The 56,942-nt window shown below is 54.9% G+C and carries 57 protein-coding genes, 1 other RNA gene and 1 other annotated feature (1 of these 59 running past the window's edge); of the genes, 36 read left to right on the forward strand and 22 right to left on the reverse strand.

Annotation, left to right across the window (positions count from 1 at the left end; genetic code table 11):
* Positions 1-164: 164 nt before the first annotated feature.
* On the forward strand, positions 165-398 hold the full coding sequence (locus IM290_RS01160) for a hypothetical protein (RefSeq protein ID WP_015570736.1): 234 nt from the start codon (positions 165-167) through the stop codon (positions 396-398).
* 149 nt (positions 399-547) lie between these two features.
* Here IM290_RS01160 and yniD read toward each other — a convergent pair whose 3' ends face one another.
* Both yniD and yncL read right to left on the reverse strand, forming a co-directional pair.
* A complete protein-coding gene (yniD, locus tag IM290_RS01165) occupies positions 548-655 on the reverse strand; it encodes a small membrane protein YniD (protein ID WP_003857815.1) in 108 nt (35 codons plus the stop codon).
* Between the two features lie 98 nt (positions 656-753).
* Entirely contained in the window at positions 754-846 is a 93-nt protein-coding gene (gene yncL / locus IM290_RS01170) for a stress response membrane protein YncL (protein WP_017384656.1), read from the reverse strand.
* Between the two features lie 321 nt (positions 847-1,167).
* Here yncL and thrS point away from each other — a divergent pair, with 321 nt between their 5' ends.
* The 14 genes from thrS to selO all read left to right on the forward strand — a co-directional run bounded on the left by thrS (position 1,168) and on the right by selO (position 13,811).
* A complete protein-coding gene (gene thrS / locus IM290_RS01175) occupies positions 1,168-3,096 on the forward strand; it encodes a threonine--tRNA ligase (protein ID WP_193041959.1) in 1,929 nt (642 codons plus the stop codon).
* A 3-nt stretch (positions 3,097-3,099) separates the two neighbouring features.
* Positions 3,100-3,642, forward strand: a complete 543-nt coding sequence (infC, locus tag IM290_RS01180) for a translation initiation factor IF-3 (protein WP_023616141.1) — start codon at positions 3,100-3,102, stop codon at positions 3,640-3,642.
* Between the two features lie 97 nt (positions 3,643-3,739).
* Entirely contained in the window at positions 3,740-3,937 is a 198-nt protein-coding gene (rpmI, locus tag IM290_RS01185) for a 50S ribosomal protein L35 (RefSeq protein ID WP_001124225.1), read from the forward strand.
* A gap of 50 nt (positions 3,938-3,987) precedes the next feature.
* A complete protein-coding gene (gene rplT / locus IM290_RS01190; protein WP_000124850.1) occupies positions 3,988-4,344 on the forward strand; it encodes a 50S ribosomal protein L20 in 357 nt (118 codons plus the stop codon).
* A gap of 117 nt (positions 4,345-4,461) precedes the next feature.
* Positions 4,462-4,586: a sequence feature (Phe leader region), on the forward strand.
* Positions 4,467-4,511, forward strand: a complete 45-nt coding sequence (gene pheM, locus IM290_RS01195) for a pheST operon leader peptide PheM (protein WP_001386830.1) — start codon at positions 4,467-4,469, stop codon at positions 4,509-4,511. (Overlaps the previous feature by 45 nt.)
* 62 nt (positions 4,587-4,648) lie before the next feature.
* Positions 4,649-5,632, forward strand: coding sequence for a phenylalanine--tRNA ligase subunit alpha (gene pheS / locus IM290_RS01200; protein ID WP_003857809.1), 984 nt, complete (start codon positions 4,649-4,651; stop codon positions 5,630-5,632).
* Positions 5,633-5,647: 15 nt separating this feature from the next.
* Positions 5,648-8,035 carry a phenylalanine--tRNA ligase subunit beta gene (gene pheT / locus IM290_RS01205; protein WP_015570734.1) on the forward strand — a complete coding sequence of 796 codons (2,388 nt, stop codon included), beginning with the start codon at positions 5,648-5,650 and terminating at the stop codon, positions 8,033-8,035.
* Between the two features lie 4 nt (positions 8,036-8,039).
* Positions 8,040-8,339 carry an integration host factor subunit alpha gene (ihfA, locus tag IM290_RS01210; RefSeq protein WP_003857805.1) on the forward strand — a complete coding sequence of 100 codons (300 nt, stop codon included), beginning with the start codon at positions 8,040-8,042 and terminating at the stop codon, positions 8,337-8,339.
* A 103-nt stretch (positions 8,340-8,442) separates the two neighbouring features.
* Positions 8,443-9,423, forward strand: a complete 981-nt coding sequence (gene btuC / locus IM290_RS01215) for a vitamin B12 ABC transporter permease BtuC (RefSeq protein ID WP_193041960.1) — start codon at positions 8,443-8,445, stop codon at positions 9,421-9,423.
* A gap of 33 nt (positions 9,424-9,456) precedes the next feature.
* Positions 9,457-10,008, forward strand: a complete 552-nt coding sequence (locus IM290_RS01220) for a glutathione peroxidase (protein ID WP_017384653.1) — start codon at positions 9,457-9,459, stop codon at positions 10,006-10,008.
* The gene (gene btuD / locus IM290_RS01225; protein ID WP_032653288.1) at positions 10,008-10,763 is read left to right on the forward strand and encodes a vitamin B12 ABC transporter ATP-binding protein BtuD; all 756 of its coding nucleotides are present in this window, start codon (positions 10,008-10,010) and stop codon (positions 10,761-10,763) included. The genes IM290_RS01220 and btuD overlap by 1 nt, the downstream gene beginning before the upstream one ends.
* A 72-nt stretch (positions 10,764-10,835) precedes the next feature.
* A complete protein-coding gene (locus IM290_RS01230; RefSeq protein ID WP_017693586.1) occupies positions 10,836-11,300 on the forward strand; it encodes an NlpC/P60 family protein in 465 nt (154 codons plus the stop codon).
* Positions 11,301-11,593: 293 nt separating this feature from the next.
* Entirely contained in the window at positions 11,594-12,307 is a 714-nt protein-coding gene (locus tag IM290_RS01235) for an EAL domain-containing protein (RefSeq protein WP_032619829.1), read from the forward strand.
* 61 nt (positions 12,308-12,368) lie between these two features.
* On the forward strand, positions 12,369-13,811 hold the full coding sequence (gene selO, locus IM290_RS01240) for a protein adenylyltransferase SelO (RefSeq protein ID WP_193041961.1): 1,443 nt from the start codon (positions 12,369-12,371) through the stop codon (positions 13,809-13,811).
* Here the strand turns inward: selO and IM290_RS01245 are convergent.
* From IM290_RS01245 to ppsR, 8 genes are all read right to left on the reverse strand, one after another.
* Positions 13,808-14,587 carry a heme ABC transporter ATP-binding protein gene (locus tag IM290_RS01245; RefSeq protein WP_193041962.1) on the reverse strand — a complete coding sequence of 260 codons (780 nt, stop codon included), beginning with the start codon at positions 14,585-14,587 and terminating at the stop codon, positions 13,808-13,810. The two genes, selO and IM290_RS01245, sit on opposite strands and share 4 nt — an antisense overlap.
* Entirely contained in the window at positions 14,580-15,572 is a 993-nt protein-coding gene (locus tag IM290_RS01250) for an iron ABC transporter permease (RefSeq protein ID WP_017384648.1), read from the reverse strand. Before IM290_RS01250 ends, IM290_RS01245 begins: the two co-directional genes overlap by 8 nt.
* Positions 15,572-16,390, reverse strand: coding sequence for a hemin ABC transporter substrate-binding protein (locus IM290_RS01255; protein WP_193041963.1), 819 nt, complete (start codon positions 16,388-16,390; stop codon positions 15,572-15,574). The genes IM290_RS01250 and IM290_RS01255 overlap by 1 nt, the downstream gene beginning before the upstream one ends.
* Positions 16,387-17,415, reverse strand: a complete 1,029-nt coding sequence (gene chuS, locus IM290_RS01260) for a hematinate-forming heme oxygenase ChuS (protein ID WP_193041964.1) — start codon at positions 17,413-17,415, stop codon at positions 16,387-16,389. Before chuS ends, IM290_RS01255 begins: the two co-directional genes overlap by 4 nt.
* A 35-nt stretch (positions 17,416-17,450) precedes the next feature.
* The gene (locus tag IM290_RS01265; RefSeq protein ID WP_017693583.1) at positions 17,451-19,433 is read right to left on the reverse strand and encodes a TonB-dependent hemoglobin/transferrin/lactoferrin family receptor; all 1,983 of its coding nucleotides are present in this window, start codon (positions 19,431-19,433) and stop codon (positions 17,451-17,453) included.
* Positions 19,434-19,509: 76 nt separating this feature from the next.
* Positions 19,510-19,698 (reverse strand): hemin uptake protein HemP, encoded by a 189-nt coding sequence (hemP, locus tag IM290_RS01270; RefSeq protein WP_015570723.1) that lies wholly within the window; start codon positions 19,696-19,698, stop codon positions 19,510-19,512.
* A gap of 209 nt (positions 19,699-19,907) precedes the next feature.
* Positions 19,908-20,954: a 3-deoxy-7-phosphoheptulonate synthase AroH gene (gene aroH / locus IM290_RS01275; protein ID WP_045338440.1), complete on the reverse strand. Its 1,047-nt coding sequence runs from the start codon at positions 20,952-20,954 to the stop codon at positions 19,908-19,910.
* Between the two features lie 150 nt (positions 20,955-21,104).
* Positions 21,105-21,938: a posphoenolpyruvate synthetase regulatory kinase/phosphorylase PpsR gene (gene ppsR / locus IM290_RS01280; RefSeq protein ID WP_017384644.1), complete on the reverse strand. Its 834-nt coding sequence runs from the start codon at positions 21,936-21,938 to the stop codon at positions 21,105-21,107.
* A gap of 335 nt (positions 21,939-22,273) precedes the next feature.
* Here ppsR and ppsA point away from each other — a divergent pair, with 335 nt between their 5' ends.
* The 3 genes from ppsA (at position 22,274) to IM290_RS01295 (ending at position 28,666) form a co-directional block, all read left to right on the forward strand.
* Positions 22,274-24,652 carry a phosphoenolpyruvate synthase gene (gene ppsA / locus IM290_RS01285; protein ID WP_193041965.1) on the forward strand — a complete coding sequence of 793 codons (2,379 nt, stop codon included), beginning with the start codon at positions 22,274-22,276 and terminating at the stop codon, positions 24,650-24,652.
* 234 nt (positions 24,653-24,886) lie between these two features.
* On the forward strand, positions 24,887-26,287 hold the full coding sequence (locus IM290_RS01290) for an MFS transporter (RefSeq protein ID WP_032648070.1): 1,401 nt from the start codon (positions 24,887-24,889) through the stop codon (positions 26,285-26,287).
* Between the two features lie 3 nt (positions 26,288-26,290).
* Positions 26,291-28,666, forward strand: coding sequence for a glycoside hydrolase family 3 N-terminal domain-containing protein (locus IM290_RS01295; RefSeq protein ID WP_193041966.1), 2,376 nt, complete (start codon positions 26,291-26,293; stop codon positions 28,664-28,666).
* 5 nt (positions 28,667-28,671) lie between these two features.
* Here the strand turns inward: IM290_RS01295 and rprA are convergent.
* Together rprA and ydiK are read right to left on the reverse strand one after the other, a co-directional pair.
* An RNA gene (gene rprA / locus IM290_RS01300) (antisense sRNA RprA) lies at positions 28,672-28,779 on the reverse strand.
* Positions 28,780-28,988: 209 nt separating this feature from the next.
* Positions 28,989-30,104, reverse strand: coding sequence for an AI-2E family transporter YdiK (gene ydiK / locus IM290_RS01305; protein WP_015570721.1), 1,116 nt, complete (start codon positions 30,102-30,104; stop codon positions 28,989-28,991).
* A 199-nt stretch (positions 30,105-30,303) separates the two neighbouring features.
* On the opposite strand from ydiK, the gene IM290_RS01310 reads away from it, so the two are divergent.
* The 3 genes from IM290_RS01310 (at position 30,304) to IM290_RS01320 (ending at position 34,047) form a co-directional block, all read left to right on the forward strand.
* Complete coding sequence (locus tag IM290_RS01310) at positions 30,304-33,360, forward strand: FAD-binding and (Fe-S)-binding domain-containing protein (protein ID WP_096205815.1); 3,057 nt, start codon at positions 30,304-30,306, stop codon at positions 33,358-33,360.
* Positions 33,357-33,767: a 1,4-dihydroxy-2-naphthoyl-CoA hydrolase gene (gene menI, locus IM290_RS01315; protein WP_015570720.1), complete on the forward strand. Its 411-nt coding sequence runs from the start codon at positions 33,357-33,359 to the stop codon at positions 33,765-33,767. Before IM290_RS01310 ends, menI begins: the two co-directional genes overlap by 4 nt.
* An 85-nt stretch (positions 33,768-33,852) precedes the next feature.
* Positions 33,853-34,047, forward strand: a complete 195-nt coding sequence (locus tag IM290_RS01320) for a YdiH family protein (RefSeq protein WP_003857766.1) — start codon at positions 33,853-33,855, stop codon at positions 34,045-34,047.
* 46 nt (positions 34,048-34,093) lie between these two features.
* Here IM290_RS01320 and IM290_RS01325 read toward each other — a convergent pair whose 3' ends face one another.
* Positions 34,094-34,723 carry a helix-turn-helix domain-containing protein gene (locus tag IM290_RS01325; protein ID WP_193041967.1) on the reverse strand — a complete coding sequence of 210 codons (630 nt, stop codon included), beginning with the start codon at positions 34,721-34,723 and terminating at the stop codon, positions 34,094-34,096.
* Between the two features lie 77 nt (positions 34,724-34,800).
* A complete protein-coding gene (locus IM290_RS01330; protein WP_193041968.1) occupies positions 34,801-35,460 on the reverse strand; it encodes a winged helix-turn-helix transcriptional regulator in 660 nt (219 codons plus the stop codon).
* A 354-nt stretch (positions 35,461-35,814) separates the two neighbouring features.
* On the opposite strand from IM290_RS01330, the gene IM290_RS01335 reads away from it, so the two are divergent.
* From IM290_RS01335 to IM290_RS01360, 6 genes are read left to right on the forward strand one after another with little or no spacing between them, the layout of a single operon-like run.
* Positions 35,815-36,345, forward strand: coding sequence for a fimbrial protein (locus tag IM290_RS01335; protein WP_103269965.1), 531 nt, complete (start codon positions 35,815-35,817; stop codon positions 36,343-36,345).
* 56 nt (positions 36,346-36,401) lie between these two features.
* Positions 36,402-37,079 carry a molecular chaperone gene (locus IM290_RS01340; protein WP_193041969.1) on the forward strand — a complete coding sequence of 226 codons (678 nt, stop codon included), beginning with the start codon at positions 36,402-36,404 and terminating at the stop codon, positions 37,077-37,079.
* A 27-nt stretch (positions 37,080-37,106) separates the two neighbouring features.
* Positions 37,107-39,650, forward strand: a complete 2,544-nt coding sequence (locus tag IM290_RS01345) for a fimbria/pilus outer membrane usher protein (RefSeq protein WP_193041970.1) — start codon at positions 37,107-37,109, stop codon at positions 39,648-39,650.
* Position 39,651: 1 nt separating this feature from the next.
* Complete coding sequence (locus IM290_RS01350) at positions 39,652-40,599, forward strand: fimbrial protein (RefSeq protein ID WP_193041971.1); 948 nt, start codon at positions 39,652-39,654, stop codon at positions 40,597-40,599.
* An 11-nt stretch (positions 40,600-40,610) separates the two neighbouring features.
* Entirely contained in the window at positions 40,611-41,123 is a 513-nt protein-coding gene (locus tag IM290_RS01355) for a fimbrial protein (protein WP_193041972.1), read from the forward strand.
* 41 nt (positions 41,124-41,164) lie between these two features.
* Positions 41,165-41,818, forward strand: a complete 654-nt coding sequence (locus IM290_RS01360; RefSeq protein WP_193041973.1) for a LuxR C-terminal-related transcriptional regulator — start codon at positions 41,165-41,167, stop codon at positions 41,816-41,818.
* A gap of 52 nt (positions 41,819-41,870) precedes the next feature.
* Here IM290_RS01360 and fdhF read toward each other — a convergent pair whose 3' ends face one another.
* The 4 genes from fdhF to ycgZ form a co-directional block, all read right to left on the reverse strand.
* A complete protein-coding gene (fdhF, locus tag IM290_RS01365; protein ID WP_193041974.1) occupies positions 41,871-44,021 on the reverse strand; it encodes a formate dehydrogenase subunit alpha in 2,151 nt (716 codons plus the stop codon).
* 188 nt (positions 44,022-44,209) lie between these two features.
* Positions 44,210-44,488 (reverse strand): biofilm/acid-resistance regulator YmgB/AriR, encoded by a 279-nt coding sequence (locus tag IM290_RS01370; protein ID WP_003857748.1) that lies wholly within the window; start codon positions 44,486-44,488, stop codon positions 44,210-44,212.
* A 29-nt stretch (positions 44,489-44,517) separates the two neighbouring features.
* Positions 44,518-44,838, reverse strand: a complete 321-nt coding sequence (locus IM290_RS01375) for a hypothetical protein (protein ID WP_071993928.1) — start codon at positions 44,836-44,838, stop codon at positions 44,518-44,520.
* Between the two features lie 4 nt (positions 44,839-44,842).
* Positions 44,843-45,082, reverse strand: coding sequence for a regulatory protein YcgZ (gene ycgZ, locus IM290_RS01380; protein WP_017384632.1), 240 nt, complete (start codon positions 45,080-45,082; stop codon positions 44,843-44,845).
* A gap of 339 nt (positions 45,083-45,421) precedes the next feature.
* Between ycgZ and IM290_RS01385 the strand changes: the two genes are divergently transcribed.
* Together IM290_RS01385 and IM290_RS01390 are read left to right on the forward strand one after the other, a co-directional pair.
* Positions 45,422-46,642: a diguanylate phosphodiesterase gene (locus IM290_RS01385; protein WP_193041975.1), complete on the forward strand. Its 1,221-nt coding sequence runs from the start codon at positions 45,422-45,424 to the stop codon at positions 46,640-46,642.
* A gap of 188 nt (positions 46,643-46,830) precedes the next feature.
* Entirely contained in the window at positions 46,831-47,559 is a 729-nt protein-coding gene (locus IM290_RS01390; protein ID WP_015570709.1) for a MerR family transcriptional regulator, read from the forward strand.
* 109 nt (positions 47,560-47,668) lie between these two features.
* Here the strand turns inward: IM290_RS01390 and IM290_RS01395 are convergent, their stop codons facing one another.
* The gene (locus IM290_RS01395) at positions 47,669-48,121 is read right to left on the reverse strand and encodes a DUF3828 domain-containing protein (protein WP_017384630.1); all 453 of its coding nucleotides are present in this window, start codon (positions 48,119-48,121) and stop codon (positions 47,669-47,671) included.
* A gap of 1 nt (position 48,122) precedes the next feature.
* Positions 48,123-48,482, reverse strand: coding sequence for a CHAP domain-containing protein (locus tag IM290_RS01400; RefSeq protein ID WP_193041976.1), 360 nt, complete (start codon positions 48,480-48,482; stop codon positions 48,123-48,125).
* A 496-nt stretch (positions 48,483-48,978) separates the two neighbouring features.
* On the opposite strand from IM290_RS01400, the gene sufA reads away from it, so the two are divergent.
* The 7 genes from sufA (at position 48,979) to IM290_RS01435 (ending at position 55,607) form a co-directional block, all read left to right on the forward strand.
* Positions 48,979-49,347: a Fe-S cluster assembly scaffold SufA gene (gene sufA / locus IM290_RS01405; RefSeq protein ID WP_017384628.1), complete on the forward strand. Its 369-nt coding sequence runs from the start codon at positions 48,979-48,981 to the stop codon at positions 49,345-49,347.
* 8 nt (positions 49,348-49,355) lie between these two features.
* Positions 49,356-50,846, forward strand: a complete 1,491-nt coding sequence (gene sufB / locus IM290_RS01410; RefSeq protein ID WP_193041977.1) for a Fe-S cluster assembly protein SufB — start codon at positions 49,356-49,358, stop codon at positions 50,844-50,846.
* A gap of 9 nt (positions 50,847-50,855) precedes the next feature.
* On the forward strand, positions 50,856-51,602 hold the full coding sequence (gene sufC, locus IM290_RS01415) for a Fe-S cluster assembly ATPase SufC (RefSeq protein WP_003857736.1): 747 nt from the start codon (positions 50,856-50,858) through the stop codon (positions 51,600-51,602).
* Entirely contained in the window at positions 51,577-52,848 is a 1,272-nt protein-coding gene (gene sufD, locus IM290_RS01420) for a Fe-S cluster assembly protein SufD (protein WP_045329716.1), read from the forward strand. Before sufC ends, sufD begins: the two co-directional genes overlap by 26 nt.
* Complete coding sequence (sufS, locus tag IM290_RS01425) at positions 52,845-54,065, forward strand: cysteine desulfurase SufS (RefSeq protein WP_193041978.1); 1,221 nt, start codon at positions 52,845-52,847, stop codon at positions 54,063-54,065. Before sufD ends, sufS begins: the two co-directional genes overlap by 4 nt.
* A gap of 14 nt (positions 54,066-54,079) precedes the next feature.
* On the forward strand, positions 54,080-54,496 hold the full coding sequence (sufE, locus tag IM290_RS01430; protein WP_193041979.1) for a cysteine desulfuration protein SufE: 417 nt from the start codon (positions 54,080-54,082) through the stop codon (positions 54,494-54,496).
* Positions 54,497-54,593: 97 nt separating this feature from the next.
* Positions 54,594-55,607 (forward strand): L,D-transpeptidase family protein, encoded by a 1,014-nt coding sequence (locus IM290_RS01435; protein WP_032648093.1) that lies wholly within the window; start codon positions 54,594-54,596, stop codon positions 55,605-55,607.
* Between the two features lie 60 nt (positions 55,608-55,667).
* Here the strand turns inward: IM290_RS01435 and lpp are convergent, their stop codons facing one another.
* The gene (gene lpp / locus IM290_RS01440) at positions 55,668-55,904 is read right to left on the reverse strand and encodes a murein lipoprotein Lpp (protein ID WP_001082307.1); all 237 of its coding nucleotides are present in this window, start codon (positions 55,902-55,904) and stop codon (positions 55,668-55,670) included.
* Positions 55,905-56,216: 312 nt separating this feature from the next.
* On the reverse strand, positions 56,217-56,942 hold the 3' portion of the coding sequence (gene pykF / locus IM290_RS01445; protein WP_015570703.1) for a pyruvate kinase PykF. The gene runs 696 nt beyond the window's last position; only the last 726 of its 1,422 coding nucleotides appear in the window; its start codon lies off the right edge, out of view; its stop codon occupies positions 56,217-56,219.

The raw sequence follows: 56,942 nt of genomic DNA on the forward strand, positions 1-56,942 counted from the left end.
ATCATAATTTCTCCATAATTAGCCGACCAGCGCTTATTCAGTTTATTTGACACGAATTGATAAATAATTTGACTAGGCAAGAATGTGATCCAGATCTACACTTACGGCACAGGCGAAAAACTCGCCTCAGGCATATCGCATTAAATAAGTATGAGAATAAAATTATGAAAAAAATCAAAACCGCTACAGCAGCGATGGTGCTTTCCGCACTTTCATTTGGCGTATTTGCTGCTGATAATATGACGCAACCTGCCAGTGACGTTAACAGCCCAATAGGGATCGCTAAAGCCTCGGATGTAGAAGCAGGCTCCAACATTGCCCCTGGCTCTCAGTCTACCGGCCAGTCAATGAATGATGCATTTGATGTACACAAGCTGGTGGCGGGTGAGTGGTCCTGATATTTCAACTGCCACGTGTGACGGAATATATACGCTGTCACAGCCTGTCGAAAACCGGATTATGACGTACCGGTTTTGGACCATAAATTATCGTAAAGATAGTTAAGATTTATTCAGTAAATTCACGGCACGTTTTCGCTGACAAAATATTAGCCCCAGATCATTGCGGCCCAGCGCAGCAGCAACATCGCGCCGCAAATAGCAATTAACACCACGACCATTTTCCAGTGCTTCACGGCAAATCTTTTTGTTGGCATAACCTAATCCTTGTCAGTTGATACCCTTAGTCTACCAAAATCTGCGCCAGAAAGCGCTCAACCCTGGACAACAGGTTATGCCGGAACACCGGTTCGGCTTAAAACCAATGGAATCTGTCAGCCAGAATCAATACCAGGCAAGCAGCGGAAAGTAGATTCAATATCACAACGGTTTTGCTGGATACATTCATGTGATACCCCTTCGATGTTTAAGGACCAAGTCAAGAATAGCTCAGCACTTTCGGATTGCGAGCCTCCGTCAGCAAAAGTTCATGAACGCAGACAAAAGGATGAACGGTTCAAACGGTCGCAGAAGGTGCATTCGCCCTTTCAATAGTGTTACCATTACCCTGCTTGCCGTAAATTCGCATTTATCTGAATCGGCAGGTGCATGATGACGAACCAATTTGACGATTGTTGGTCAGATGGTTTCGTAATCTACTGTTTAATCACGATTATTTTCTTTGTATATGCTCTTATGTGTGGGGCATCACTGCAAATAAGGATATAAAATGCCTGTAATTACTCTTCCTGATGGCAGCCAACGCCATTTCGACCATGCTGTTAGCCCAATGGATGTTGCCCTGGATATCGGTCCTGGACTTGCAAAAGCAACCATCGCAGGTCGCGTAAACGGTGAGCTGGTAGACGCGTCCGATCTGATTGAAAGCGATGCAACGCTTGCGATCATCACCGCGAAAGACGAAGAAGGTCTGGAGATCATTCGTCACTCCTGTGCGCACCTGTTAGGCCATGCTATTAAGCAGCTCTGGCCAAACACCAAAATGGCGATCGGCCCGGTTATCGACAACGGTTTCTACTACGACGTTGACCTTGACCACACTCTGACTCAGGAAGATATCGACGCGCTCGAGAAACGAATGCACGAGCTCGCCGAAACCAACTATGACGTCATTAAGAAGAAAGTCAGCTGGCACGAAGCGCGTGAAACCTTCGTGAAGCGCGGCGAGAGCTACAAAGTCTCGATTCTTGATGAAAACATCGCTCATGATGACAAGCCTGGCTTGTATCATCACGAAGAATACGTCGACATGTGCCGTGGACCGCACGTGCCGAACATGCGCTTCTGTCATCACTTCAAACTGATGAAAATCGCAGGCGCCTACTGGCGTGGCGACAGCAACAACAAAATGTTGCAGCGTATCTATGGTACCGCGTGGGCCGATAAGAAAGCCCTGAACGCGTACCTGCAACGCCTGGAAGAGGCGGCTAAGCGTGACCACCGTAAAATCGGTAAGCAGCTTGACCTGTATCATATGCAGGAAGAAGCGCCGGGGATGGTGTTCTGGCATAACGACGGCTGGACTATCTTCCGTGAACTGGAAACGTTCGTGCGCTCCAAGCTGAAAGAGTACCAGTATCAGGAAGTGAAAGGCCCGTTCATGATGGACCGTGTGCTGTGGGAAAAAACCGGCCACTGGGACAACTACAAAGATGCGATGTTCACCACTTCGTCTGAGAACCGTGAATACTGCATCAAGCCAATGAACTGCCCGGGCCACGTTCAGATCTTCAACCAGGGTCTGAAATCCTACCGCGATCTGCCGCTGCGTATGGCGGAGTTCGGTAGCTGCCACCGTAACGAGCCATCAGGTGCGCTGCACGGTCTGATGCGTGTTCGTGGCTTTACTCAGGATGATGCGCATATCTTCTGTACTGAAGATCAGGTCCGTGAAGAAGTTAACGTCTGTATTCGTATGGTCTACGATATGTACAGCACCTTTGGCTTCGAGAAGATCGTGGTCAAACTCTCAACGCGTCCTGAAAAACGTATCGGCAGCGATGAGACATGGGATCGCGCAGAGGCGGATCTTGCCGTAGCGCTGGAAGAGAACGGTATTCCGTTCGAATACCAGCTGGGCGAGGGCGCATTCTACGGTCCGAAAATTGAATTTACCCTGTATGACTGCCTCGATCGCGCATGGCAGTGCGGAACGGTACAGCTGGACTTCTCCCTGCCGCAGCGTTTAAGCGCCTCTTATGTTGGCGAAGACAACGAGCGTCAGGTGCCGGTTATGATTCACCGTGCGATTCTCGGTTCACTGGAGCGCTTCATCGGCATCCTGACCGAAGAGTTCGCGGGCTTCTTCCCAACCTGGCTTGCGCCAGTGCAGGTAGTGGTGATGAACATTACCGATTCTCAGGCGGATTACGTTAAAGAATTGACGCAGAAACTACAAAATGCGGGCATTCGCGTAAAAGCAGACTTGAGAAATGAGAAGATTGGCTTTAAAATCCGCGAGCACACTTTACGTCGTGTCCCGTATATGTTGGTCTGTGGTGATAAAGAGGTGGAAGCAGGCAAAGTTGCCGTTCGCACCCGCCGTGGTAAAGACCTGGGGAGCCTGGACGTAAGTGAAGTGATTGAGAAGCTGCAACAAGAGATTCGCAGCCGCAGTCTTCAACAACTGGAGGAATAAGGTATTAAAGGCGGAAAACGAGTTCAAACGGCACGTCCGAATCGTATCAATGGCGAGATTCGCGCCCAGGAAGTTCGCTTAACAGGTCTGGAAGGCGAGCAGCTGGGGATTGTGAGTCTGAGAGAAGCGATCGAAAAGGCTGAAGAAGCTGGAGTAGATTTAGTTGAAATCAGCCCTAACGCCGAACCGCCAGTTTGTCGTATCATGGACTACGGCAAGTTCCTTTATGAAAAGAGTAAGTCTTCTAAGGAACAGAAGAAGAAGCAAAAAGTTATCCAGGTTAAGGAAATTAAATTCCGTCCTGGTACCGACGATGGCGATTATCAGGTAAAACTCCGCAGCCTGATTCGCTTTCTGGAAGATGGCGATAAGGCCAAGATCACGCTGCGTTTCCGCGGCCGTGAGATGGCCCACCAACAGATTGGTATGGAAGTGCTTAACCGCGTCCGTGACGATCTGAGTGAACTGGCAGTAGTCGAATCCTTCCCTACGAAGATCGAAGGCCGCCAGATGATCATGGTGCTCGCTCCTAAGAAGAAACAGTAAGGCCTTCAAGCAGCAAAATCTGTGGAGCCTTCGGGCCCCATAGGTTTTGTTCGCCTATGTTTCGTTTATTTAACAATGCGAAGTGGAAGTTATTAAAATGCCAAAAATTAAGACCGTACGCGGTGCTGCTAAGCGCTTCAAAAAAACCGGTAAAGGTGGTTTTAAGCACAAGCACGCTAACCTGCGTCACATTCTGACTAAGAAAGCTACCAAGCGTAAACGTCACCTGCGTCCAAAAGCCATGGTTTCTAAAGGCGATCTGGGCCTGGTCATCGCGTGCCTGCCGTACGCATAAGTCGTTAACGTTTAACTTTTTTAACTTAGAATAGATACAGGAGAGCACACATGGCTCGCGTAAAACGTGGTGTAATTGCACGTGCACGTCACAAGAAAATTTTGAAACAAGCTAAAGGCTACTACGGTGCGCGTTCACGCGTATACCGCGTTGCCTTCCAGGCTGTTATCAAAGCAGGTCAGTACGCTTACCGTGACCGTCGTCAGCGTAAGCGTCAGTTCCGTCAACTGTGGATTGCGCGTATCAACGCAGCAGCACGTCAGAACGGTATTTCTTACAGCAAATTCATCAACGGCCTGAAAAAAGCCTCTGTTGAAATCGACCGTAAGATCCTGGCTGACATCGCAGTATTCGACAAAGTAGCGTTCACCGCTCTGGTCGAAAAAGCGAAAGCAGCACTGGCATAAGCCAGTTGAGAGAGGGGGCTTTGCCTCCTCTTTTCATTTAACACCATCAGAAGATTGACATTTATCCGTGCAGGCTTTTCAATAAGGTCTTAACGGTTTTTACCCTACAAGGTAACGCAAGCATGAATGCTGCTATTTTCCGCTTCTTCTTTTACTTTAGCACCTGACTTCAGGAGGCTAGCGCGTGAAAGATGAAACGAAAAACAGCGCCAGATAAGCCTCCCGATGGAGGCTTTTTTTGTGCCTGAAGTTAAGAGAATACGTCCAACAATTCGGTGTCTGCACCGACATAATGAGGAAAACCATGTCACATCTCGCAGAGCTGGTTGCCAGTGCAACGGCCGCCATTAACCAGGCCTCAGATGTTGCCGCGTTAGACAATGTCCGCGTCGAATATCTGGGCAAGAAAGGGCATTTGACCCTTCAGATGACTACCCTGCGTGAACTGCCAGCAGAGGAGCGCCCGGCAGCCGGTGCAGTGATTAACGAAGCCAAAGAGCAGGTACAGCAGGCGCTGAACGCGCGTAAAGCCGAGCTGGAAAGCGCAGTACTGAATGCGCGTCTGGCGGCAGAAACGATTGACGTTTCTCTGCCGGGTCGTCGTATTGAAAACGGCGGTCTGCATCCGGTTACCCGTACTATCGATCGTATTGAAAGTTTCTTCGGTGAGCTCGGCTTTACCGTGGCGACTGGCCCGGAAATTGAAGATGATTACCACAACTTCGATGCCCTGAACATTCCAGGCCATCATCCGGCACGTGCTGACCACGACACTTTCTGGTTTGACGCTACCCGTCTGCTGCGTACTCAGACTTCCGGCGTTCAGATCCGTACCATGAAGGAGCAGGAGCCGCCAATCCGCATCATCGCGCCGGGTCGCGTATACCGTAACGACTACGATCAGACCCACACCCCAATGTTCCACCAGATGGAAGGTCTGATTGTTGATAAAAACATCAGCTTTACCAACCTGAAAGGCACGCTGCACGATTTCCTGAACAACTTCTTTGAGGAAGATTTGCAGGTTCGCTTCCGTCCGTCCTACTTCCCGTTCACCGAACCGTCTGCGGAAGTTGACGTGATGGGTAAAAACGGTAAATGGCTGGAAGTGCTGGGCTGCGGCATGGTGCATCCAAACGTGCTGCGCAACGTGGGTATCGATCCGGAAGTGTATTCCGGCTTTGCGTTCGGTATGGGTATGGAGCGTCTGACCATGCTGCGCTACGGCGTAACCGATTTACGTGCGTTCTTCGAAAACGATCTGCGTTTCCTCAAACAGTTTAAATAAGGGCAGGACAGAACAATGAAATTCAGTGAACTGTGGTTACGCGAATGGGTGAACACCACGCTGGACAGCGACGCGCTTTCCAACCAGATCACCATGGCGGGTCTGGAAGTTGACGGTGTAGAGCCGGTTTCTGGCGCCTTCACCGGCGTGGTCGTGGGCGAAGTGGTTGAATGCGGTCAGCACCCTAACGCTGACAAACTGCGCGTAACAAAAGTCAATGTGGGCGGTGACCGTCTGCTGGATATCGTCTGCGGTGCGCCAAACTGCCGTCAGGGCCTGAAAGTGGCCGTGGCGACCGTCGGTGCGGTGCTGCCGGGCGATTTCAAAATCAAAGCGGCTAAGCTGCGCGGTGAGCCGTCTGAAGGCATGCTGTGCTCCTTCTCCGAACTGGGTATTTCCGACGATCACTCCGGCATTATTGAACTGCCGCAGGATGCGCCAGTTGGTACCGATATCCGCGAATACCTGAAGCTTGATGACAACACCATCGAAATCAGCGTAACGCCAAACCGTGCTGACTGTTTAGGCATCATCGGTGTGGCCCGCGACGTGGCCGTGCTGAACCAGACTGAACTGAACGTGCCGGAGATCGCTCCGGTTGAGGCAACCATCAGTGACGTGTTGCCGATACAGGTAGACGCGCCTGAGGCCTGCCCACGCTACCTCGGTCGTGTGGTGAAAGGTATTAACGTTAAAGCGCCAACCCCGCTGTGGATGAAAGAGAAACTGCGTCGCTGCGGTATCCGTTCTATCGATGCGGTCGTCGACGTCACCAACTATGTTCTGCTGGAGCTGGGCCAGCCAATGCACGCCTTTGATAAAGATCGTATCGAAGGTGGGATCGTCGTGCGCATGGCGAAAGAGGGCGAAACCCTGGTTCTGCTGGACGGCAGCGAAGCGAAACTGAACGCTGACACCCTGGTGATTGCCGATCACAACAAAGCGCTGGCGATGGGCGGGATCTTCGGCGGCGAGCACTCTGGCGTCAACGACGAGACGCAAAACGTCCTGCTGGAATGCGCGTTCTTCAGCCCGCTCTCCATCACCGGCCGCGCACGCCGTCACGGTCTGCACACTGATGCTTCTCACCGCTACGAGCGTGGCGTGGATCCTGCGCTGCAATACAAAGCGATGGAGCGTGCGACTCGCCTGCTGATCGACATCTGCGGCGGCGAAGCGGGTCCGGTTATCGATGTGACCAACGAAGCGACGCTGCCGAAGCGTGCGACCATTACCCTGCGCCGCAGCAAACTGGATCGTCTGATTGGTCACCACGTTGCCGATGCGCAGGTGACCGACATTCTGACGCGTCTGGGCTGCGAAGTTACTGAGGGTCAGGACGAGTGGAAAGCCGTTGCGCCGTCCTGGCGTTTTGACATGGAGATCGAGGAAGATCTGGTGGAAGAAGTGGCCCGCGTTTACGGCTACAACAACATCCCTGACGAGCCGGTGCAGGCGGGTCTGGTGATGGGCAGCCATCGCGAGGCCGATCTGTCTCTGAAGCGTGTGAAAACCATGCTGAACGACAAAGGCTACCAGGAAGTGATCACCTACAGCTTCGTTGATCCTAAGCTGCAACAGTTGATCCACCCGGGTCAGGAAGCACTGATTTTGCCAAGCCCGATTTCCAGCGAAATGTCAGCGATGCGTCTGTCCCTGTGGACGGGACTGCTGGGTACTATCGTTTATAACCAGAACCGTCAGCAAAACCGCGTGCGTATTTTCGAAAGCGGTTTGCGCTTTGTACCGGATACTCAGGCGAATTTAGGCATCCGTCAGGATCTCATGCTGGCCGGCGCCATCAGCGGTAACCGCTTTGAAGAGCACTGGGACCTGGCAAAAGGGACGGTTGATTTCTACGATATGAAGGGCGATCTGGAAGCGATTCTCGATCTGACCGGTAAATTATCCGAAATTGAATTCCGCGCAGAAGCGATTCCAGCCCTGCATCCGGGTCAGAGTGCGGCGATCTATTTAGACGGCAAACGTGTTGGTTTCATTGGGGTTGTTCACCCGGAACTGGAACGTAAGCTGGATCTGAATGGCCGTACCATCGTATTCGAACTGGAGTGGAACCCGGTTGCAGACCGCGTCATTCCTCAGGCGCAGGACGTCTCCCGCTTCCCGGCAAACCGCCGTGATATCGCGGTTGTGGTCGCTGAAAATGTGCCCGCAGCAGATATTTTGGCCGAATGTAAGAAAGTTGGCGTAAATCAGGTAGTTGGCGTAAACTTATTTGACGTGTACCGCGGCAAGGGCGTAGCAGAAGGTTTCAAGAGCCTCGCTATTAGCCTTATCCTTCAGGATACCAGCCGTACACTCGAAGAAGAGGAGATTGCCGCTACCGTCGCCAAATGTGTAGAGGCATTAAAAGAGCGATTCCAGGCATCATTGAGGGATTGAACCTATGGCGCTTACAAAAGCTGAAATGTCAGAATATCTGTTTGATAAGCTTGGGCTTAGCAAACGGGATGCCAAAGAGCTGGTAGAGCTGTTTTTCGAAGAGATCCGTCGTGCTCTGGAAAATGGTGAGCAGGTTAAACTCTCCGGTTTTGGCAATTTTGATTTGCGAGACAAAAACCAACGTCCGGGCCGTAACCCGAAGACGGGGGAAGATATTCCCATTACAGCCCGCCGCGTGGTGACCTTCAGACCCGGACAGAAGTTAAAAAGCCGTGTCGAAAACGCAACGCCCAAAGCAGAGTAATATGAACTAACTAAAAAGGCCGCTCACGCGGCCTTTTTTCTTTGCGCTATTTGCTAAACCCGCCGTAAAATCAATGATATCTCAACCGGATAACCTATCGTCTATGCTTGATCTTGCCCGCCGCCAGCACCGCTCCGATCTTCGCCGCCTGTGTCTGCTCGGGGTGCTGTTGATTGTCGCTACCACCGTCAGCCTGTGTGCGGGCGATCGGTGGCTGGGGCCGGAAAGCTGGTTTACGCCTGAAGGACAGCTCTTTGTCTGGCAGATCCGCCTGCCGCGGACGTTGGCTGTCCTTTTAGTCGGCGCTGCGCTGGCGCTATGCGGCACGATCATGCAGGCATTATTTGAAAACCCTCTGGCGGAACCCGGGCTTCTCGGGGTCTCGAATGGCGCAGGCGTCGGGCTTATCGCCGCCGTGATGCTGGGGAGAGGCGAGCTCTCCGGCTGGGGGATTAGCCTCAGCGCCATCCTTGGCGCGCTGTTGATAACCCTTATCCTTCTGCGCTTTGCCCGCCGCCACTTATCCACCAGTCGGCTGCTGCTTGCCGGGGTAGCGTTGGGGATCATCTGTAGTGCTCTGATGACCTGGGCCGTCTACTTCTCCACCTCCTTCGATCTGCGCCAGTTAATGTACTGGATGATGGGGGGATTTGGGGGTGTTGACTGGCGTCAGGGGTGGCTGATGGTGCTCCTGATCCCGGTCATCCTGTGGACGGCGTTCCAGGCGCTGCCTCTTAATATTCTCGCGCTGGGCGAAACGTCTGCTCGCCAGCTCGGGATGCCGATTGGATTCTGGCGCAACGTGCTGGTTATCGCCATTGGCTGGATGGTAGGCGTAAGCGTGGCGCTGGCGGGGGCGATTGGCTTTATTGGGCTGGTGATCCCGCATATGCTGCGCCTGTGCGGCATTACGGACCACCGAACCCTGCTCCCGGCCTCGGCGGTTGCCGGGGCGGCAACGCTGCTGATTGCCGATATCATCGCCCGGCTCGCCCTGACGGCCGCTGAGTTGCCCATAGGCGTGGTGACCGCAACGCTGGGCGCGCCGGTCTTTATCTGGCTACTATTAAAAGCTGGACGTTAAAACACAACCTGTAAGTCAACCTGAGGGAATGCTATGCAGTCTGATATTCTGAATACCGAAGTGACGACCATTGACGGCGAGAAAACCACGCTGGAAGGCTACAAGGGCAAGGTGCTGCTCATCGTGAACGTGGCGTCGAAATGTGGCCTTACGCCGCAGTATGAACAGCTGGAAAACATTCATAAAGCCTGGGAAAAAGACGGCTTTACCGTACTCGGCTTCCCGTGCAACCAGTTCCTGGGCCAGGAGCCGGGTAGCGAAGAGGAGATTAAGACCTTTTGCAGCACAACCTATGGCGTGACGTTCCCGATGTTCAGCAAAATTGACGTGAACGGTGAAAATCGTCATCCGCTGTATGCCAAACTGGTGGCCGCGGCGCCGACCGCCGTTGCGCCTGAAGAGAGTGGTTTCTATGAGCGTATGGCAAGTAAAGGCCGCGCGCCGCTCTATCCGGACGATATTCTGTGGAACTTCGAAAAATTCCTGATTGGCCGTGACGGTGAGGTCGTGCAGCGTTTTTCGCCTGACATGACGCCTGAAGATCCTATCGTGATGGAATCAATCAAGCTGGCGCTGGCGAAATAATGACGCTGCTGATGCAGCTCACGGACGTTGCCGGGAAGGGACGTCTTGAGCCTGTGACTGCCGCAGTCAACGCAGGTGAAATCCTTCACCTGGTTGGGCCAAACGGCGCCGGAAAAAGCACGCTGCTGGCGCGTATGGCGGGGCTGACCAGCGGGGAAGGGGAGATTACCTTCCTCGGGCAATCGCTCGTCGACTGGCTACCCGCTACACTTGCCTCCCGTCGAAGCTATCTGGTTCAGCAGCAGGTTCCGCCCTTTGCGATGCCCGTCTGGCACTACCTGACGCTGCATCTGCCTGACAAAAATCAGGTGGGATTGCTCAACGAGGTTGCTGCGGCACTCGGGTTAGACGACAAGCTTACCCGGCAGGCAAATCAGCTTTCCGGCGGCGAGTGGCAGCGCGTGCGTCTGGCCGCCGTCATCCTTCAGATCCATCCGGCGGGAAATCCTCACGGGCGGTTGTTGCTGCTGGACGAGCCGATGAGCGGGCTGGACGTTGCCCAGCAGGCAGCGCTGGATACCCTGCTCAGCGCGCTGTGTCGCAAGGGGATCGCCATCGTGATGAGCAGCCATGATTTGAACCATACGTTGCGCCACGCGCATCGGGTGTGGTTGCTGGCGCGTGGCAAGCTGATTGCCAGCGGAACGCGCGACAGCGTGCTGACGGCCGCCAATCTTGCGAGCGCTTACCACATGTCGTTCCGGCGGCTGGATATTGAAGGTCACAAGATGCTCATTTCCACGGCGCAGGAATAACCTTTCTTGCACAGCTGCATAGATGCACGCTAAATTATCGAAAGAACAAAAAAAGCAGAGGATTCGTCTGAAATGCGATTCTGGTTTCTCCTTGTTGCGGCGCTCTTTCTTGCAGGATGCAGCAGCCATCGTGCACCTCCGCCCAACCCACGGCTTTCCGATTCCATTACGGTCATTGCCAGCCTGAACGATCAGCTCAGCAACTGGCGCGGCACACCTTATCGCTACGGCGGCATGAGCCGGGGTGGGGTGGATTGCTCGGGATTCGTGCTGATGACCTTCCGCGATAAATTTGACCTCCAGCTTCCGCGTGAAACGCGTATGCAGGCGAAAATCGGCACTGAAATTGATAAAGACGAGCTCCTGCCCGGCGATCTGGTCTTTTTTAAAACGGGCTCCGGAGAAAACGGCCTTCATGTCGGCATCTATGATACCGATAATCAGTTCATTCATGCCTCGACCAGTCGTGGCGTGATGCGCTCCTCTCTGGATAATGTTTACTGGCGTAAAAACTTCTGGCAGGCCAGACGTATTTAACCGCTGCATAAAAATGCAGTGCGGAGGGCCTGGCGGTGAAAATAGACGTCGGGCTTTTCTTGCGGGTTGATTAAAGTTAAATTTTTTGCCCAATTATTTATGTCCGCATGTGCCTGTTTTATCTAAAACTGGCTATTATTCAATAACCAGGATAAAATTAATTTAGATTCAGGGAAAAATCTGAAAATTAATACGGAAAGAATGAAATTAATCTTATTAAAATCAAGACAGTGGAATTGTGCCTGCAATTGCTCCAGGATGTTCTCTCTCATCTTTAATGCAGGACAAGCGCGATGATTATTACGCTAGATAATGCTTACCAGTCTGAACTTTTACTCCTTCCGGCGCGTGATAGTGCAGGTTTGCTTAAAGGTTTAGAGATTTTGGTTAACTTTACTGGCGTGGGTGCGGACGTACGGATCCCGACTGAACTGGTTATCCCACATCTTTCTCAGGAAGATGAATTAGCGCTGTTTCAGGAGAAACTGCAATTACTCGATACCTGTAAGCTATTTTTTATTCAGCATCAGTTAATTGCATGGATCAATATTACACCTGCAATTGTTGAGTTTTTATTAACTAATGAGAACGCTGTTTCAATCCTCGAGCGTTATCCGTTTCTTGAGTTTACTGTTAATGAGAACTATCCAGGTTTAAATAACGGGAAAGACGATCCCTGTCTGGCAAGAATGGCGATCCATTTCCCCTTAGTACTGGCTAACTTTGGTGCAGGGGCATCTTCCCTTAAACCGGTTTATGATGGTCTGTTCAAACGGGTGATTCTGGATAAAAACTTTATCCAGCAGCGCGTGTCGGCACTCTCATTTGAGCCTTTTATGCGCGCCATTCTCTGGCAGATCGCGCCGCATTGTCAGTCGGTCATGGTCTCGGGAATTGACGATCACGGCATCTTACAACGTGTGCTGCCCTTCAATTTTGGTGCAATGCAGGGAAGCCTGTGGCCTGCCGTCCCGGCAGAGCGGGTCACGACTCTCGTTCAGCAATAACCCCTTTCTTCGCCCGTGTTTACGTCCAGGGAAACCCTCTACACTTAAAGCAGGAGGACTTATGACCCTGTCTTTTACTGCTCACTGGCACGATGAATTACCCGGCTTTTACACCGCGCTTAAGCCAACGCCTTTACAGAACGCGCGTCTTATCTGGCATAACGATGCATTAGCAGACTCGCTTGGCATCCCTGCGACGCTTTTTCAGCCAGAAAAAGGCGCCGGCATCTGGGGCGGCGAAACGCTGCTTCCGGGAATGAAGCCGCTGGCTCAGGTCTACAGCGGACATCAGTTTGGCGTCTGGGCGGGACAGCTCGGCGATGGCCGCGGCATCCTGCTGGGTGAACAGGTTCTGCCGAATGGCGAAACGCTCGACTGGCACCTGAAAGGGGCAGGGCTAACCCCGTACTCACGCATGGGGGATGGCCGCGCGGTGCTGCGTTCAACCATCCGTGAAGGTCTGGCTTCCGAGGCGATGCACGCGCTGGGGATCCCTACCTCACGCGCGCTGTCCATTGTCACTAGCGACACGCCGGTGGCCCGCGAAACGATGGAGCAGGGAGCGATGCTGGTCCGCTTGGCGGAAAGTCATCTGCGTTTCGGTCATTTTGAACACTTCTACTATCGCCGCGAGCCGGATAAAGTCCGCCAGCTTGCCGATTACGCCCTTCGCCGTCACTGGCCGCACCTGCAAAACGAGCCGGACCGCTATGTTCTCTGGTTCCGTGATATTGTCGCGCGCACCGCCTCAATGATTGCCCGCTGGCAGGCCGTCGGCTTTGCCCACGGGGTGATGAATACCGACAACATGTCCCTGTTAGGGCTGACGTTTGACTACGGTCCGTACGGCTTCCTTGATGACTATCAGCCGGGTTACATCTGTAACCATTCGGACTATCAGGGGCGTTACCGTTTCGACAACCAGCCTGCGGTGGGGCTGTGGAACCTTCAGCGGCTTGCGCAAAGCCTGTCGCCGTTTATCGACGTCGATGCCCTGAACGATGCGCTGGACAGCTATCAGGAGATCCTGCTGCGGGAATATGGTGTGTTAATGCGCAACAAGCTGGGGCTGATGACGCAGGAAAAAGGCGATAACGCGCTGTTGAATGGGCTGTTTGCCATCATGGCGCGTGAAGGCAGCGACTATACCCGAACCTTCCGTATGCTGAGCCAGACCGCGCAGCAGAGCGCCGCGTCACCGCTGCGCGACGAGTTCATCGATCGTCAGGCGTTTGATGACTGGTTTGCCGTTTACCGGACGCGTTTACAGCAGGAACAGATTGATGACGATACCCGCCAGGCGCGGATGAAGGCGGTTAACCCGGCGATGGTGTTGCGCAACTGGCTGGCGCAGCGGGCCATTGAGCAGGCAGAGCAGGGGGATTATACCGAGCTGCATCGGCTGCATATCGCCCTGCGCACGCCGTTTGCCGACCGGGAGGATGACTATGTCAGCCGCCCGCCGGACTGGGGCAAGCGGCTGGAAGTGAGCTGCTCAAGCTAAGGGGCGAGAAAAACCTGCGGTGCGGCGTGCGCCGGATGTCTGCCGACGTGCACCTGCGCACCGTACCAGTGTGCCAGCGCGTCGGCCTGCAAAACCGTCTCCGGTATGCCCTGAGAAACAATCCTGCCGTTGTGTAACAGCAGGATCCGGTCCGACCATAATGCGGCAAGATTGAGATCGTGCAGCACCACGCAGGCGTGAAGATGGCCCTGACGGGTCAGCGATTTCAACAGGCGCAGCAGATGCTGCTGGTGGTAGAGATCCAGCGCTGAAGTGGGTTCGTCGAGAAACAGCCAGCCGCGCGGCGTTCCGTCACGCCACAGCTGCGCCAGCGCGCGGGCGAGCTGGACGCGCTGCTGTTCGCCCCCCGAGAGGGCATGATAACGCCTGCCGGCCAGCGGCAGGCAACCGGTCAGCTGCAACACCTCACGCACAATCGACGGTTCCGGGTGACGCGTCCAGGGCGCACGCCCCATGCCAACGATCTCCTCCACCTGCCAGTCAAATCCAGGCTGAGACTGCTGGCGCATCACTGCCCGATAGCGGGACAGCGTCTGCGGATGCCATTCATCCAGCGCTTTTCCCGCCAGCGAACAGCCGCCGCTGTCGGGTTTCAGGTAGCCGGTCAGCAGCCGCAGCAGCGTGGATTTCCCCGCGCCGTTGGGGCCGATCAATGTAACCAGCTCTCCCTGCGACAGTGACAGCGAAACGTTATCTGTCAGCGTGCGGCCAGATCGGATAAAAGTAAGATTTTCAGCCGTATAACGTTCAGCCATGCTGTTCTCCACGACGAAAAATGAGCCATAAGAACCAGGGTGCACCAAGGATACTGGTGAGCAGGCCGACCGGCATTTCTGCCGGAGCGACCAGGGTGCGCGCGACCGTATCCGCCACCAACAGCAGTAATGCGCCCGCGAGTACTGTGCCGGGGAGGGTTGCCCGGTGATCGGCGCCCAGCCACATGCGCATCAGGTGCGGCACCACGAGTCCGACAAAGCCAATCACGCCGCTGACGGCGACAGCCGCAGCGACCAGCAGGGCGCTGCATAACAGTAATATTCGCTGTACAAGGGCAACGTCCACGCCAAGGTAATGCGCTTCCTCCTCACCCAGTTGCAGTAAATTTAACGCGCTGGCACAACGCCAGATCGCCAGAACGGCAGGCACCATCAGCGAGGTCACGGCGAGCAGCGTTGACCACTGTGCCTGACCAAGACTTCCCATTCCCCAGAGTGAAAGCTGACGCAGCTGGGCGTCATTGCTGACCCACGAAAGCACACCCACTGCCGCACCGCACAGGGCATTGATGGCGATACCCACCAGCAACAGACGTGACAGAGAGGGGTCACGCTGCTTGCTGAGCAGGAAGATCACGCCAGTGGCTGCCAGCGCCCCAAGAAATGCCGCCAGCATAGGGGCGTAAAGCATCACCAGCGCGGGCAGCGAGAGCGGGAGCACCACCCACAGGGCGACGGCCAGCGCCGCACCGCTGCTGATCCCGAGCAGGCCCGGGTCGGCCAGTGGATTGCGGAACAGCCCCTGCATGACGCAGCCGGCGAGCGCCAGCGACCCGCCAATCACCAGCGCCAGCAGCACGCGGGGCAGACGGATGGTGAGCCAGATCTGGCGTAGCGTCTCATCGCTGCCGCTCCACAGCACGTTCACCGGCAGGCGTAACGCCCCAAAACCGGTGGCCATGAACGTCATGACGGTAAGCAACCCCGCCAGAAGCCATAACGATAACGTGATGCGCCGGGACATCAGGGCAGTTGCTCCGCTCTGGCACGCAGCTGTTGTATGGCTTTCGGCGTGCGGACGCTGAAGCCCAGCAAGGCCATGTCATCAATAGCCAGCACCTGCTTGCTTCGTCCCGCTGGCGTTTGCGCCAGGCCGGGCAGTTTCCACAGATTTTCTTCGCCGCCCAGCGCGTTAAGGCCGTCCTGCGAAATCACCACCAGATCCGGCTGGCTGGCCATCACCCCCTCCTGCGAAAGCGGCTGATAGCGGGTAAAGCCCTGCATGGCGTTCTGCAACCCGGCGGCGCGTATTGCCGCATCCGCGCCGGTCTGTTGCCCGGCCGCCATTGCGGTCATTCCGCCGTGGCTGAGGATAAACAGCACCCGCTTGTTGAGCGGTGTTGAGGGCAGTGCCGCCAGCGCCTGACGCAGCGAGCTGCGCAGGGTTTCCCCTTGCGCCTCATGATGCGTCGCCTGAGCTATCACCCGTACTTTTTCGTCAATCGCGCGCAGGTCAGGCGTGCCGGGAACGGTAACCACCCGGACGTGGCTCTGTTCAACCTGTTTCAGCGCCAGAGAGGGCTGCGCCTGGTCGCTTGCCAGTACCAGCGTCGGGCGTACGGACAAAATCCCCTCCGCATTCAGCTGGCGAAGATACCCCACGTCAGGTAGCGCGTTTGTCGCCTGCGGCCACTGGCTGGTACTGTCGCGCGCAACCAGAGAAGACTCCGCGCCGAGGGCGTAGACGATCTCCGTCACGTCGCCGCCGAGGGCGACAATTCTCTCCGGCGCGGCGACGGCGACCAGCGGCAGGACGCTTAGCAGGGCAAACCATTTTTTCATGCGGCCAGCCCTTCTGGCGTCAGGGCGTCAATCTGGCGGCGCCACTGGCTCTGCTCAGGCTCGCCTTCGGTACGCTGCCCGTAGAGCTGGGCGATCTGAGTGCCGTCCGCAGCAAACAGCTCCAGGCTGGTAACGTGTCCGTCCGCCGTAGGCTTGCGCGTTACCCACGTCTCAGCGATAGTCTCCTCCAGCAGATGCAGGGTAAAGGTTGGGTTGAAGATGTTCAGCCAGCCCTTCATGGGCGTCAGTTTTTCCACCACACCGGTGAAGATCTGCACGCAGCCGCGGTTGCCGACGAAGATCATGATTTCGTTTCCGTCCTGTCGCGCCGTGTCCAGCAGCTGTGCCAGCGCGCTGTTATCCACCTTACAGGCCAGATCGTCACTCACCAGACGAAACGCCTGCTGGCGGCTCAGGTTATGGCGCTTCAGTAAGCTAAAGAACTGATGCACATCGGTCATGGCGCGCCACTCTTTCTCCACCGAGCCTGCATCAGCACCGTCGGAATGCGCAGGGGCATCGACAGCCTTCAGTGCCAGAGTGGGGTTATCGGCAATGATAAAACGGGTCAGCACGTCGCCCCAGGCGGCAACGTCGGTGTGATCCGTGGTGTAGACCTTCAGTAAAGCGTCGCCCTGATGATCGAAGAACTGAATGCTCTGACGTTCGCCGCGGGAGGTCGTTTCACTTATGTGAAACGCGCTCGCCCACTGGTTGAGGAACAAACGCAGATCCAGCGCGCGCGGATTTAGCACCAGCCCGGCGTGGCCGCCGAGGTGCTGGTTAGTAAACGCCCCGACCTGTTCGTGAACGGCGTATTCGTTACGGCAGATGCATTTGGTTTCCCCCACCGACTCCAGCGCTGCCAGAATCTCACGGATTTCACCGCGCAGCCGCCAGGCGTCGTGTCCAACGCGCGCAAATGCCAGCTCTGCTTCGCTGATGTGCATTAATCCGGCGATATCACGGGCGTACTTACCCGGATGTTCTTCTTTAAGCTCAAGCCAGCGTGTGTAGTGACCCATAATCTTATCCTTCTGAATCGTTGCCCCGAAGGGAATTACCATTGATAACTGACGAAGATCTTGCCGTTGCGGCCATCCTGTGGGATGCCCTGTGGTGACCAGTAGGCTTTGTCGAAGGCGTTCCCCAGCACGAGGGTGGTGGTGATGCCTTTGAACTGCTGCTGACCTTTATAGCTGACGTAGAAATCATTCACTGCGTAGCCAGGCTGCTCGCTGTAGCTGCTGCTGATGTGCGTTGAACGTTCGACGAAGGTGCCGATCCAACCCACGGAGAAGCCGCTTTGCGCCACGGGGATATCCAGCTTGCTGGTGACGGTGTCCGGGTTGATGCTGGAGATGTATTCGCCCGTGTCGGTATCTTTCCCGCGCGTGCGGTTGTAGGCCACGTCCAGGTTGAACAGACTGGTCGCGTAGGTCGCCATCATGTCCCAGCCCCAGATTTTGGCATTTGGTACGTTATAGGACATGGTGGTGGCCGCCGCAAAATCGACGGTAGTGGAGATGTAATCTTTCGCTTTGGTGTCGAAGTAGCTGGCTTTGAACTCCAGCGCGTCGTTGGCGAGCAGCAGATCGTCAAAACGTAGCCCAAAACCGAACTCCTGGGTTTCGTTAGTTTCCGGACGCAGGTTCGGGTTCGGCACCCAGTAGTTGGTGTAGAAGCTGCCGATAGAGAAGTGCTTCGAGTCGTTATACATCTCGCCCATCGTTGGCGCGCGGAAGGCCTGGGCGTAAGAGCCGAACAGCATCAGCCAGTCGGCTGGACTCACGGTTAACCCGGCGCGTGATGACCACTTATCCGCATCCACGTCGTCGTAACCGTCGCTGCTGCCGCGGTAGTTGTCGTAACGCGTCCCGCCGAGAAGCGTTACCGGCAGGTCGCGCAGGGTGATCTCATCCTGCAACCAGCCGGAGCTGAAGTCGATTTTCGCGTCCGGGAAGCCGGTGGTCGCGCCGCCAGGGTGTTGCTCCTGACGATAGTATTCCCCGCCGTAGGTCAGCAGGTGCGAGGCGAAGGAGTCGCTGAACAGGCGGGTGCGGTTTTCCACTTTGCCGCCTTTGGTAGTCTGCTTACGGAACTCGCCGCTGGCGTCGATGTTCTGGGCGTTGATCCGCGCTTCGGACCAGTAAATTTTCGCATCGGCGTTCAGCCAGTCGTTTCCGGCTGGCGCAATGCGGTAGCCAAGCTGGGCATCGCGCTGAATGGTGGAACGATCGGTCATCGGGTTACTGCTGCTGGCATCCGTGGTCTGCGGATTTTTCGGCTCCTGCGCGTCGTTGTTGTAGTAGCGCAGGGAGCCACTCAGCGTCTGCGCCGGATCGATTTTCCAGCTGCCTTTCGCCAGCATATTGTTGATGGATTCGTCGTTTGGCGCCCTCGCGCCGTCACTCTGGCGAATGTCGCCGCGATCGCGGCTGGACCAGGAAACCAGACCGTCCAGGGTATCGGTGCGTCCATAGGCGCTGGCGCCCATCCCGATGCTGTGATCGCCCGTTGCACCGGTAGCAAATACGCGATAGCCGCTGTTTTTACCTGCATCCAGCAGATCGCTGGCGTCGACGGTGTCATACGAAATTACGCCGCCCAGCGCGCCGCTGCCGTACAGCAAGGCGGAAGGGCCACGTACTACTTCAATACGTTTGATCAGCGCCGGATCGAGAAACGTGCTGTTCAGGTGTCCGGTATCAGTGCCCTGGCGCACGCCATCCACCAGTATCAGCACGCCACGGCGGTCATAGCCCCGGAGGTTAACGTCCTGACCATTGGTGCGCCCGGTGCCGTCCAGCGTCAGACCGGGCACCTTGCGCAGCAGGTCGGCGGCGGAGCTGGCAGTCTGGTTTTCCGGCGCGGTGGCGTCAATCACGCTCACCATCATGGGGGCTTCAAAGGCGCTGCGGGCATTGCCGGTGGCGGTGACGGTGATCTCGTCTGCGGCGGCAAACGTAACGCCCGGCAGGGTGCTGACAATCGCCAGCGCCAGAAGAGACGGGCGTAAAGACGCGGATTGCAGGTGTGGCATAGCAACTCTCCATAAGAATTGAAAAGCGCTGGCTGCCTGGGGATCACCTGGGTGGCTGGCGAATGTGTTGTCTGGTTTATTTAGTCAGGATCAGTTTTCCGGCATTGGTCTGGCGCAGCAGGTAGTGCTGGCCGTCATGCTCGATAATGACCCGTCCCTCCTCACCCAACAGGCTTTTGCTGTCGATTCGGCGATCGGTGGGAGCAGGGGACGGTGCTGTGTGTGTTTTTGTTGGCGTTGCCGCGCTGTTATCGGTAGGTGACATAATGTTTATAAATAACAATCAATGTAACAATGATAATCATTATCAATAAACTGCAAATTCACGGCAAGCGTTTTTGTGAAAATTGTGTGACGGGATCAAATTTGGGGGAGAGGTGCGGTCTGATGCCCTCACCCCGCCCCTCTCCCAAGAGTAGAGGGAGAAGGGCACGTACCGTAGGCCGGGTAAGCGCAGCGTCACCCGGCAGGATTTTAAAAGCGTGTGTCCACGGCTGAAGCCAGCTTCTCCAGCAGCAGCTCGCTGTCTTCCCAGCTCAGGCACGGGTCGGTGATTGACTGGCCGTAGACCATTTGCTGTCCGGCGACGATCTTCTGCGTGCCTTCTTTGATAAAACTCTCCGCCATAATTCCTGCAATGGCGGTCGAGCCGCTGCGGATCTGCTGGCAAACTTCCTCGCAGACGTCCAGCTGGCGGCGGTGCTGTTTCTGACAGTTGCCGTGGCTGAAATCCACCACCAGATGCTCCGGCAGGTCAAATTCCGCCAGCGTTTCGCAGGCGGCGGCAATATCTTCTGCATGGTAATTCGGTTTTTTACCGCCACGCATAATGATATGTCCGAACGGGTTGCCGCTGGTCTGGTAGATGGTCATCTGGCCGTTTTTATCCGGGGAGAGGAACATATGGCTGGCGCGTGACGCGCGGATGGCATCTACGGCAATTCGGGTATTGCCGTCCGTTCCGTTTTTGAAGCCCACCGGGCAGGAGAGCGCCGACGCCATTTCACGGTGGATCTGGCTTTCGGTGGTACGTGCGCCAATCGCGCCCCAGCTAATGAGGTCGGCAATAAACTGTCCGGTCACCATATCCAGAAATTCGGTGGCAGTTGGCACGCCCAGCTCGTTAACCTGTAACAGCAGCTTGCGCGCCAGCGTAATACCGTGATTCACCCGGTAGCTACCGTTCAGATCGGGATCGGAAATCAATCCTTTCCAGCCCACGACGGTACGGGGCTTTTCAAAGTAGGTACGCATCACGATCTCCAGGCGATCCTGATACGTGCTGCGCAGCGTCTGAAGGCGTTGTGCATAATCCATTGCCGCGTCCAGATCGTGAATGGAGCAGGGGCCAATCACCACCAGAAGACGTTTGTCTTCACCATTGAGAATTTTTTCGATGCGGCGACGGGAGGCCGTAACATGGTCCGCCACCTCGGCGGAAACGGGATGCAGCCGGGCCAGTTCAGCCGGTGTGACCAGGCTATCAATGCGCGCGGTGCGCAGTTCGTCGGTTTTATTCATGGAATGTCTCAGAAATTTTTTGCTTCATCGGCAGACTACCGGGAAGTGATGGGCATCACCTTAAACCAATCCCTGCTGATTTCAAGTTCGGGGCACGTCGCCCCGAGGATGGCGTAATAATAACTGAAACCGGAATAATGTACTAGCATATTAGTACATGCGGCGATTCAGCCCCATGATATCGAGGATTTTGGTGGCAATTTCTTCTACTGAATAGTTGGTACTGTTCAGCCAGGGAATTTGATTTTTCCGGTACAGCGCTTCGACTTCGGAGACTTCCATTCGGCACTGGCGCATCGAGGCGTAGCGGCTGTTCTCGCGACGTTCTTCGCGGATCGCTGCCAGTCGTTCCGGGTTGATGGTCAGCCCAAACAGCTTATGCTGGAGCGGCTTGAGCGCGGCGGGCAGCACCAGGTTATCCATATCATCGGCAATAAAGGGGTAGTTGGCGGCGCGAATGCCAAACTGCATGGCCAGGTAAAGGCTGGTGGGGGTTTTACCGCAGCGCGACACGCCGAGCAAAATCACCTGCGCCTGGTCGAGATTGCGTAGCGAGATCCCGTCGTCGTGCGCCAGGGTGTAGTCAATGGCGGCAATACGCGCATCGTATTTGGTCAGGTTGCCGGGGTTCAACCCGTGGGTACGGTGGGCGATCGGCGTCGGGTCGAGCTTCAGCTCGCTTTGCAAGGGAGCAACCAGCGCCTGCACGATGTCCTGACAGAAGCCCTCGCTTTGCAAAATGATGTTGCGGATCTCAGGGATCACAATGGAATAGAACACCAGCGGACGAACGCCGGTCTGCTGGTAAATGGCGTCGATCTGGTCCTTGACCGCTTTGGCCCGGCTCTCATTTTCCACGAACGGCAACGTGATGCTGTTTATCGATACCGGAAACTGCGACATCACCGCGTGTCCCAGCACCTCGGCGGTTATCGCCGTCCCATCAGAAATATAAAAAACGTGGCGATCGACAGCATTATCCATTTTATCCACCCTGAATAGCGTACGTAATTGCCTGAAAGCATAAATTAAAAAAGTTAATTTCACAGCAAAGAACTTATCTGAATTTAAAATGAAATGGTGTTTTTGATTTTCCTGAAAAGTGGATTTCATTTTTCGAATAGCGGCTTTATTTCTATGGTTTTTGCCGGAATCTATAGGAATCATCGGGTTAGCGAGTGCCGGGAAACTGTCCGAAAAGTTGAAAATTTAAATTGCTTACACGATTCACCGTTTTTTTAGCGGAAATAAATATGCCAGTATAAATACGTAGTCAGGTGTTTCTTACTCCGATCAAATATCACAAAAGGATTGTTTCGATGTCCAACAATGGCTCGTCACCGCTGGTGCTTTGGTATAACCAACTCGGCATGAATGATGTAGACAGAGTTGGGGGCAAAAATGCCTCCCTGGGTGAAATGATTACAAATCTGTCCGGTATGGGTGTCTCCGTACCTAACGGGTTTGCCACAACCGCCGATGCGTTTAACCTGTTTTTAGACCAGAGCGGTGTAAACCAGCGCATTTACGACCTGCTGGATAAAACGGATATTGATGATGTCACCGAGCTTGCCAAAGCCGGCGCGCAAATCCGCCAGTGGATCATCGACACACCTTTCCAGCCGGAACTGGAAAAAGCCATTCACGACGCCTACAACCAGCTCTCCGCTGACGATGCGCAGGCCTCCTTTGCCGTGCGTTCTTCTGCAACCGCAGAAGATATGCCCGATGCCTCGTTCGCCGGACAGCAGGAAACCTTCCTGAACGTTCAGGGTTACGATGCGGTGCTGGTGGCGGTGAAGCACGTGTTTGCTTCCCTGTTTAATGACCGCGCCATCTCCTATCGCGTGCACCAGGGCTACGACCATCGCGGCGTCGCGCTTTCCGCCGGCGTGCAGCGCATGGTGCGCTCGGACGTAGGCTCTTCCGGCGTGATGTTCTCTATCGACACTGAATCCGGCTTCGACCAGGTGGTGTTTATCACCTCCGCGTGGGGTCTGGGCGAGATGGTGGTGCAGGGGGCGGTAAACCCTGACGAATTCTACGTTCACAAGCCTACGCTGGCGGCTAACCGTCCGGCAGTGGTACGTCGCACCATGGGCTCGAAAAAAATCCGCATGATCTATGCTCCGACGCAAGAGCATGGCAAGCAGGTCACCATTGAAGATGTGCCGCAGGAGCAACGGGATCGCTTCTCACTGACCGACGCCGAAGTGGAAGAGCTGGCGAAGCAGGCGGTGCAGATTGAAAAACACTATGGCCGTCCAATGGACATCGAGTGGGCGAAAGACGGACACACCGGCAAGCTGTTTATCGTGCAGGCGCGTCCGGAAACCGTACGTTCACGCGGTCAGGTCATGGAGCGCTACACCCTGCACGCGCAGGGCAAAATTGTCGCGGAAGGCCGCGCAATTGGTCACCGCATCGGTGCCGGTCCGGTGAAAGTGATCCACGACATCAGCGAGATGAACCGCATTCAGCCCGGCGACGTGCTGGTGACCGATATGACCGACCCGGACTGGGAACCGATCATGAAAAAAGCGGCTGCCATCGTCACCAACCGCGGCGGCCGTACCTGTCACGCGGCTATTATCGCCCGTGAGCTGGGGATCCCGGCGGTAGTCGGCTGCGGTGATGCCACCGAGCGCATGAAGGACGACCAGAAGGTGACGGTCTCCTGTGCCGAAGGCGATACCGGCTACGTGTATGCCGATATCCTCGACTTCAGCGTGAAAAGTTCCAGCGTGGATACCATGCCGGACCTGCCGCTGAAGATCATGATGAACGTCGGTAACCCGGACCGCGCGTTTGACTTCGCCTGCCTGCCGAACGAAGGCGTGGGCCTGGCGCGTCTGGAATTTATTATTAACCGTATGATCGGGGTGCACCCGCGTGCGCTGCTGGAGTTCGACGACCAGGACGCAAAACTGCAAAACGAAATCCGCGAGATGATGAAGGGTTACGACTCGCCGAGAGAGTTCTATGTGGGTCGTCTGACGGAAGGGATCGCCACGCTCGGCGCGGCCTTCTACCCGAAACGCGTGATCGTGCGTCTGTCGGACTTTAAGTCCAACGAATACGCCAACCTGGTGGGCGGCGAACGCTACGAGCCGGAAGAAGAGAACCCGATGCTGGGCTTCCGCGGCGCCGGGCGCTACGTGTCGGAAAGCTTCCGCGACTGCTTCGCGCTGGAGTGCGAGGCGGTAAAACGCGTGCGCAACGACATGGGGCTGACCAACGTGGAAATCATGATCCCGTTCGTCCGTACCGTGGATCAGGCGAAGGCGGTGGTTGATGAGCTGGCGCGTCAGGGGCTGAAGCGCGGCGAGAACGGGCTGAAGATCATCATGATGTGTGAAATTCCGTCCAACGCCCTGCTGGCCGAGCAGTTCCTGGAGCACTTCGACGGCTTCTCCATTGGCTCGAATGACATGACGCAGCTGGCGCTCGGCCTGGACCGCGACTCCGGCGTCGTCTCTGAGCTGTTCGATGAGCGTAACGAGGCGGTGAAAGCGCTGCTCTCCATGGCCATCCGCGCGGCGAAGAAACAGAGTAAATATGTCGGGATTTGCGGCCAGGGTCCTTCTGACCATGAAGACTTTGCGGCCTGGCTGATGGATGAGGGGATTGATAGCCTCTCCCTGAACCCGGACACCGTGGTGCAGACCTGGCTGAGCCTGGCAGAGCTGAACAAGTAAAACCTGCACAACCTGAAAAAGGCGAGGATATCTGTCCTCGCCTTTTTTATTTTCCTGCGAATATGCTCGCCATCACAAATAAAGCAAAAAACCAAATATCATAATTTATCTGTTAATTTAGACAATTGTTAGCGGGCAGGGCGTTGCTAATACTTGAGCCTTACCGCGTACATCCGTCGGGATGATGCGCGACTGGTTGAAATACGTTTTAACCTGATAAAAAGGCAAATAACAATGACAATCTCCTCTGTATTACGTACCAAAGATAAAATAGGTTATGGCCTCGGCGATATGGCCAGCGCGCTGGTCTGGCAAACGGCAACGTTATTTCTCGCTTATTTCTATACGGACGTATTCGGTTTGCCTGCCGCCATTATGGGCACCATGTTTTTAGTGGTGCGCGTGGTCGATGCGTTTGTCGACCCGTGCATTGGCGCGCTGGTGGACCGCACTCAGACCCGCCACGGTCGTTTTCGTCCCTGGCTGCTCTGGTTTGCCATTCCGTTTGGCGTGAGCTGCCTGATTACCTTCTACGTCCCGGATGCCGGGGCGACGGCAAAAATTGTTTATGCCTGCGTAACCTATGCCATCCTGAGCCTGATCTATTCCGCGATTAACGTCCCTTACTGTGCCATGCCCGGTGCGCTGACGCTCGACCCGCGCGAACGCCACTCGCTGCAATCCTGGCGCTTTGGCCTGTCGTTTATCGGCGGGTTGATTGTAACGGTCATCGCGCTGCCGCTGGTCTCATTATTAGGCCAGGGGAATGTGCAAAAAGGCTATTTCTATGCCATGAGCCTGATGGGGCTGCTGGGTATTGTTTTATTCTTCTGCTGCTTCTTTATGACCCGGGAGCGTTACTCGCCGCGCAATGACACCTCCGGCTCGATGCTGACGGATTTAAAACTGCTGGCCGCCAATAGCCAGTGGCGAATTGTTTTTCTGTTTAATATTTTACTGTTAACCGCCGTCGTGACGCGTGGCTCTGCGACCATGTATTACGTTAACTATGTTCTGTTACGTCCGGAACTGGTTTTTGCCTTTATTGTTTCCGGCATGGTGGCCTCCTTAAGCGGCGCATTATTATCTGAACGTCTGCTGGGGAAATTTGACCGGGTGCGTGCCTATCAGTGGACCATTATTTCTTTCGTTATTTTTGGCGCGCTGATTTTCTTCATTCCGCCTTCACAGGTGTGGCTGATATTCGGTCTGAATATTGTGTTTAGTTTTATTCAGAACCTGACCACGCCGCTGCAATGGACCATGTTCTCCGATGTGGTGGACTACGAAGAACACCGTAGCGGCCGCCGCCTTGACGGGCTGGTCTTTTCTACCGCCCTGTTTGCCATCAAATTTGGGCTGGCGCTGGGCGGGGCGGTGGTCGGTTGGGTGCTTGGCATGGTGGATTACGCGCCGGGTCAGGCAAACCAGGCGCCTCACGTTCTCGCAACCATCAATGCCCTGTTCACCCTGATCCCCTGCGCGCTGTTCCTCTGCATGGTGGCGCTCCTTGCCATCTACAAACTTAACAGCCGACTGGTGGACAGCATCGCCCGCGAGCTGGCCAGCAAACGCGATAGTCGAAACGATACGGGGCAGCTCAGCCCGGCAACCCAATCCGCACTACAGGAGTAAACCATGACTGCGATCTACAAGGACGCGGGACGTTCCGTACACGAGCGTGTCGCTGATTTACTGGCGCGTATGACGCCGGAAGAGAAATTTGCCCAGATGCACGCGTACTGGCTGATCCTTGATGAACACGGCAACCACCGCGAACGCAGCGATCTGAGCGATGAATTCGCCGGCGTGAGTGAACAGGCGTCCCTCAGCGAAAGGCTGAAGCTGGGCGTCGGGCAGATCACCCGCCCGCTCGGTACGCACATTGTTGATGCAAAAACCGGCGTGCGTGCCGCCAACCGCCTGCAACGCATGATGATGGAGGAGACCCGGCTCGGCATTCCGGCGCTGTTTCATGAAGAGTGTCTGGTAGGGCTGCTGTGCAAAGATGCAATGCTGTTCCCGTCGTCGCTGAACTACGGTTCTACCTGGGACCCGGCGCTGGTGCAGCGGGCGGCGGAGCAGATTGGCAAAGAGGCCCGATCCGTCGGGTGCCAGCAGGGGCTGGCCCCGGTGCTGGATGTCTCGCGCGATGTGCGCTGGGGACGGACGGAAGAGACCTTTGGGGAAGATCCGTGGCTGGTAGGGGTGATGGCGACGGCGTACGTGAAGGGGTTGCAGGGCGATAAGCGCGATCTGCTGGCGACCCTGAAACATTACGTCGGCCACTCCTTCAGCGAAGGGGCGCGCAATCATGCGCCGGTCCATCTCGGTTTCAGCGAGCTTAACGATACCTTCCTGCTGCCGTTTGAGATGGCGGTAAAGCTGGCCAACGCCGGTTCGGTGATGCCAGCCTATCACGACATTGATAATCAGCCAGGGCACAGCGACCATTTTCTGCTCACCACCGTGCTGCGTGAACAGTGGGGCTTCGACGGCATTATCGTGGCGGATTACGGCGGCGTCAGCCTGCTGCACCAGCACCACGGGATTTCTCACGATCCAGCACAATCGGCGGCGCTGGCGTTTAACGCCGGGCTGGACGTGGAACTGCCGAAGGATGACTGCGCGCGTCATCTGGCTGAAGCGGTAGAGTGTGGGCTTATCTCAATGGCGAAAGTGGATGAGATTGTGGCGCGCGTGCTCAGTGAAAAATTCCGTCTTGGGCTGTTTGAAAAACCGTACGCCGACGAAGACGGTATCGATTTGCAGAATGAGGCGACCCGGCAGGTGGCGCGCGAGGTGGCAACAAAATCGATCACGCTGCTGGAAAATAACGGCATTTTGCCCCTCGGCGGAAAACCCCGTGTAGCGGTAGTGGGGCCGACGGCGGACGATCCACTGGCGTTACTGAGCGGCTACAGCTTCCCGGTTCACCTGATTATCAGCGATATGGTTGAAGAGACTTCGCAGGTGACCACCCCGCGCGCGGCGCTGGAACAGTACCTTGGTGCATCGCTGATACGTTACGCCAAAGGGTGCCACATTATCGAAAAACGGATGGCGGGCGCGCCGGTGTTCCCGGGCGACAGCGGCGGTAAACCGATGCAGCAATCGCCGGTTTCACAACGCACGGATCTGATCCCCGACGCCGTGAGCGCGGCAAAAGAGAGTGACGTGGTGGTGACCTGCGTGGGCGACCTCGCCGGACTATTCCAGAGCGGCACCGTGGGGGAAGGTTCGGATACCGATTCGCTGGATCTGCCGGGCGTGCAGCAACAGCTGCTGGAGGCGCTGGTGGCAACCGGTAAGCCAGTGATTGTCGTCATGACGGGTGGGCGTCCTTATAACCTTCAGGGGCTGGAAGAGAAGGTGGCCGCGCTGATGATGGCCTGGGCGCCGGGGCAGGAAGGGGGCTGGGCGATTGCCGATGTCTTAACCGGCCGCGCGGAGCCGCAGGGCAGGCTGGTAGTGAGCGTGCCGAAAAACGCCGGGGCGATGCCGTACTACTATAACCACAAGCTGAAAAGCGGCGGCACGCCGTTTGCGTTCCATTTCGGCGCACTTTACCCGTTCGGTTACGGTCTCGGCTGGACGCAGTTTCGCTGGGGCGCGGCCCGCCTGGCGGAAAGCTGCGTCCCGATCGACGGAGAGGTGGCGTTAAGCGTCGATATCACCAACACCGGCGAGCGCAGCGGCAGCGAAGTGGTACAGGTGTACGTACGCGATAAAGTCGCCACGCAGGTGCGTCCGCTTCAGGAGCTGAAAGCGTTCCAGCGCGTTACGCTTTCACCGGGAGAAACCGCCACGCTGACCTTTACCCTGCCGGTGGAGATGTTTAATTTCACCCGCCGGGACGGGAAGCGGATTGTCGAGCCAGGGGAATTTGAGCTACAGGTTGGCGCGTCCTCGGCGGATATACGCGAGGTGGTGAACGTTCTGGTAACCGGGGAGACGCGGGAGCTGGCGGGGGAATGGCGCATGCTCAGCCGCTGTGACATTACACGGGCGTAAAAAAGATAAAAAAAAGCCCATCGTGGGAGATGGGCAAAGACTACACACAGCAATTCGTTGTTTCACTCAGGGGATTTCCATGCTTATAAATCAAGGTGTTGATTTATAACCGTGTCTTAATAGTAGGCATGCCAGTATTTTGAGTCGATCGGATTCGTCTCAATAGTTAAAGGCAGGTAAAGATTTCTTGAAGAGAATGACGGTTTTAGGCAGGAAAAGGCGGGTCTGACCAGTGCACAGAGAATAAATAGTTTAGCAACGTTTAAGTATTGCTGTGGAGAGTGTAGGCCGGGTAAGCGTTAGCGCCACCCGGCCTACGTTCTTACTGCGCGTTCTTATCTTCCAGTTCTTCAAGTTCGCTTAAGATGACGTCAGGGTCGGTTCCCGGCGGCGGCACTTCATGCACCCAGGCGGAGAAGAGACGCCAGGTTACCGCAAGCAGCACCGGACCGATGAACAGGCCAATCATGCCGAAGGCAATTAACCCCCCTATCACCCCGGACAGGATCAGAATCAGCGGCAGGTCAGCGCCCATGCGGATGAGGAGGGGACGGATCACGTTATCCATGGTGCCCACCACGCAACTCCAGACCAGTAGCACCGTGCCCCAGGTCGTGTCCCCCGTCCAGTAAAGCCAGATAATGCAGGGAACCAGCACCAGCAGCGGACCGAGCTGAGCCAGACAGGTCATCAGCATGACGACGGTGAAAATGGTGGCATAAGGTACGCCGGAAATTGCCAGCCCGATTCCGCCAAGTACAGCCTGCACCAGCGCTGTGACCACCACGCCGAGCGCTACCGCGCGGACGGCCTGGGCTGCCAGCAGCACGGCCGCATCGCCGCGTTTACCTGCCAGTCGGGTGGCGAAATGACGTACCCCCAGCGCAACCTGCTCGCCGCGCCAGTACAGCAGGGCGCTGAAGACCAGCATCAACGTACAGTGCATCATGAAGCGACCAATGTGCGCAGCCTGCCCCACAAACCAGGTGGTGGTTGTGCCGATGTACGGACGTACTTTGGCCATCAGCGCGCTACCGCCCATCTCCAGCAGGCTGTGCCAGCCGCTGTACAGTTTTGCGCCCACAACAGGAATGCTGTTCAGCCACGCGAGATCCGGCAGCGTCATATCACCGCTGGTGACCGCGCGAATAACCGGGCCGCTACTGTCAACCAGGCTGTTAACCAGCAGTGCAATGGGAATAATAAACAGCAGGAACAACAGCAGCGTCATCACCAGCACGGCCAGGCCGCGGCGACCAAACAGCAGTTTCTGCAAACGTAAGAGTAAAGGCCAGGTCGCGACGACGACGGTCGCGGCCCAGGCAAATCCGAGCACGAAAGGACGAACAATCCACAGACACGCAATAATCATAATGGCTAAGAACAGCACCGACAGCAGTATCTGCGCGACATCCCTGGGCTGACGAAGATTGACCATAAACGAAACTTTCCTTAAATGAACACCAGCAAGGCTGATGGGAATATAAACCGCATCTCTCTAATCATTAGTGATTTCAGCGATTTTTGACAGGCGGATTTTGCCCGTAATTCTACGAAGCACATAAGAAAAAAATGTGATAAAACTTTCCAGACACAACGCAAACGATTTCACACTATTCTCATTAGGGTCGACAGCAATGATCCCACAGATTTCTCAGGCACCGGGCGTCGTTCAGCTGGTGCTTAATTTTTTGCAGGCACTGGAGCAACAGGGTTTTACAGGTGACACCGCCACCGATTATGCCGACAGGCTGACGATGGCGACCGATAACAGTATTTACCAGCTTCTTCCCGATGCCGTCGTTTTCCCGCGCTCTACCGCCGATGTGGCGCTCATCGCCCGTCTGGCGTCGCAGGAGCGTTTCAGCACCCTGGTCTTTACCCCACGCGGCGGCGGGACGGGTACCAACGGGCAGGCGCTGAACCAGGGCATCATCATTGATATGTCCCGCTATATGAACCGCATCATTGAGATCAACCCGGAAGAGGGGTGGGTGCGAGTGGAAGCGGGGGTGATCAAAGATCAGCTGAATCAGTTTTTGAAACCTTACGGCTATTTTTTTGCGCCAGAGCTTTCCACCAGTAACCGCGCGACCATTGGCGGGATGATCAACACCGATGCCTCGGGGCAGGGCTCGCTGGTCTACGGCAAAACCTCCGATCACGTTATGGGTGTGCGGGCGGTGCTGCTGGGGGGCGATATCCTCGATACCCAACCGATGCCGATCGAGCTGGCCGAAACGCTGGCAAAAGAGAGCACCACCAGCGGACGGATTTATCGTACCGTGCTGGAGCGCTGCCGCGAAAATCGCGAACTGATCCTCAACAAATTCCCGAAGCTCAACCGCTTCCTGACGGGCTACGATCTGCGCCATGTCTTTAATGACGATCTGAGCCAGTTCGATCTTACCCGCGTACTGACCGGGTCAGAAGGGACGCTGGCCTTCATCACCGAAGCGCGTCTGGATATCACCCGGTTGCCAAAGGTGCGCCGTCTGGTGAATGTCAAATACAACTCCTTTGACTCCGCGCTGCGTAATGCACCGTTTATGGTGGAGGCGCGGGCGCTGTCGGTGGAAACCGTCGATTCAAAAGTTCTGAACCTGGCCCGGGAAGATATCGTCTGGCATTCGGTGAGCGAACTGATTACCGACGTGCCGGATAAAGAGATGCTCGGCCTGAACATCGTCGAGTTCGCCGGGGATGACGCAGAGCTGATTGAGAGCCAGGTAAGCACGCTCTGCCAGCGTCTGGACGAGCTGATTGCCCAGGGGGAAGGCGGCGTCATTGGCTGGCAGCTGTGTAACGATCTCTCCGGCATCGAGCGAATCTACGCGATGCGTAAAAAAGCGGTGGGGCTGCTCGGCAACGCGAAAGGGGCGGCGAAGCCGATTCCGTTTGCGGAAGATACCTGCGTGCCGCCGGAACACCTTGCTGATTATATTGTGGAGTTTCGCGCGCTGCTCGACAGCCATGGTCTGAGCTATGGCATGTTCGGGCACGTGGACGCGGGTGTGCTGCACGTGCGCCCGGCGCTGGACATGTGCGACCCGCAGCAGGAGATCCTGATGAAGGAGATCTCCGACGAGGTCGTGGCCCTCACGGCCAAATACGGCGGCTTGTTATGGGGCGAGCACGGCAAAGGATTCCGCGCCGAGTACAGCCCGGCGTTTTTTGGCGAACAACTTTACGCCGAGCTGCGTAAGGTGAAAGCCGCTTTTGATCCTGATAACCGCCTCAACCCGGGAAAAATCTGCCCGCCGGAGGGCATCGATGCGCCGATGTTGCAGGTGGACGCCGTCAAGCGCGGCACCTATGACCGACAAATTCCGATTGCGGTACGCGCTTCCTGGCGCGGCGCGATGGAGTGCAACGGCAACGGGCTGTGCTTCAACTTCGATGTGAAAAGCCCGATGTGTCCGTCGATGAAAATCACCAGCAACCGCATTCATTCCCCGAAAGGGCGTGCCACGCTGGTGCGCGAATGGCTGCGCCTGCTGGCCGACCGCGGCGTTGACCCGCTCAAGCTGGAACAGGAGCTGCCGGAAAAACGCGCCAGCCTGCGCGGGCTTATCGAACGCACCCGCAACAGCTGGCATGCGAACAAAGGTGAATACGATTTCTCGCATGAGGTGAAAGAGGCGATGTCCGGCTGCCTGGCGTGCAAGGCGTGTTCAACCCAGTGCCCGATTAAAATTGACGTACCGGAATTCCGTTCCCGCTTCCTACAGCTGTACCACACGCGTTATCTGCGCCCGATGCGCGATCATCTGGTGGCGACGGTGGAGAGTTACGCGCCGCTGATGGCCCGTGCGCCAAAAACCTTTAACTTCTTTATCAACCAGCCGCTGGTGCGCAAACTGTCTGAAAAACATATCGGCATGGTGGACCTGCCGCTGCTGTCGGTGCCATCGCTCCAGCGTCGGCTGGTGGGGCACCGCTCGGCGAACATGACCCTGGAACAACTGGAAGCATTAAGCCCTGAGCAGAAAGCGAAGGTGGTGCTGGTGGTGCAGGATCCGTTTACCAGCTATTACGATGCCCAGGTGGTGGCCGATTTTGTCCGACTGGCCGAGAAAATCGGCTACCAGCCGGTGGTGCTGCCGTTCTCGCCGAACGGCAAGGCGCAGCACATTAAAGGCTTCCTCACCCGCTTTGCGAAAACCGCGCAGAAAACTTCAGATTTTCTGAATCGCGTGGCGCAGCTCGGCATGCCGATGGTGGGCGTCGATCCTGCGCTGGTGCTCTGTTACCGGGATGAATATAAGCAGACGCTCGGCGATAAGCGCGGTGATTTTCAGGTCTTACTGGTACACGAGTGGCTGCCTGCGGTGCTGACGCAAACGCCCTCTCAGGAGGTGAGTGGAGAAGCCTGGTACCTGTTTGGGCACTGCACCGAAGTGACGGCGCTGCCCACGGCGCCTGCCCAGTGGGCTTCTATCTTCGCCCGGTTTGGCGCGAAGCTGGAAAGCGTTAACGTGGGCTGCTGCGGTATGGCCGGAACCTACGGCCATGAAGTCAAAAACCACGCTAATTCGCTCGGCATTTACGAGCTGTCGTGGCATCAGGCGATGCAGCGCCTGCCACGCAACCGCTGTCTTGCGACGGGCTACTCCTGCCGCAGCCAGGTGAAACGGGTGGAAGGTAACGGCGTCCGCCATCCATTGCAGGCTTTACTGGAGATTATCGGATGATCTGGAAACGTGCGGTCACCCTGGAGGCCTTAAATGCCATGGGCGCGGAGAACATGGTCGGTTTGCTGGACATCCAGTTCACGCGCATTGGCGACAACGAACTGGAAGCGACGATGCCAGTAGACAGCCGCACTCATCAACCGTTTGGCCTGTTGCACGGCGGCGCGTCCGTCGTGCTGGCCGAAACGCTGGGGTCGGTGGCGGGCTACCTTTGTACGGAAGGAGAGCAGAAGGTGGTGGGTCTGGAGGTCAATGCCAACCACATCCGCTCTGTTCGCAGCGGGCGCGTGCGCGGCGTCTGCCGGGCGCTGCATGCCGGAAGCCGTCATCAGGTATGGCAGATTGATATTCTGGACGAGCAGGATCGCCTGTGTTGTTCATCCAGGCTGACGACGGCCGTTGTGTAAAGTTTCCGGATGTCTTGCTTTTGGTCAAAAATTAGCCGCCTGATTGTGATATACTGGTCACGTTTTGAACATAAGCGAGGACATCATGGATACTGAAATAACCCCAACACAGCTGGCAATTGAATATTTACGTCGCGATAAAAGCAATCTGTCTCCCGCGCAGTACCTGAAAAAGCTGAAACAGCTTGAGCTGGAATTTACGGATTTGCTGGCGCTCTCTTCAAACGAACTGAAAGAAGAGATCTACTTTGCCTGGCGGTTGGGCGTTCACGTCCATTAAGCAGTGAAGAAAAGGCCGCAAGCGCGGCCTTTTTTGTGTCTGACATTCAGTATCTGGCAGGCAGTTTGTTAATTTTAATCAGCCGGCCTTCTTCCATTTCGATGAACCCGCCCGTTTTCAGGTCAGCCAGGATCCGCATTACGCCGCTGCGGGAAAGCTGGGTTTTATCCCTGATATACCTTTCCGCCGTCACGCTGCGTCGGTAGCTGTCATCTTCCTGCATCAGCAGCACGAGCTGCTGGCGAATCATCTCGTACGCGGTTGGCGCGCCTTTCGGCATGACGTTGTGATAGAGGCGGTTATAGACAAACATCAGATGATTAGAAAGCAGCCCCCACAGCGCCTTCTCTTTGATAATTTCAGCCACTCGATCGGTCGTGAGCACACCAATCAGGCAAGGCGTAACCGTTCGGAGGTAGTCATTAAAATAAATGTCCGTCAGGTTAGCGAGGCCAAACAGGGCGGGACTGCGCGCCGTCGAAAGCATCATGTCGTCGCTTCTTCTGTATATGGCGACCGTGCCATCAAGAATTAAATAACACATGCTCTGCCCGTCAACCTGGAGATCAAGTTGCTCGCCGGGATCGGTTTTATGCGTGGCGCAGTGTGCCTGTAAATGAGAAATCAGTTCCTGAGCATAGGGAGAGCCGCGATGCGATGGTTTGTCAGAAGACATGGCGTTAACCTGAAAAGAGACTGTACTCTCTATAGTGTCGCTCTTCTTTTCCACCTTCTCCAGAGATAAATACAGCCTCAGTACTTACGAGGTAAGTGATGGATCTCAACTAGTACGCCACGCTCCATGGTGATGTATTTCCCCGTCCGCAACTCCGCGAGGATCCGCATAATGCCGCTGCGTGAAAGATAGGTGCGGCTTTTGATATAGGCCGCGGCGGTAATGTTTTGTCTTATGGCTTCCGGCTCCTGCATCAACTCAACCAGTTGAAAGCGGATAATGTCATAAGCCGACATTTGCGATATCTGGGCGCAATGTTCGTAGACGCGCGATGCGGTATAGATCAGCAGGTTTGAGAAGTGCTCCCATAAATTCTGTTGTGCGACAACATGATTGAAACACGACAGCGAAACGCTGGCCACCTCTGAGGTTTCCAGCGCTCTGACGTACAGGTGTTCAGACGATAACTGGCTGCTCACGCCGAGTAGAAATGGCGCGGATTCAGAATTTAAGACGATACCGTCCCCGCGACGGTGCAACGCCACGCTGCCATGCAACAGTAAAAAGCATTGACGGGTATCGCCGGAGCAATAATGGATAATTTCTCCTCTGGCAATAATGCCTCTCTCCGCATGCGGCAAAACATTATCGATTATTTTTTCAATGTGCTTAAAAGGCTTAGCGCCGAGCACTGTTGACTTATCAATTTCTGACTCAGGCGCGAATCGGGTATTCATGTGAGACCTCACTGACTGATGCGATCATTTTTTGATCGGCATAAAGAATTATCTTAAAAACCAGCAGGGCAGGGAATGTTTGCGGCGAGTCTAATTATAGACTCGCCTGTTTTTGAGTGTTAATTAATTGAAATTGAAACCTTTTTCATTCAGTTCTAAAAGTAGACTTTGGCCATTATTCTTAAGGTGTTTCCGAGTGAATATGTTTTGTAATTGTTAGAAGAGGGTCTACAGCTAGACCTCAAAATTGATTGTATGTGCAAAAAGAGTTGTATAAATTTTGACTCGTCGGAAGGGCTTTTATTTCTGCAACTGAATGTCGGTAATAAATAGAGTAATACGGGATATAAAGTTATGAATAAAAAATTGATGATGGCAATGTTAGCGGCAGGTTCTGTACTCACCATGACCAATGCATTCGCAGCGGCCGGTACCGTTAATTTTAACGGAAATATTCTGGATTCTGCCTGCGACGTTGATGTGGCATCCCAGAATCAGGTGGTGGTATTAGGCGATTATTATAAAACGGAATTCCCGACAACCGGGGCGAGAACGGCTGCGACGCAGTTTAATATTATTTTGAAAAACTGTCCGGTAACGGTCACCAATGCAAAAGTCCGTTTTGACGGTACGCCGGATTTAGCCAACGCCAGCCTGCTGGCGATTGATACGTCCGTGGCGGGGGCGGCCACCGGGGTGGCGATTAACCTGATGACGGCAGATAAAGCCGATCTGCCGCTGCACGGCAGCAACAGCTATATCTACCCGCTCAGCAGTACGGCTGATAATACGCTGAACTTCTACGCGCAGTATATCTCCACCGCGGCATCCGTGACCGCGGGCCCGGCTAACTCAGTCGCAAACTTCTCTGTGGTGTACAACTAAGTCATTGCAGTAATCAGCAGGGGGCCGCCCGGCCCCTTGTTTTATGAGGTATTAAAATGCGTTTTATCACGACAACGGGCCTGGCTATGGCGCTGTTACCGCTGACGTTAACATCCGCCAGTGCAGGAGTAATTATTGGCGGCACCCGTATTATTTTTGATGGGGCTAAAAAAGAGGCGTCAATAGGTATTACGAATCCTGATAACGTTCCTTATTTAATCCAGTCGTGGATAGATGTCCAGGATGAGCAATCGGGTAAAGCGCCTTTTATTATTACGCCACCGCTGTATCGGCTGGACGGCGGGCAAAAAAACCTTGAGCGTATTGTCATGACAGGCTCGCTGCCTCAGGGGCAGGAGAGTTTATTCTGGCTGAACATTAAAGCTATTCCGTCAGCCTCAAAGCAGATGAACTCGCTGCAAATTGCCGTCAAAACGCGCATCAAATTAATTTATCGGCCAGAGACTCTTCGTGCGTCTACCCCCGAGGAGCAAGCCAATAAATTAACCTGGCGTCGTGCGGGGAATACCCTTCAGGTTAATAACCCTACGCCGTACGTTATCAATTTCAATGAAATTACGTTAGGTAATAAGAAACTTGACGATGTCACGTACGTGATGCCTTCAGGCTCAGCCCGTTTTCCGTTACCGAATGGAACCAGTGGCAATACGCTGACGTTTAAAGTCATTAACGATTATGGCAGCCCTGGCGAATTACACCGGGCCAGTTTGTGATCCTTACGCGTTAATCAGGTGTTCGTCATGACAACGGCATTAAATACAATGCAGCCTGCGCGCCTGGCAATATTTATTGCCCTCGCGCTTGCTGGTGTCTCTCCCACACTGTATGCCAGTGAGACGTTTAATACGGAACTGGTAGAGCTGGATAATCCCGGAATGGGGAAAGCGGATTTATCTGCCTTTGAATCCGGCTCGCAGGCGCCCGGGACATACCACGTTGATATTATTCTTGACGATCGGCTGCTGGAAACGCGGGATATTCGTTTTATGGCAGTGAAGGATGCGAACGGCAGTGAAACGTTGCAGCCGTGCCTGAGTATCGGGCAGTTAAAAGCGTGGGGCGTGAAAACGGCGCTTTTCCCGCAGCTCGACGCCGGGGAAGGAGAATGCGCCGATCTCAGGGCGATTCCACAGGCCAGCGCGGATTTCCAGTTTGGCGCCCAGCGTCTGGCGATCAGCATTCCACAGGCGGCCATAGACCTGCCAGCAAGAGGTTACGTTCCGCCGGATATGTGGGATGAAGGCATTACCGCGGCCATGCTCAACTACAGCCTGAGCGGGGCAAACAGCCGGGCAAGAAGCGGGGCAGGCACCCGCAGCGACAGCCAGTATGCAAACCTGCGGCCGGGGATCAACGTCGGTCCCTGGCGGTTACGCAACTACACCACCTGGTCCCGCGATGCGTCCGGCCAGGATAAGTGGGACAACGTCTATACCTGGATGCAGCGCGCAATTATTCCCCTGCAAGCCCAGCTTACGCTCGGAGACAGTTCCGCGCCTGCCGATGTCTTTGACAGCATGCCGTTTCGCGGCGTCCAGCTGGCGTCTGACGACGATATGCTGCCGGATTCCCTGAAAGGCTATGCGCCGGTGGTGCGCGGTATTGCGCGAACTAACGCGCAGGTCGTGGTGCGTCAGAATGGCTATCAAATCTACCAAAGTTATGTGGCGCCGGGTGCGTTTGAGATCGCGGACATGTATCCCACCGGCGGCGCGGGCGATCTTGATGTGACGATCGTCGAAGCTGAAGGCAGTGAGCAACATTTCACCCTGCCGTACGCTTCGCTGCCGGTCCTGCAACGGGAGGGGCGCCTGAAATATGCTCTTACCGCCGGGCAGTATCGCTCGTATAACCGTAGCGTGGAGAAAACCCCCTTCGGGCAATTGACCGGAATTTACGGCCTCCCTCACGGTATTACGCTCTATGGCGGCGTCCAGGAGGCAGATAAGTACCAGTCGGCGGCTCTGGGGGTGGGCAAGAATATGGGCGATCTCGGGGCGATATCCGCAGACGTCACTCAGGGCTGGTCAAAGCCGGAGCATGCCGTGAAAACAAACGGTCAGTCGTGGCGGGCCCGATACAGCAAGAATTTTATTAATACCGGGACGAACTTTTCGATTGCCGGGTATCGCTACTCGACCCGCGGCTATTACGGGATGCAGGACGTCCTCGATTCGTACGGCGACAGCAGCGCGCTTCAGGACAGGCGACGTAACCGTGCCGAGCTGACGATGAGCCAGACGCTGGGGGACAACCTGGGCGCGCTTACCCTCAGTGCGGCGCGGGAAGATTACTGGAATGACGGTAAGTCGATGGCTTCGTGGAGCGTCGGCTATAGCAACTACTGGCACAACATCAGCTATGGCCTGACATGGACCTACAGCAAAAATGTCCGCTCAGCGTCAGAAACCCGCGACAGCCAAAAAAACGCTGACCACGACCAGCTTCTGGCGTTCAACATCAGCATTCCGCTGGATAAATTTTTGCCGCAGACATGGGCTAACTATGGCATGAACGCCAGCGGGAATAACGGGACGACGCATAACGTCGGCCTGAACGGGGTAGCGCTCGAGAACCGTGCCCTGAGCTGGAACGTACAGCAGGGATACGGCACAGAGGGCGTGGACTATACCGGCAATGTTAACGCGGACTACAAAGGCGCCTATGGCGAAGTCACGGCAGGTTATGGTTATGACAAAAACAGTGAACGCCTGAATTACGGGCTGCAAGGCGGCATTCTCGCCCATGCTGATGGCATCACGCTTTCCCAGCCGCTGGGGGAGACCAGCGTCTTAATCAAAGCCCCCGGCGCCCACGACGTGGATATCCGCAATCAGCCCGGTGTACGGACAGATTTTCGCGGATATACGGTCGTGAGCAACCTTTCTGTCTACCGGAAAAACGATCTCACCCTCGACCCGGAAACGATGCCGGACGATGTCGAGCTGGAGATCAACACCCGCACGGTGACGCCGACGCGGGGAGCGGTGGTGAGAGCCGATTATCTGCCGAAGTCAGGTCGCCGGGTGCTGATGACCTTGACCGACAGCGACCGCGCCGTTCCGTTTGGGGCGGTGGTCACCCTTGTGGGTGATGACAGCGGCAGTTTTATTGTCGGCGATCGCGGTCAGGTATATTTAACCGGGATGCGCGAGCAGGGAACGTTAGTCGCTACATGGGGAAGTCAATCCAGTCAGCAATGCCGCGCTGATTTCACGCTGCCGAATCACTCAACGTACGGTGGGATCGCTGATATGCGCGCCACCTGCCGTCAGGAACGCTAACATGAAATGTCTTAACGCGATGCTGCTGCTCTGTTTGCTCGCGGCGGCAAATATGGCTCGTGCCGGTACCTGCACCACCATCACCCCGCAGCTTTCCACCCTGTCCGTGGGGACGATCAACGTGCAGCGCGATGCGCCTGTCGGCACGGTGGTATTTTCCGGCGCGGCGTCAGCCACAGGCTCCTATCTTACCGGGTGTACGAATCCGCTGATGCTGGGATTCAGCCTGCGCTACAACGGTGCCACGTTGAGCAGCTACGGCAACCATGTTTACAACACGAACGTCAGCGGGATAGGGATACGCTTTTCTTCCAACGGCTATTTTGAAAACCCGAGCAATACGTTCTCCTACAATGCGCAGACCTCCTATGTGGACTGGTACGGTGAGAGGATTGAGCTGGTGGTAACTGGCCCGGTCTCATCGGGAGTATTAACCCCCGGGACGATCGGCGTCGTGACGCTTCAGGGAAGCGACGGCCTCTACCGTGACGGTCTGACCACGCAGCTCACCTCCGGCACCATCAATGCCCTGGCGTGGACGGTGAATACGGCCCAGCTGACGTTTCCGATAGGGGATATTCCCGCCTCGGCGTTCGGCTCCACGGTGGGCACCACGCCGACGGGGGCACAGAACACGCAAAACCTGGGCTTAACCTGTGCCGTCGGAACCAATATTACGGTCTCGCTCAGTGGAATACAGAATCCGGATAGCGCCAATACCAGCGTGATGGCCTTAACCGGGCAGGGAAATGCCGGCACTGCGAAAGGGGTGGGGGTGCAGCTTATCTATAACGGTGCACCGCTGGTGATGAACAGCCGACTATTCTTGCGGCAGTCTGCCGGGGGGCAAGAGACGTTGCCATTAACGGCCCGATATTACCAGACGTTAACCCGCGTGGAGTCAGGTTCAGCGAATGCCTCCGCCACCCTTAATGTGACCTACCAGTAGCAGGTAAGAAGATGAAAATAAGATGCAGGACACTGCTTTTACTTGCCTTACTCAGCGGGAAGGTATGCTCCGCTGATAGCGTCAACATCGGTGTGACGGGAAATATCGTTGCGTCGCCGTGCATATTTAATGGCGGCAGTAACAGCCTCGATGTCAACCTGGGCAATATTCAGGCAACCAATATGGCGACGCCGGGCTCAACATCGGATCCGGTGCCTTTCAGTCTCCTGTTTACCCAGTGCCCAACCGGAACGCAGAGTGTGACCGTCGCTTTCACCGGCAGCCCCGATCCCGAGGCGGGCGCGGACTATTTTATGAACAGCGGTTCGGCCACGCATGTGGCGATAGCCATGCGCGATGCCCAAACCGGCGCGTTTAAAGGAACAGGCACCAGCATGACCCAGACCATTGCCGCGGACAGAACCGCGACAATGGCTATGCTGGCCTCGGTAAAATCCATGCCGGGAGGCGCCACGCCGGGGAGCATCAGTGCGGTTGTGGTGATGACGATGCAGTACAACTAAATGCCGGTGACAAGCCTTTATTAAAGACGTTGGTGTGAACTATGTTAAATATTCTGATTCAGGAAACGGATCTGTTTTTTCAGGCTGGGCTACAGGACTTTTTCGAGGATTTTTTTAAGCATAACTTTCATCGCTCCATCACATTTCAGCTGGCACTGACCAATGAAAACGTCAGCCAGGCTGATATTATTGTTCTTTCATTATGTCAGGGGGAAACGCTGACCTGTTTTCCGGAGTTACTGGCCCGGCAAAAAGGAATTGTGATAGGTCTCGTCGACGATGAGCTGCGCTTTTCGGCGCTGCCTTCCTGCTTTCAGGACATTATTTTTCTTCCGCGCCGGGCGTCGCTTGACCGTATTAGCGGCGTTCTGTTTATCGCGTGGTTCAGGACGCAACTACCGGGTTACACGTTGAATAAAAAGACCTGTTTCGACTGCCAGCATAAAGGTTTATCCCGGCAACAGATTCGTATTATGGTCAATTTTTACCGGGGGCTGTCGGTAGTGCAGACCGCGAACGCGTTGAAGATGAGCGAAAAAACGGTCTTTACCCATAAATATATGATGATGCAGAAATTTAATCTGCGAAGCGATTACGAGCTGATCGTACTGTTGAGAAGGCTGATGGAGAAAAAGAGCCGTCCGAACCTGCTTCGCGATTACCAGGAAAATAATTATGCACAACAAATAGCCTAAAACAGCAGCGGATAGCTGGCCGGGCAGCGATAGCCGCCACCCGGCAATGCATTTAAACGTTAACCGCAGCGATCAACCGCGTCTTCATGGTCTGGTACGCGGAAGCCGCAAAATCCTCCGCCCAGCGCTGGTCCTCGATCGCCTCCAGCTGCACGGCGCAATATTTCGTTTCCGGCGTTCTGGAGATTGGGTCGAGATTATCCTGCGTCAGCTCATTACAGGCGCCAATCCACCACTGGTAGGTCATATAGATTGCTCCCGCATTGATGCGCTCGCTGATGCTGGCGCGCGTGATCACTTTACCCCGGCGTGAACGTACCCAGACCAGCTGGCCCTCGGCAATCCCCCGTTCATCCGCATCGGCCGGGTTCATTTGCACCCGGCCCGGCTCGTCAGCCAGGCTTTGCAGCGCCGCGCAGTTCCCGGTCATTGAGCGACAGGAGTAGTGACCCACTTCGCGCACCGTGCACAGAACCAGCGGGTAATCCGCATCCGGTGTCTCCGCCGGGGCGCGCCAGGGGGCGGCAAATAGCTGTCCTTTGCCAGTAGGGGTGTCGAACTGATTATCCTTGTACAGGTAGGGGGTGCCGGGATGATCGAGGGATGGGCAAGGCCACTGCACATGGCCCATCTCGCCCATTTTTTCGTAGGTCACACCGTAGAAGAGGGGGCACAGCTCGCGCATTTCGTCCCAGATCTGCTGGTTATCCTCGTAATGCATGGGATAGCCCATCTCCGTGGCCAGCAGGCTGATGATCTCCCAGTCGCGCCTGACGTTGCCGCTGGCCTCAATGGCTTTGCCGAAACGCTGGAAGCCGCGATCGGCACAGGTGAACACGCCGGCGTGTTCTCCCCATGAGGTGGCAGGGAGCAGCACGTCAGCCACCTCTGCCGTTTTGGTCATAAAGATGTCCTGCACCACCACAAAATCGAGCGCCTCAAAGCCGCGGCGGACCAGTCCCAGATCGGCTTCTGTCTGAAGTGGATCTTCCCCCATGATGTAATACGCTTTAATCTTTCCTTCCAGCGCGAGATGTGGCACTTCGGTGATACGCGTCCCGACGCGATCGTCCATCCGGTTGACATTGATTTTCCACGCATCGGCAAATTTCAGTCTGACCGCCGGGTCAGTGACGTCCTGGTAGCCGGGGAACATATTGGGCAGAACGCCCATATCGCAGGCACCCTGAACGTTATTTTGCCCCCGAACCGGACCCACGCCGACGGCAGGTCGGCCCAGGTTGCCGGTCAGCAGCGCCAGGCTGGAGAGACCTTTCACCACATCGACCGCCTGACCAAACTGCGTGACGCCCATTCCCCACATCACCGTTGCTGAAGGCGCCGCTGCGAACATGCGCATTGCCTGACGAACATCCCGCGCGCGGATGCCCGTCAGATGTTCAACCTGCTCGGGTGCGTAATCTTTTACCGTCAGCCGGTACGCCTCAAGCCCTTCGGTAAAGCGGGCAACGTAGTTTTTGTCGTACAGTTCCTCTTCCAGCAGGACATAGCCAAAGGCATTGACCAGCGCCATGTTACTGCCATTTTTTAGCTGAAGATGAAGATCGGCAATGCGTGCCGTTTCAATATGACGCGGATCGCAGACGATGATTTTAGCGCCATTTTCACGTGCTTTAAGCACACGTCGGGCGACGATGGGGTGAGAGTCGGCGCAGTTATAGCCGAATACCAGCAGGCATTTTGAGTTTTCAATATCGTTAATGGAATTGCTCATGGCGCCGTTGCCGAGGGTCTCCTGTAAACCGGCAACGGACGGACCGTGACAGACGCGGGCGCAGCAGTCGACGTTGTTAGTATTCAGCACCGCTCGGGCAAATTTTTGCATCACATAGTTGGTCTCATTGCCCGTTCCCCGTGAGGAACCCGTAGTCATAATGGACCGAGGGCCATACTGTTCTTTGATGCTTTTAAGCCTGTGAGCGGTATAGCGAATGGCCTCTTCCCAGGTAACAGGGGTAAAGGCCTCACCTTTGCTGTAGCGGATCATGGGCTGCGTCAGACGGGGGGTAAGCAGCCGTGTGTCGTTAAGAAAGTCCCAGCCGTAGAACCCTTTCAGGCAAAGCGTGCCCTGATTGGTTACGCCATCAGCGGCTTCGGCACGGATAATCCGGTTGTTTTTAACGACGAGGTTTAGTTTGCAGCCTGCACCGCAGTAGGGGCAGACGCTGGCGATTTTTTTCATCAATAACAGACCTGTTAAGAAATGAAGCAATGTTTACTGGAAAGCCCAGTCCCTTAGCGGACTAAGCAGGATCCATGCCACATTCAGCGTTCTTGATTAACAGGGCGTTAGAGGAGAGAGGGTGTGTCATCGTCAGTCTGTTCGTCAGAATTGACGATGACACGCTATCCGTAGGGATGGGGGAGGCGTTAAAGATCGTCCATGGTGTAACCGACGACAATTTCCAGCGTCTTGCGGATCACATCCGCCTTAACGACATCGTCGGTGGATTCCAGCGTCTGGATTAGCCAGAGAATGATCGCTTTGTTGGTCAAATGACCTTCGGAAGCGAGAACACAACGAACCGCAGTCGAAAAAATGGCAGACTCTTCAGCAAAGCGATCGCCTGCGTGACGGAAATACTCCGACAACGCGCTATCTAAAAAGGCCGAGTGGTATTCGGGTTGAAGCTGAATATTTTGTCTCATTTGTTCTCACCGTAGCTGTAAAGTTGTAGTCAATGTATCTTTTTAGGATCGGACGGTTTTCCATTTCCAAATAACGGCACTACATTGTCTCGGTTATTTTTGAGAGATCCCTCTCTCTGTATTCGTCCTTGTGCGGTTCTGCGACCTTTAAAAGCGATCGTACCAGAGCTGATTTCAGCTATCACTCGCGCTAATGTCTCCCGCCGCTGGGGATCCGTTTCATATGCTTGCATGTTACGCAGACGCTGAACCAATCCCTCGGTCGTCACGGGACCGCGCTCCTTCAAAAGTGAAAGAGCGGCTTCTCCAATAAGCTGGTCGATCAGTCTGTCCGCATCACTGCTGTTCATGACATTAACGTTCGAAGAGCAGGCCAAGAAGCATGTGATAATGATGTTCCTCTTCCGGGCCATTGGCCTTTTCAAGGCGACTCAACAGTTTTGTGCAGAGCGATTTGCGATTCAGATTTCGCCCGTCGCTAAGAATTTCAACAACAACCTGACCCAATGTTTCCTGTTGGGTTGGAAGCGCGGCTTTTTCGAAGTACTGCGCAATCGCTGTTGCCGAGTCTGCGAGGTGTCCGTTCTGCTGCATGTTTCGCTCCTGTAAATTTTCGTAATCAGTAACGTTACATTTAAGGTATACATAATTTTCAAATCTGTACATTTAAAATGTACAATTTTTTAAAGATTTTATAATATATTTTATAAAATCATTATTTATCAGGTGCTTATTCTTATACGATTTACTGCGGGATTCACAAGATATATTGTACAATCCGAAGCGGCGTTGCAGAGTTGTACAAGCCCGTAAATGACGCAAAAAAGCCGTGTAAATCGTTGAGATGTAAATTATTTGTTGGGCAATTAATGTGCTATAACAGAGTTCTCCCCACGTGTTTTCGTGGTCACCCCCACAATCTTCAGGATTAGCATGCTCACAACCATCATTTACCGCAGTCATATCTGCGAGGACGTTCCAGTTAAAGCGCTGGAAGACATGGTCGCTGCTGCAAATTGTCGAAATCGCCAGTTCGATGTGACGGGGATTTTGCTGTTTAACGGCACACACTTTTTTCAGTTACTTGAAGGGCCTGCTGATAACGTTAAGGAGATCTATCAGCTCATCTGCCACGATCCGCGGCATCACAACGTGGTCGAATTATTGAGCGACCACGGGCCTTCAAGGCGTTTTGGCAACGTGGGTATGGAGCTCTTTGACCTTCGTCAGTACGACACCGACGAAGTGCTGCAACAGGTTCTTGATAAAGGCACAACCCGCTATCAGCTGACCTATAACGATCGCGCCCTGCAATTTTTCCGCACCTTCGTTGAGTCTACTGAAAAATCCAACTACTTTGAGCTGCCTCCGGCTGACGCCTGGGAATTTGTCACCGAAAACACGCCGTTATCCTCCCAGCCGACAGTAGTGGCAAAGGGCGCGGACTGTAGTTTCGCATTTCAACCTATCGTCGATCCGTTTATGCAGCAGGTGGTTTCCTGGGAAGCCCTGATCCGCACGCCGTCCGGTGAGTCTCCGGAAAGCTATTTTGCCAACCTGTCGCGTGAGGCGCTGTACGAATCGGATCTGAAGAGTAAGCAGGTGGCTTTGTCGATGGCCAGCGCGCTGGGCCTACAGACTCAAACGTTATCCATCAATCTGCTGCCGATGACGCTGGTCAATGTTCCTGGCGCCGTCGATTTTTTACTGACGGCAATTGAGGCGAACGGTTTTGTGCCGGAGCAAATTGTGGTCGAGTTCACCGAGAGCGAGGCGATCTCGCGCTTCGAAGAGTTCACCAGCGCAGTCAGACAGCTTAAAAGCGCCGGGATCAGCGTGGCCATCGATCACTTTGGCGCGGGATTCGCCGGTCTGCAACTGCTGGCCCAGTTCCAGCCGGACAGAATCAAGATCAGCCGTGATTTGATTGCCAACGTACACAAGAGCGGCCCGCGTCAGGCTATTATTCAGGCGATCATTAAATGCTGTGCGTCTCTGGAAATTCTGTTCTGTGCGGTAGGCGTAGAGCTGGCTGAAGAGTGGATGTGGCTGGAATCTGCCGGGGTTTCTCAGTTCCAGGGACACCTTTTCGCCAGCCCGCGTCTGGGGGGCGTTCCGGCGATTGCCTGGCCTGATAAAAAGTACGATTTATAAAAACCTGTACGTAACTGTTAAGAGTAACCTGTACGTACGGCGAAATTTATACAACAATACATTAACGAGTGAGTGGTTCATTGAGCCATTCACTTGTCTCAGAACGAGGAGTTAGTTATACAAATGATTTGTACAATCTGATAAGGTTGGTTTGGTTAGGTATGGAAGTAATGTGCGTGAGGGAGTTAATGGCCTATTACAGTATCGGCGAAGTGGCCGAACGATGCGGTATCAACCCCGTTACGCTGCGTGCCTGGCAGCGCCGTTATGGATTGTTGAAGCCGCAGCGAAGCGAAGGGGGTCATCGTCAGTTTGACGATGAAGATATCCTGCGTATCGAAGAGATCAAGCGCCTGATGAAAACGGGTGTTTCGGTCGGTAAAGTAAAAGCGCTTCTTGAAAATACAGAAGTGATGACTCAGGGTAACTGGGCATCGTTTCAGGAAGAGATGTTAACCGTTCTGCGCTATGCCAGCCCGGCAAAACTGCGTGCCAAAATCGGCGAATTCCGCCGTGACCATGCGATGGATGTTCTGATAGATAACATCATCACCCCTGTGCGTCAGCGAATGAACCAGGACCAGAATACGGTGCGTCACATGGCGAGCCTGCTGGACGGTGTCCTGATTGAGTTTGCCGTTGCAAGCCTGGGTGAGTCGCGAAAAAAAGCAGGTAAGGATGCGCTGCTGATTGGGTGGGAGTGCGACGACCGTACGCATTTGTGGCTGGAAGCGGCCCGTCTTGCCTACAAAGGATGGCATATCGACGTGCTGGCTGAGCCGATTGATTCTCCACGTCCTGAACTCTTCCCCGGGCAAAAAATCTTCGTCTGGACCGGTAAAGCGCCTACGCCTCGTCAACAGGAGCAGCTCGACCACTGGCGTGAACAGGGTTTCGCCGTTTCGTTCCATCACTGATGTTAAGGGGGCCAACGGTAAACCGCCAGTGCGGGATTTTGCCTTCTGGCGATACGACAGGGGTATCCGCGAAGATGCATAGCATCAGTACCCCTGTCATATCGTCGGTTTATTCCATCATCAGGTTGTCTGAAATATTCATACTGGCCACGGATTCAACTTTCCACACGCCATCTTCCTTGACCATGCAGTCAATCACGGTGTGATCCCGCTTTTTGCCGAATGAGATATAAACCTGCATACAGGCGGCATCGTAATCCAGCGCCCGCGCACTGACGATGCCCCAGTCATCTTCATATCCCTGAGCCTTGATGAACATATCGACGTCAGGCACGTCATATTCATCTGGATCCAGCTTATCCATGGCTTTGAGTTTGCTGATAGTTTCGCGGGTTACATATGGCCTCAGCGCTTCATAGTTTTTCAGGGGCTCTTTCCCGATAATAATTTGCGAGATGTACCACTTATTAAACTGAAGGGCAGCGGATACCTCAGGGGGGAACTTCTGTGCAGCGGATGCGAGAGTGGGCAGAAGCAGGATCGCCAGAATTATTTTTTTCATGTCAGTCATGCCTGTAAATTGCATACGCTGGCTTTAATTCCCGGTATTCCTTTCCCGGATACATTGTTCGCTGAACAAAATCAGAGCACCAGACGCCGTTCCCACCATAGATGCAAGCGTGGCCATATGGGTGGTGCGCAGTGGGCTGGATCACCGCCACATCGCCCTCAACAGGGTCACCGTAAACCTGGTGGAAGCCCGCCAGAATTAAATTGCTTTTCATATCCTTAGCATAATGTGTGTTCTGTAGATTAGCACCGCCGGCGCGAATGGATTTCGAAACAAATTCTGCACATCTTTTCTGGCTATACTGACCTGCATGCTGGCGAGCATGAACTGCGGCTTTATGGGCACTCCACATAATTTAATCCCTTATTGAATAAATGGTTAACAAGGGAAACATTACGCCGAAAAAAGATGAGTTTATGTAATTAATCATGATCGAAATTTAACCACTATCAGACTGATAAATAATGGTTAACTTATCCATCAAACGTCTTTATGCGCGCCCAGGTAAGGCAAAAAAGGATTAAAAAGAACCTGGCTTAAGGGGGAGGCATACGTAAAAAATGTATATGGTGGCTGCGCGTACTTTAGCTATCTTAAAAATAGGTATTTCCAATACAATTTTTATCATTGCCCGTCATCTTACCGCCTTTCTTATGAAATGCATTATTTATCAATGCATTGAACAAATCTAACCATCCCATCCGCATCCCATCACAGGGTCTATGCTTAATGAAAGTAGCCAAAAAGGGCGGTTTAGCCCAAAGCCCCTGCTCGCAGGGGGTTGAAGTGATAATCGTTATCACTAACATGGTGTTATGCCCTGGTGGCTTATCAGATGAGGTGGACCTATGGAACTGCATTCAGAAACCTTCAATCCGGCCGATTTTGCCTGGCGTGGCTTAACGCTGACGCCCGCGGCGGCGGCGCATATTCATGAGCTGGTGGCAAAAAATCCCGACATCCTCGGCGTACGCTTAGGCGTTAAGCAGACTGGCTGCGCGGGATTTGGCTACGTGCTGGACACCGTAACCGAACCTCAAAAGGACGATCTGGTCTTTGAAACCGACGGTGCAAAGTTATACGTCGCGCTACAGGCGATGCCGTTTATCGATGGAACCGAAGTCGACTACGTTCGGGAAGGTTTAAACCAGTTATTCAAATTTCATAACCCGAAAGCCCAGAACGAATGCGGCTGCGGCGAAAGCTTTGGGGTATAGGCGGTACTATGTCTCGTAATACTGAAGCAACGAGTGATGTAAACACCTGGAGCGGCGGACACCTCAACTATAAAGAGGGTTTCTTTACGCAGCTGCAAACCGATGAGCTGGCGAAAGGCATCAACGAAGAGGTCGTGCGCGCCATTTCGGCGAAACGTAACGAGCCGGAGTGGATGCTGGAGTTTCGTCTGAGCGCATTCCGCGCGTGGCTGGAGATGGAAGAACCCCACTGGCTGAAAGCGCATTACGATAAGCTGAACTATCAGGATTATAGCTATTACTCTGCGCCCTCCTGCGGCAGCTGTGATGACACCTGCGCCTCGCAACCCGGTGCCGTTCAGCAAACCGGCGCGGAGAACAGCTTCCTGAGTAAAGAGGTGGAAGAGGCGTTTAATCAGCTCGGCGTGCCCGTGCGCGAAGGCAAAGAGGTGGCGGTAGACGCCATTTTTGACTCCGTCTCGGTGGCAACCACCTACCGTGAAAAACTGGCGGAGCAGGGGATCATTTTCTGTTCCTTTGGTGAAGCCATTCACGATCACCCCGAGCTGGTGAAAAAGTATATTGGTACCGTGGTGTCGAGTAACGATAACTTCTTCGCGGCACTGAATGCGGCGGTGGCGTCAGACGGTACTTTTATCTACGTGCCGAAAGGCGTGCGCTGCCCGATGGAGCTCTCGACCTATTTCCGCATCAACGCGGAAAAAACCGGCCAGTTTGAACGCACCATCCTGGTGGCCGATGAAGGCAGCTACGTTAGCTACATCGAAGGGTGCTCCGCTCCTGTGCGCGACAGCTACCAGCTGCACGCGGCGGTGGTAGAGGTGATCATCCATAAAGATGCGGAGGTGAAGTACTCTACGGTACAGAACTGGTTCCCGGGCGACGGCAACACCGGTGGTATTCTGAACTTCGTCACCAAACGCGCGCTGTGCGAAGGCGAAAACAGCAAAATGTCCTGGACACAGTCAGAAACCGGCTCCGCCATTACCTGGAAATACCCGAGCTGTATTCTGCGCGGCGACAACTCCATCGGTGAGTTTTACTCCGTGGCGCTGACCAGCGGTCATCAGCAGGCCGATACCGGCACCAAGATGATCCACATCGGTAAAAACACCAAATCGACCATCATCTCCAAAGGGATCTCTGCCGGTCACAGCCAGAACAGCTATCGCGGGCTGGTGAAAATCATGCCGACGGCAACCAACGCGCGTAACTTCACCCAGTGTGACTCCATGCTGATTGGCGCGGACTGCGGGGCGCATACCTTCCCGTATGTCGAATGCCGCAATAACAGCGCCCAGCTTGAGCATGAGGCAACTACGTCACGTATTGGTGAAGATCAGCTTTTCTACTGCCTGCAACGCGGGATCAGTGAAGAAGATGCGATTTCAATGATCGTTAACGGCTTCTGTAAGGACGTGTTCTCTGAACTGCCGCTGGAATTTGCCGTTGAAGCCCAGAAACTCCTCGCCATTAGTCTTGAACACAGCGTCGGTTAAGGAAAGCACATGTTAAGCATTAAAGATTTACAGGTTAGCGTGGAAGAGAAAGAGATCCTGCGTGGCCTCAATTTTGACGTCAAACCGGGTGAAGTTCACGCCATCATGGGGCCAAACGGCTCCGGGAAAAGTACGCTTTCAGCGACGCTGGCAGGACGCGAAGATTATGAAGTTACCAGCGGCTCCGTTGAGTTTAACGGCAAAGATCTGCTGGAGATGTCGCCGGAAGAGCGTGCCGGCGAGGGCATCTTTATGGCCTTCCAGTATCCGGTGGAAATTCCGGGCGTCAGCAACCAGTTCTTCCTGCAAACCGCGCTGAACGCGGTGCGCAAGTATCGCGGCCTTGAGGCGCTGGATCGCTTTGATTTCCAGGATCTGATGGAAGAGAAGATCAAGCTGCTGAAAATGCCGGAAGATCTGCTGACCCGCTCGGTAAACGTGGGTTTCTCCGGCGGTGAGAAGAAACGTAACGATATTCTGCAAATGGCGGTTCTGGAACCGGCGCTGTGCATTCTCGATGAGACCGATTCAGGGCTGGATATCGATGCCCTGAAGATCGTTGCCGACGGGGTGAACTCCCTGCGTGACGGCAACCGCTCATTTATCATCGTGACTCACTATCAGCGAATTCTGGATTACATCAAACCGGACTATGTCCACGTGCTTTACCAGGGACGCATTGTGAAATCCGGTGACTTTACGCTGGTTAAACAACTGGAGGAGCAGGGTTATGGCTGGCTTACCGAACAGCAGTAATGCACTTCAGCAGTGGCACCGGCTGTTTGAAGCGCAGGGTGGAGCGCGCTCTGAACAGGCTCAGCACCATCTCCAGCAGATGCTGCGTCTCGGTTTACCGACGCGTAAACATGAGAACTGGAAATATACCCCGCTGGATGGCCTGCTGAACGGCGAGTTTGTCACCCGTCTGGCGCAGGTCAGCCCCGATCAGCGCGACAGGCTGGCGCTGAGCGTGGATGCCGTGCGTCTGGTGTTTGTCGACGGTCTGTTCCGTGCGGAGCTGAGCGACAGCGTGCAGGAGAGCGGGTTCGATATCGTCATTAACGATGAACGTCAGTCGCTGAACGCGCCCGTTCAGCCTGAAGTCTTCCTGCACCTGACAGAGAGCCTGTCGCAATCTGTCACCCATATTCGCGTTAAGCGTAACCAGCGCCCGGCGAAACCGCTGCTGCTGATGCATATCACCCAGGGCGTTGAGGGTGATGAGATTAACACCGCCCACTATCGCCACCATCTTGAGCTGGCAGAAGGGGCGGAGGCGACGGTGATCGAGCATTACGTCAGCCTTAACGACACCCGTCATTTTACCGGTTCGCGTCTGACGATGAACGTGGCGGCCAATGCCCAGCTGCACCACATCAAGCTGGCGTTTGAGAATCCGCTCAGTCACCACTTCGCCCACAACGATATTCTGCTGGGCCAGGATGCCGCGGCGTACAGCCACAGCTTCCTGCTTGGCGGCGCGGTGCTGCGCCACAATACCAGCACCCAGCTGAACGGTGAAAACACTACGCTGCGTATTAACAGCCTGGCGATGCCGGTGAAGTCAGAAGTGTGCGACACGCGCACCTGGCTTGAGCATAACAAAGGCTACTGCAACAGCCGTCAGCTGCACAAAACCATCGTCAGCGACAAAGGACGTGCGGTGTTTAACGGCCTGATCAACGTGGCGCAGCACGCCATCAAAACTGACGGGCAGATGACCAACAACAACCTCTTGCTGGGACGTCTGGCAGAGGTGGACACCAAACCACAGCTGGAAATCTATGCGGACGACGTGAAATGCAGCCACGGCGCGACGGTCGGGCGTATTGACGATGAGCAGATGTTCTACCTGCGCTCGCGCGGGATAGACCAGCAGGCCGCGCAAAAGATGATTATTTACGCCTTTGCGGCTGAGCTGACGGAAGCGCTGCCCGATGGCGGACTTAAACAGCAGGTGCTGGCCCGTATCGGTCAGCGTCTGCCTGGAGGCGAAGCATGACATTTCCCGTAGAGAAAGTCCGGGCAGATTTTCCGGTACTGACCCGTGAAGTGAACGGTCTGCCGCTGGCCTATCTCGACAGTGCGGCCAGCGCGCAAAAACCAAATCAGGTGGTGGATGCGGAAGCCGAGTTTTACCGCCACGGTTATGCGGCGGTACATCGCGGGATCCACACCCTGAGCGCCGAGGCGACCCAGCGCATGGAAAACGTGCGCACGCAGGTTGCGGCCTTCCTCAACGCGCGTTCGCCGGAAGAGCTGGTATTCGTGCGCGGCACCACCGAAGGGATCAACCTGGTGGCTAACAGCTGGGGCAATGCGCAGGTGCACGCGGGGGATAACATCATCATCACCCAGATGGAGCACCATGCCAACATCGTGCCCTGGCAGATGCTCTGTGAGCGTGTGGGGGCGCAACTGCGGGTGATCCCCCTGAATGAAGACGGCACGCTCCAGCTGGAAAAGCTGGACGCCCTGCTGGACGACAGAACGCGGCTGGTGGCGGTGACCCACGTTTCAAACGTGCTGGGGACGGAAAATCCGGTGGCGCAGATCGTCGACAAAGCCCATCAGGTTGGTGCGAAAGTGTTGATTGATGGCGCCCAGGCGGTGATGCACCATGCGGTTGACGTTCAGGCTCTGGACTGCGATTTCTACGTCTTCTCCGGGCACAAGCTGTATGGCCCGACGGGCATCGGCGTGTTGTATGTGAAAGAGGACATTCTCCAGGCCATGCCGCCGTGGGAAGGGGGCGGGTCAATGATCGCCACCGTCAGCCTGACGGACGGCACAACCTACGCCCGTGCGCCCTGGCGCTTCGAGGCGGGTACGCCCAACACGGGCGGGATCATCGGGCTGGGCGCGGCCATTAGCTACGTCTCTGAAACGGGGCTGGCGGCGATTCAGGAGTACGAACAGCTGCTGATGCATTATGCCTTGCAGGAGCTGGCCAGCGTCCCGGAACTGACCTTATATGGCCCTGCTGACCGTCTGGGTGTGATAGCCTTCAACCTCGGCAAGCATCACGCCTATGATGTAGGCAGTTTCCTTGATAATTACGGCGTCGCCGTACGTACCGGGCATCACTGCGCGATGCCGCTGATGGCGTATTATCAGGTACCGGCCATGTGCCGCGCATCTCTGGTGATGTATAACACAACGGAAGAGGTCGACAGACTGGTGGCGGGACTAAAACGTATTCACCAGCTGCTTGGCTAACGGAGAGGCGAGAGATGGCAGATTTGCCGGACAGAGATAAATTGCTGCGCAACTTTGGGCGTTGCGCGAACTGGGAAGAGAAATACCTTTATATTATCGAGCTGGGCCAGCGCCTGCCGCCGCTCAGCGAAGAGGCGCATAACCCGGACAACATCATTCAGGGCTGCCAGAGCCAGGTCTGGATCCTGATGCAGCAGACGGATGAAGGCGTAATTGAATTACAGGGTGACAGCGATGCCGCCATTGTGAAGGGGCTTATTGCCGTCGTATTTATTCTTTATCACCAGATGTCGGCGCAGGATATTGTCGCCTTTGACGTTCGCCCGTGGTTTGAAAAAATGGCCTTAACCCAGCACCTCACCCCGTCCCGATCCCAGGGACTGGAAGCGATGATCCGCGCCATACGCGCCAAAGCCGCAATCATTAGCTAAACTGACAGAACAGCATTCATTCTGTTTCGCGAGGTGGTTTCCACCTCGCTGGTTTTTCAGCTTTCTGACGTTTGGTCAGTGAATAAGGAATCTCAGCATGAAGCGCGCGTCTCTAATAACTCTATTACTCCTTGGTTCGCTCAGTGCTGTTAATTCAGCCTGGGCGGTTGATTATCCTTTACCGCCCGCAGGCAGCCGCCTGATTGGGCAAAACCAGACATACACCATTCAGGAAGGTGACAATAAACTTCAGTCTATCGCTCGTCGCTTTAATACCGCCGCACAGCTGATCCTTGAAACCAATAATACCATTGCACCGGTGAACCCTGCGCCAGGAACGGTCATTACGATCCCTTCCCAGATGCTACTGCCGGACACCGAGCGCGAGGGCATTGTGGTGAATCTGGCGGAGCTGCGTCTTTACTTCTATCCGCCTGGCGAAAATATCGTGCAGGTCTATCCGCTGGGTATTGGTCAGCTTGGGCTGGAAACACCGGTCAGCACCACCCGTGTGAGTCAGAAAATCCCTAACCCTACCTGGACCCCCACAGCGGGCATCAGAGCGCGCTCACTGGCCCAGGGCATTAAACTGCCGCCTGTGGTACCCGCAGGGCCAAATAACCCGCTGGGGCGTTTTGCGCTTCGTCTGGGTATCGGGAATGGGGAATATCTTATTCACGGCACCAGCGCGCCGGACAGCGTAGGGCTGCGGGTCAGCTCGGGTTGTATGCGGATGAACGCGCCCGATATCAAAGCGTTGTTTGAGCAAGTGCGCGTCGGCACGCGGGTGCAGATCATCAATGAGCCGGTGAAGTTCTCCGTCGAGCCGGACGGCAAACGTTATATCGAGGTGCACAGGCCGCTGGCGCAGGCTGAGGGCGAAAACCCACAGACGGTGCCGTTCACGCACTCGGCGGCGTTTACCGCCTTTGCAGCGGAGTCAGGTAGCGATAAAACGCAAATCGACAAGGCCCTGGCGCGCAGAGCGGGGATCCCGGTTGCCGTGTCAGCAGGCAGTGGTTCTTCAGCCAGCAATTCTGTCCTGTCGGTACAGAACAGTCGTGTCTCAGCGGCGGTGGCGGAAGGCGAGGGAGAGAAAGCGCTTCAGTAGAGGTTTGACGAAGGCAAAAAAAATGGCGCACAATGTGCGCCATTTTATTAACAGGTACTATTACTTACGGTATTTAGTAGCCTGGTTGTCCAGACGCTGGTTAGCGCGAGCTGCGTCGTCTTTAGCAGCCTGAACGTCGGAACGCATTGCGTTCACGTCGTTGCTCAGCTGGTCAACTTTAGCGTTCAGAGTCTGAACGTCAGAAGACAGCTGATCGATTTTAGCGTTGCTGGAGCAACCTGCCAGCAGAGTAGAACCCAGGATTACCGCGCCCAGTACCAGTTTAGTACGATTCATTATTAATACCCTCTAGATTGAGTTAATCTCCATGTAGCGTTACAAGTATTACACAAAGTTTTTTGGGTTGAGAATATTTTTTTGATGGGATTACGCCTATTTTTGATCGTTCGCTCAAAGAAGCAACGAAATCGGCAATTTTGACGAAAAAGCTATGTTAAAAAAGGCATTTTTCATCGGATTCATCTTAGATAAATCGCGATTAAATAGAAAAACCCGATTTGCTTTTTGAATAGTTCTGGTTAAAGGCGGGAATAAAAAAAGCGCCCCGAAGGACGCTTTTTAACAAAACAATAATTTGTTCGTGAAATATTACAGCACGTGAACAGATGCAGTGTTGGTGGTGCCGCTTGGAACCAGCGCGCCAGAAACCATAACCACCACGTCGCCTTTCTGGGCCAGGCCACAATCAACCAGTTCCAGAGCCACTTCTTTACCCAGACGATAGAAATCATCAGTAGAGGCAATCTCTTTCACCAGGTGTGGGATTACGCCTTTGCTCAGCACCAGCTGACGCGCGGTGGTTTCGTTGGTGGTCAGCGCCAGAATGGTCGCATCCGGGAAGTATTTACGCACGGCACGCGCAGATTTACCGCCCTGGGTCGCCACGACAATCAGTGGGGCTTCCAGTTTCTCAGCGGTTTCTACCGCACCACGGCACACGGCTTCGGTGATGCGCAGTTTACGGCTGTCGTTGTTGTAATCCAGACGGCTTTTCATCACGCGGTCGGTACGCTCACAGATGGTCGCCATGATGCCGACCGCTTCCAGAGGGTATTTCCCTTTTGCAGATTCGCCAGACAGCATAACGGCATCGGTACCGTCGAGGATGGCGTTTGCTACGTCGCCTGCTTCAGCGCGGGTAGGGCGTGGGTTTTTGATCATGGAGTCCAGCATCTGCGTTGCGGTGATAACCACTTTACGCGCGCGAACACATTTCTCGATCATCATCTTCTGCGCGAAGATTACTTCTTCAACCGGGATTTCAACGCCCAGGTCGCCACGCGCTACCATGATACCGTCAGACGCTTCGAGGAT

This window comes from Enterobacter cloacae complex sp. S1, from assembly GCF_014930525.1.
GTDB lineage: Bacteria > Pseudomonadota > Gammaproteobacteria > Enterobacterales > Enterobacteriaceae > Enterobacter > Enterobacter hormaechei_C.

Bases quoted from the DNA above. Each gene is read 5' to 3' on its own strand.
- IM290_RS01160 (WP_015570736.1), top strand. From the start codon at position 165: ATGAAAAAAATCAAAACCGCTACAGCAGCGATGGTGCTTTCCGCACTT.
- yniD (WP_003857815.1), bottom strand. From the start codon at position 655: ATGCCAACAAAAAGATTTGCCGTGAAGCACTGGAAAATGGTCGTGGTG.
- yncL (WP_017384656.1), bottom strand. From the start codon at position 846: ATGAATGTATCCAGCAAAACCGTTGTGATATTGAATCTACTTTCCGCT.
- thrS (WP_193041959.1), top strand. From the start codon at position 1,168: ATGCCTGTAATTACTCTTCCTGATGGCAGCCAACGCCATTTCGACCAT.
- rpmI (WP_001124225.1), top strand. From the start codon at position 3,740: ATGCCAAAAATTAAGACCGTACGCGGTGCTGCTAAGCGCTTCAAAAAA.
- rplT (WP_000124850.1), top strand. From the start codon at position 3,988: ATGGCTCGCGTAAAACGTGGTGTAATTGCACGTGCACGTCACAAGAAA.
- pheS (WP_003857809.1), top strand. From the start codon at position 4,649: ATGTCACATCTCGCAGAGCTGGTTGCCAGTGCAACGGCCGCCATTAAC.
- pheT (WP_015570734.1), top strand. From the start codon at position 5,648: ATGAAATTCAGTGAACTGTGGTTACGCGAATGGGTGAACACCACGCTG.
- ihfA (WP_003857805.1), top strand. From the start codon at position 8,040: ATGGCGCTTACAAAAGCTGAAATGTCAGAATATCTGTTTGATAAGCTT.
- btuC (WP_193041960.1), top strand. From the start codon at position 8,443: ATGCTTGATCTTGCCCGCCGCCAGCACCGCTCCGATCTTCGCCGCCTG.
- IM290_RS01220 (WP_017384653.1), top strand. From the start codon at position 9,457: ATGCAGTCTGATATTCTGAATACCGAAGTGACGACCATTGACGGCGAG.
- btuD (WP_032653288.1), top strand. From the start codon at position 10,008: ATGACGCTGCTGATGCAGCTCACGGACGTTGCCGGGAAGGGACGTCTT.
- IM290_RS01230 (WP_017693586.1), top strand. From the start codon at position 10,836: ATGCGATTCTGGTTTCTCCTTGTTGCGGCGCTCTTTCTTGCAGGATGC.
- IM290_RS01235 (WP_032619829.1), top strand. From the start codon at position 11,594: ATGATTATTACGCTAGATAATGCTTACCAGTCTGAACTTTTACTCCTT.
- selO (WP_193041961.1), top strand. From the start codon at position 12,369: ATGACCCTGTCTTTTACTGCTCACTGGCACGATGAATTACCCGGCTTT.
- IM290_RS01245 (WP_193041962.1), bottom strand. From the start codon at position 14,587: ATGGCTGAACGTTATACGGCTGAAAATCTTACTTTTATCCGATCTGGC.
- IM290_RS01250 (WP_017384648.1), bottom strand. From the start codon at position 15,572: ATGTCCCGGCGCATCACGTTATCGTTATGGCTTCTGGCGGGGTTGCTT.
- IM290_RS01255 (WP_193041963.1), bottom strand. From the start codon at position 16,390: ATGAAAAAATGGTTTGCCCTGCTAAGCGTCCTGCCGCTGGTCGCCGTC.
- chuS (WP_193041964.1), bottom strand. From the start codon at position 17,415: ATGGGTCACTACACACGCTGGCTTGAGCTTAAAGAAGAACATCCGGGT.
- IM290_RS01265 (WP_017693583.1), bottom strand. From the start codon at position 19,433: ATGCCACACCTGCAATCCGCGTCTTTACGCCCGTCTCTTCTGGCGCTG.
- hemP (WP_015570723.1), bottom strand. From the start codon at position 19,698: ATGTCACCTACCGATAACAGCGCGGCAACGCCAACAAAAACACACACA.
- aroH (WP_045338440.1), bottom strand. From the start codon at position 20,954: ATGAATAAAACCGACGAACTGCGCACCGCGCGCATTGATAGCCTGGTC.
- ppsR (WP_017384644.1), bottom strand. From the start codon at position 21,938: ATGGATAATGCTGTCGATCGCCACGTTTTTTATATTTCTGATGGGACG.
- ppsA (WP_193041965.1), top strand. From the start codon at position 22,274: ATGTCCAACAATGGCTCGTCACCGCTGGTGCTTTGGTATAACCAACTC.
- IM290_RS01290 (WP_032648070.1), top strand. From the start codon at position 24,887: ATGACAATCTCCTCTGTATTACGTACCAAAGATAAAATAGGTTATGGC.
- IM290_RS01295 (WP_193041966.1), top strand. From the start codon at position 26,291: ATGACTGCGATCTACAAGGACGCGGGACGTTCCGTACACGAGCGTGTC.
- ydiK (WP_015570721.1), bottom strand. From the start codon at position 30,104: ATGGTCAATCTTCGTCAGCCCAGGGATGTCGCGCAGATACTGCTGTCG.
- IM290_RS01310 (WP_096205815.1), top strand. From the start codon at position 30,304: ATGATCCCACAGATTTCTCAGGCACCGGGCGTCGTTCAGCTGGTGCTT.
- menI (WP_015570720.1), top strand. From the start codon at position 33,357: ATGATCTGGAAACGTGCGGTCACCCTGGAGGCCTTAAATGCCATGGGC.
- IM290_RS01320 (WP_003857766.1), top strand. From the start codon at position 33,853: ATGGATACTGAAATAACCCCAACACAGCTGGCAATTGAATATTTACGT.
- IM290_RS01325 (WP_193041967.1), bottom strand. From the start codon at position 34,723: ATGTCTTCTGACAAACCATCGCATCGCGGCTCTCCCTATGCTCAGGAA.
- IM290_RS01330 (WP_193041968.1), bottom strand. From the start codon at position 35,460: ATGAATACCCGATTCGCGCCTGAGTCAGAAATTGATAAGTCAACAGTG.
- IM290_RS01335 (WP_103269965.1), top strand. From the start codon at position 35,815: ATGAATAAAAAATTGATGATGGCAATGTTAGCGGCAGGTTCTGTACTC.
- IM290_RS01340 (WP_193041969.1), top strand. From the start codon at position 36,402: ATGCGTTTTATCACGACAACGGGCCTGGCTATGGCGCTGTTACCGCTG.
- IM290_RS01345 (WP_193041970.1), top strand. From the start codon at position 37,107: ATGACAACGGCATTAAATACAATGCAGCCTGCGCGCCTGGCAATATTT.
- IM290_RS01350 (WP_193041971.1), top strand. From the start codon at position 39,652: ATGAAATGTCTTAACGCGATGCTGCTGCTCTGTTTGCTCGCGGCGGCA.
- IM290_RS01355 (WP_193041972.1), top strand. From the start codon at position 40,611: ATGAAAATAAGATGCAGGACACTGCTTTTACTTGCCTTACTCAGCGGG.
- IM290_RS01360 (WP_193041973.1), top strand. From the start codon at position 41,165: ATGTTAAATATTCTGATTCAGGAAACGGATCTGTTTTTTCAGGCTGGG.
- fdhF (WP_193041974.1), bottom strand. From the start codon at position 44,021: ATGAAAAAAATCGCCAGCGTCTGCCCCTACTGCGGTGCAGGCTGCAAA.
- IM290_RS01370 (WP_003857748.1), bottom strand. From the start codon at position 44,488: ATGAGACAAAATATTCAGCTTCAACCCGAATACCACTCGGCCTTTTTA.
- IM290_RS01375 (WP_071993928.1), bottom strand. From the start codon at position 44,838: ATGAACAGCAGTGATGCGGACAGACTGATCGACCAGCTTATTGGAGAA.
- ycgZ (WP_017384632.1), bottom strand. From the start codon at position 45,082: ATGCAGCAGAACGGACACCTCGCAGACTCGGCAACAGCGATTGCGCAG.
- IM290_RS01385 (WP_193041975.1), top strand. From the start codon at position 45,422: ATGCTCACAACCATCATTTACCGCAGTCATATCTGCGAGGACGTTCCA.
- IM290_RS01390 (WP_015570709.1), top strand. From the start codon at position 46,831: ATGGCCTATTACAGTATCGGCGAAGTGGCCGAACGATGCGGTATCAAC.
- IM290_RS01395 (WP_017384630.1), bottom strand. From the start codon at position 48,121: ATGAAAAAAATAATTCTGGCGATCCTGCTTCTGCCCACTCTCGCATCC.
- IM290_RS01400 (WP_193041976.1), bottom strand. From the start codon at position 48,482: ATGTGGAGTGCCCATAAAGCCGCAGTTCATGCTCGCCAGCATGCAGGT.
- sufA (WP_017384628.1), top strand. From the start codon at position 48,979: ATGGAACTGCATTCAGAAACCTTCAATCCGGCCGATTTTGCCTGGCGT.
- sufB (WP_193041977.1), top strand. From the start codon at position 49,356: ATGTCTCGTAATACTGAAGCAACGAGTGATGTAAACACCTGGAGCGGC.
- sufC (WP_003857736.1), top strand. From the start codon at position 50,856: ATGTTAAGCATTAAAGATTTACAGGTTAGCGTGGAAGAGAAAGAGATC.
- sufD (WP_045329716.1), top strand. From the start codon at position 51,577: ATGGCTGGCTTACCGAACAGCAGTAATGCACTTCAGCAGTGGCACCGG.
- sufS (WP_193041978.1), top strand. From the start codon at position 52,845: ATGACATTTCCCGTAGAGAAAGTCCGGGCAGATTTTCCGGTACTGACC.
- sufE (WP_193041979.1), top strand. From the start codon at position 54,080: ATGGCAGATTTGCCGGACAGAGATAAATTGCTGCGCAACTTTGGGCGT.
- IM290_RS01435 (WP_032648093.1), top strand. From the start codon at position 54,594: ATGAAGCGCGCGTCTCTAATAACTCTATTACTCCTTGGTTCGCTCAGT.
- lpp (WP_001082307.1), bottom strand. From the start codon at position 55,904: ATGAATCGTACTAAACTGGTACTGGGCGCGGTAATCCTGGGTTCTACT.